This is a genomic window from Psychrobacter piscatorii, assembly GCF_043641605.1.
GTDB classification, from domain to species: Bacteria; Pseudomonadota; Gammaproteobacteria; order Pseudomonadales; family Moraxellaceae; genus Psychrobacter; species Psychrobacter piscatorii_C.
In genome coordinates, this window is record NZ_JBHZRK010000003.1 from 230687 (window position 1) to 286014 (window position 55328).

At 44.2% G+C, this 55328-nt stretch carries 44 protein-coding genes and 1 pseudogene (1 of these 45 cut by a window edge); 25 read left to right on the forward strand and 20 right to left on the reverse strand.

The genetic code is table 11. The annotated features are described in order from the left end of the window. From ACHUET_RS04650 to yfaE, 11 genes are all read left to right on the forward strand, one after another. Positions 1–1878, forward strand: the 3' portion of a protein-coding gene (locus ACHUET_RS04650) for a DNA primase (RefSeq protein WP_394211049.1). It extends 324 nt beyond the left edge of the window; only the last 1878 of its 2202 coding nucleotides appear in the window; its start codon lies beyond the left edge, outside the window; it ends in the stop codon at positions 1876–1878. A gap of 460 nt (positions 1879–2338) precedes the next feature. Then, a complete protein-coding gene (rpoD, locus tag ACHUET_RS04655) occupies positions 2339–4264 on the forward strand; it encodes an RNA polymerase sigma factor RpoD (RefSeq protein WP_371531333.1) in 1926 nt (641 codons plus the stop codon). A gap of 266 nt (positions 4265–4530) precedes the next feature. Further along, a complete protein-coding gene (locus tag ACHUET_RS04660; RefSeq protein ID WP_394211051.1) occupies positions 4531–5457 on the forward strand; it encodes a bestrophin family protein in 927 nt (308 codons plus the stop codon). A gap of 278 nt (positions 5458–5735) precedes the next feature. After that, positions 5736–6026: a YbeD family protein gene (locus ACHUET_RS04665; RefSeq protein ID WP_394211111.1), complete on the forward strand. Its 291-nt coding sequence runs from the start codon at positions 5736–5738 to the stop codon at positions 6024–6026. A gap of 489 nt (positions 6027–6515) precedes the next feature. Continuing rightward, the gene (gene nrdA, locus ACHUET_RS04670; protein WP_394211053.1) at positions 6516–8792 is read left to right on the forward strand and encodes a class 1a ribonucleoside-diphosphate reductase subunit alpha; all 2277 of its coding nucleotides are present in this window, start codon (positions 6516–6518) and stop codon (positions 8790–8792) included. 146 nt (positions 8793–8938) lie between these two features. After that, complete coding sequence (locus ACHUET_RS04675) at positions 8939–9934, forward strand: hypothetical protein (RefSeq protein ID WP_394211055.1); 996 nt, start codon at positions 8939–8941, stop codon at positions 9932–9934. Between the two features lie 435 nt (positions 9935–10369). Continuing rightward, positions 10370–10621, forward strand: a complete 252-nt coding sequence (locus tag ACHUET_RS04680; RefSeq protein WP_394211056.1) for a type II toxin-antitoxin system Phd/YefM family antitoxin — start codon at positions 10370–10372, stop codon at positions 10619–10621. Next, positions 10611–10898, forward strand: a complete 288-nt coding sequence (locus ACHUET_RS04685) for a type II toxin-antitoxin system RelE family toxin (RefSeq protein ID WP_394211057.1) — start codon at positions 10611–10613, stop codon at positions 10896–10898. Before ACHUET_RS04680 ends, ACHUET_RS04685 begins: the two co-directional genes overlap by 11 nt. 36 nt (positions 10899–10934) lie before the next feature. Continuing rightward, positions 10935–11303, forward strand: a complete 369-nt coding sequence (locus ACHUET_RS04690; RefSeq protein WP_394211059.1) for a hypothetical protein — start codon at positions 10935–10937, stop codon at positions 11301–11303. Between the two features lie 86 nt (positions 11304–11389). Then, the gene (nrdB, locus tag ACHUET_RS04695) at positions 11390–12523 is read left to right on the forward strand and encodes a class Ia ribonucleoside-diphosphate reductase subunit beta (RefSeq protein WP_057759544.1); all 1134 of its coding nucleotides are present in this window, start codon (positions 11390–11392) and stop codon (positions 12521–12523) included. Positions 12524–12693: 170 nt separating this feature from the next. Continuing rightward, complete coding sequence (gene yfaE / locus ACHUET_RS04700) at positions 12694–12963, forward strand: class I ribonucleotide reductase maintenance protein YfaE (RefSeq protein ID WP_201600991.1); 270 nt, start codon at positions 12694–12696, stop codon at positions 12961–12963. A 119-nt stretch (positions 12964–13082) separates the two neighbouring features. Here the strand turns inward: yfaE and ACHUET_RS04705 are convergent, their stop codons facing one another. Then, a complete protein-coding gene (locus tag ACHUET_RS04705) occupies positions 13083–14405 on the reverse strand; it encodes a S1C family serine protease (RefSeq protein ID WP_201547355.1) in 1323 nt (440 codons plus the stop codon). A 353-nt stretch (positions 14406–14758) separates the two neighbouring features. Between ACHUET_RS04705 and ACHUET_RS04710 the strand changes: the two genes are divergently transcribed. Both ACHUET_RS04710 and ACHUET_RS04715 read left to right on the forward strand, forming a co-directional pair. Then, a complete protein-coding gene (locus tag ACHUET_RS04710; protein WP_394211062.1) occupies positions 14759–15595 on the forward strand; it encodes a Nif3-like dinuclear metal center hexameric protein in 837 nt (278 codons plus the stop codon). A 1023-nt stretch (positions 15596–16618) separates the two neighbouring features. Further along, the gene (locus tag ACHUET_RS04715) at positions 16619–17824 is read left to right on the forward strand and encodes a transglycosylase SLT domain-containing protein (RefSeq protein ID WP_394211063.1); all 1206 of its coding nucleotides are present in this window, start codon (positions 16619–16621) and stop codon (positions 17822–17824) included. Positions 17825–17969: 145 nt separating this feature from the next. On the opposite strand, the gene ACHUET_RS04720 is transcribed toward ACHUET_RS04715, so the two are convergent. The 3 genes from ACHUET_RS04720 to ACHUET_RS04730 form a co-directional block, all read right to left on the reverse strand. Next, positions 17970–20996: a LysM peptidoglycan-binding domain-containing protein gene (locus ACHUET_RS04720; RefSeq protein WP_394211064.1), complete on the reverse strand. Its 3027-nt coding sequence runs from the start codon at positions 20994–20996 to the stop codon at positions 17970–17972. A gap of 145 nt (positions 20997–21141) precedes the next feature. Continuing rightward, on the reverse strand, positions 21142–21636 hold the full coding sequence (locus ACHUET_RS04725; protein WP_394211065.1) for a hypothetical protein: 495 nt from the start codon (positions 21634–21636) through the stop codon (positions 21142–21144). Positions 21637–21910: 274 nt separating this feature from the next. After that, a complete protein-coding gene (locus tag ACHUET_RS04730; RefSeq protein WP_394211066.1) occupies positions 21911–23140 on the reverse strand; it encodes a hemolysin family protein in 1230 nt (409 codons plus the stop codon). Between the two features lie 599 nt (positions 23141–23739). Between ACHUET_RS04730 and yajC the strand changes: the two genes are divergently transcribed. The 6 genes from yajC (at position 23740) to ACHUET_RS04760 (ending at position 30411) form a co-directional block, all read left to right on the forward strand. Further along, positions 23740–24018: a preprotein translocase subunit YajC gene (gene yajC, locus ACHUET_RS04735; protein ID WP_058024991.1), complete on the forward strand. Its 279-nt coding sequence runs from the start codon at positions 23740–23742 to the stop codon at positions 24016–24018. A 390-nt stretch (positions 24019–24408) separates the two neighbouring features. After that, positions 24409–26286 (forward strand): protein translocase subunit SecD, encoded by a 1878-nt coding sequence (gene secD, locus ACHUET_RS04740; protein ID WP_201601012.1) that lies wholly within the window; start codon positions 24409–24411, stop codon positions 26284–26286. Between the two features lie 9 nt (positions 26287–26295). Beyond that, positions 26296–27558: a protein translocase subunit SecF gene (secF, locus tag ACHUET_RS04745; RefSeq protein ID WP_394211067.1), complete on the forward strand. Its 1263-nt coding sequence runs from the start codon at positions 26296–26298 to the stop codon at positions 27556–27558. Positions 27559–27793: 235 nt separating this feature from the next. Next, entirely contained in the window at positions 27794–29203 is a 1410-nt protein-coding gene (locus tag ACHUET_RS04750) for an MATE family efflux transporter (protein WP_394211069.1), read from the forward strand. Between the two features lie 127 nt (positions 29204–29330). Then, the gene (locus ACHUET_RS04755) at positions 29331–30062 is read left to right on the forward strand and encodes an AzlC family ABC transporter permease (protein ID WP_394211071.1); all 732 of its coding nucleotides are present in this window, start codon (positions 29331–29333) and stop codon (positions 30060–30062) included. Next, on the forward strand, positions 30052–30411 hold the full coding sequence (locus tag ACHUET_RS04760) for an AzlD domain-containing protein (RefSeq protein ID WP_394211073.1): 360 nt from the start codon (positions 30052–30054) through the stop codon (positions 30409–30411). The genes ACHUET_RS04755 and ACHUET_RS04760 overlap by 11 nt, the downstream gene beginning before the upstream one ends. A gap of 125 nt (positions 30412–30536) precedes the next feature. Here ACHUET_RS04760 and purF read toward each other — a convergent pair whose 3' ends face one another. From purF to ACHUET_RS04815, 11 genes are all read right to left on the reverse strand, one after another. After that, complete coding sequence (gene purF, locus ACHUET_RS04765; RefSeq protein WP_394211074.1) at positions 30537–32072, reverse strand: amidophosphoribosyltransferase; 1536 nt, start codon at positions 32070–32072, stop codon at positions 30537–30539. A 207-nt stretch (positions 32073–32279) separates the two neighbouring features. Further along, positions 32280–32777 carry a CvpA family protein gene (locus ACHUET_RS04770; protein WP_394211075.1) on the reverse strand — a complete coding sequence of 166 codons (498 nt, stop codon included), beginning with the start codon at positions 32775–32777 and terminating at the stop codon, positions 32280–32282. A 30-nt stretch (positions 32778–32807) separates the two neighbouring features. Then, positions 32808–33842, reverse strand: coding sequence for a quinone-dependent dihydroorotate dehydrogenase (locus ACHUET_RS04775; protein ID WP_201600971.1), 1035 nt, complete (start codon positions 33840–33842; stop codon positions 32808–32810). A 224-nt stretch (positions 33843–34066) separates the two neighbouring features. Then, entirely contained in the window at positions 34067–34468 is a 402-nt protein-coding gene (locus ACHUET_RS04780) for a DUF4870 family protein (protein ID WP_071003577.1), read from the reverse strand. A 281-nt stretch (positions 34469–34749) separates the two neighbouring features. Then, positions 34750–35319, reverse strand: coding sequence for a type II secretion system protein GspM (gene gspM / locus ACHUET_RS04785; protein ID WP_394211077.1), 570 nt, complete (start codon positions 35317–35319; stop codon positions 34750–34752). Positions 35320–35352: 33 nt separating this feature from the next. Then, positions 35353–36648, reverse strand: coding sequence for a type II secretion system protein GspL (gspL, locus tag ACHUET_RS04790; protein ID WP_394211078.1), 1296 nt, complete (start codon positions 36646–36648; stop codon positions 35353–35355). Between the two features lie 160 nt (positions 36649–36808). Next, complete coding sequence (locus tag ACHUET_RS04795) at positions 36809–37267, reverse strand: SixA phosphatase family protein (protein WP_394211079.1); 459 nt, start codon at positions 37265–37267, stop codon at positions 36809–36811. Positions 37268–37327: 60 nt separating this feature from the next. Beyond that, positions 37328–38644: an NAD(P)H-dependent glycerol-3-phosphate dehydrogenase gene (locus ACHUET_RS04800; RefSeq protein ID WP_394211081.1), complete on the reverse strand. Its 1317-nt coding sequence runs from the start codon at positions 38642–38644 to the stop codon at positions 37328–37330. Between the two features lie 123 nt (positions 38645–38767). After that, entirely contained in the window at positions 38768–39427 is a 660-nt protein-coding gene (locus ACHUET_RS04805; protein WP_394211083.1) for a nitroreductase family protein, read from the reverse strand. A gap of 134 nt (positions 39428–39561) precedes the next feature. Then, positions 39562–40662, reverse strand: coding sequence for a cell division protein ZapE (gene zapE, locus ACHUET_RS04810; protein WP_201600950.1), 1101 nt, complete (start codon positions 40660–40662; stop codon positions 39562–39564). A 90-nt stretch (positions 40663–40752) separates the two neighbouring features. Beyond that, the gene (locus ACHUET_RS04815) at positions 40753–41403 is read right to left on the reverse strand and encodes an alpha/beta hydrolase (RefSeq protein ID WP_394211085.1); all 651 of its coding nucleotides are present in this window, start codon (positions 41401–41403) and stop codon (positions 40753–40755) included. Positions 41404–41693: 290 nt separating this feature from the next. On the opposite strand from ACHUET_RS04815, the gene ACHUET_RS04820 reads away from it, so the two are divergent. From ACHUET_RS04820 to xseB, 3 genes are all read left to right on the forward strand, one after another. Further along, a complete protein-coding gene (locus ACHUET_RS04820; RefSeq protein ID WP_394211087.1) occupies positions 41694–42062 on the forward strand; it encodes a hypothetical protein in 369 nt (122 codons plus the stop codon). Between the two features lie 241 nt (positions 42063–42303). Continuing rightward, complete coding sequence (xseA, locus tag ACHUET_RS04825; RefSeq protein WP_394211089.1) at positions 42304–43836, forward strand: exodeoxyribonuclease VII large subunit; 1533 nt, start codon at positions 42304–42306, stop codon at positions 43834–43836. A gap of 58 nt (positions 43837–43894) precedes the next feature. Continuing rightward, the gene (gene xseB / locus ACHUET_RS04830; protein ID WP_394211091.1) at positions 43895–44140 is read left to right on the forward strand and encodes an exodeoxyribonuclease VII small subunit; all 246 of its coding nucleotides are present in this window, start codon (positions 43895–43897) and stop codon (positions 44138–44140) included. A 1-nt stretch (position 44141) separates the two neighbouring features. Here the strand turns inward: xseB and pncB are convergent, their stop codons facing one another. From pncB to ACHUET_RS04855, 5 genes are all read right to left on the reverse strand, one after another. Further along, positions 44142–45368: a nicotinate phosphoribosyltransferase gene (gene pncB, locus ACHUET_RS04835; protein ID WP_394211092.1), complete on the reverse strand. Its 1227-nt coding sequence runs from the start codon at positions 45366–45368 to the stop codon at positions 44142–44144. Positions 45369–45671: 303 nt separating this feature from the next. Next, on the reverse strand, positions 45672–47459 hold the full coding sequence (gene msrAB, locus ACHUET_RS04840) for a bifunctional peptide-methionine (S)-S-oxide reductase MsrA/peptide-methionine (R)-S-oxide reductase MsrB (protein WP_394211094.1): 1788 nt from the start codon (positions 47457–47459) through the stop codon (positions 45672–45674). 274 nt (positions 47460–47733) lie between these two features. Then, positions 47734–48627, reverse strand: coding sequence for an ATP-binding cassette domain-containing protein (locus ACHUET_RS04845; protein ID WP_394211113.1), 894 nt, complete (start codon positions 48625–48627; stop codon positions 47734–47736). A 74-nt stretch (positions 48628–48701) separates the two neighbouring features. Continuing rightward, positions 48702–50633 carry a glycine betaine ABC transporter substrate-binding protein gene (locus ACHUET_RS04850; RefSeq protein WP_394211095.1) on the reverse strand — a complete coding sequence of 644 codons (1932 nt, stop codon included), beginning with the start codon at positions 50631–50633 and terminating at the stop codon, positions 48702–48704. A 346-nt stretch (positions 50634–50979) separates the two neighbouring features. Continuing rightward, the gene (locus ACHUET_RS04855; protein ID WP_394211097.1) at positions 50980–52464 is read right to left on the reverse strand and encodes a coniferyl aldehyde dehydrogenase; all 1485 of its coding nucleotides are present in this window, start codon (positions 52462–52464) and stop codon (positions 50980–50982) included. Positions 52465–52853: 389 nt separating this feature from the next. Between ACHUET_RS04855 and lipB the strand changes: the two are divergent. From lipB to ACHUET_RS04870, 3 genes and pseudogenes are all read left to right on the forward strand, one after another. Continuing rightward, positions 52854–53556, forward strand: a pseudogene (gene lipB / locus ACHUET_RS04860) (lipoyl(octanoyl) transferase LipB); the annotation flags it as partial. Between the two features lie 345 nt (positions 53557–53901). After that, the gene (locus ACHUET_RS04865; protein ID WP_057759479.1) at positions 53902–54432 is read left to right on the forward strand and encodes an inorganic diphosphatase; all 531 of its coding nucleotides are present in this window, start codon (positions 53902–53904) and stop codon (positions 54430–54432) included. Positions 54433–54590: 158 nt separating this feature from the next. After that, a complete protein-coding gene (locus ACHUET_RS04870; RefSeq protein WP_394211098.1) occupies positions 54591–55058 on the forward strand; it encodes a hypothetical protein in 468 nt (155 codons plus the stop codon). Positions 55059–55328 lie beyond the last annotated feature (270 nt).

Here is a 55328-nt window from a genome sequence, read left to right on the forward strand (position 1 = left end):
ACGCCAAAACCTATTGCACCGCCAGTTCACAATGTGCCTAGCCCAACGATAGAACACAGCAAAGTAGACCAAGACGGTGCAAACCAAGACAACTATCGAAATAACTATCAAAACAACCGTCAAGACAGTCATCAAAACAATGTCGCCCAAAATCATCAAAATTACATCGACCAGTCAAGTTATGATGACGCTCAGGGTTACGATAATTTCCCGCCGTTAGACGCTTACGAGTCAGCGCCTTATTCGATGGACTCGTATCCATCAGAGCCGTATTCGTCAAACCATGCGGATGATGATGGCTATCCGCCAGTGTGGCTGACAGATAACGATGCAAGTATGGCTAGCATTGATCAGAACGCTGATCAAGATGGCAACCTGTACGAGTTGCTAGAGCAGATCCAGCAGTTCTATCAGCATAATCTACACACTCACCCTCATGCTAAGCAATACTTTTTGTCGCGCGGACTCACTGAAGAAACTTTTGAGACTTTTGGTTTAGGTTACGCGCCATTTGGCTGGCAGCATCTTGAGCACCAGTTTCCGCAAGATATTGAGGGACTTAAGGCCCTAGGGCTCGTGCGCCAATCAGAGTCTGGCCGTGACTATGATCTGCTGCGTGATCGGGTTATTTTTCCTATTCGTGATAACCAAGGTCGCACCATTGGTTTTGGCGGTCGGGCACTCGATGATGAGGTCAAACCAAAATACATCAACTCTTCAGACTCGCCCGTCTTTCATAAGCAGCACGTACTCTATGGCTATTACGAATCACGCCAGCAGCGTGCTAACGACTGGCTAGTAGTCGAAGGCTATATGGATGTCATTGCCCTCTATCAAGCGGGCATCTATGGGGCAGTCGCCTCAATGGGTACGGCAATCAATGAAAGCCAAATATCGCGGCTATTGACACTCAATCCAACGCTGACTTTGAGTTTTGATGGCGACAGTGCCGGACAAAAAGCCGCTTGGCGTACGCTTGAAGTTGCCTTACCTGTGCTTGCTGATGATAAAGAGCTGCGGTTTTTAACCCTGCCTAATAATCATGATCCTGATACGTTTATTAAGAGTCAAGGCAGCGATGCCATGCGTGAGCAAATCGCTAATGCCATGCCGCTATCGCAGTATATTTTTGCGTACTTAAGTGAGCGTTACGATATGAGTCTGGCTGAAGGCAAAGCCAAGCTCATGTCGCAAGTACGCTCGTTGACGACCGCTTTGCCTAAAGGCAGTAGCTTTCGCTATTTGCTTAACAATGACGTTTATCAAAAGCTTGGCGGTAGGCGCAGTCAAAATGTCGAGGCCAAAGACGCGCTGCTAGACTTTGATGGTGACATGACCATCAGTCAGCAATTGCAGCTTTGTTTTTTGTTTCAGCCGCGCGCGTTAATCGACGACCCTATTGAGTCGATTTGGCAACAGTCAGGGATTAATGGCTTACACCTACCTGCGCATATCAAACAAAAAGCTTCACCCGATACGCTGCGTCCGCTTGCTTGGGAAGACCTGCAAGATGTTGCTCTGCTTGATATCGTGAGCACTATCAAGCGCTGCCTCAATTATTTGCCAAAAGATGCCAACGCAGCGGCGCATTTTATTTTATCAAACGTGAAGCCTGCGACCCAAGACATGCTGAGCCGTAATTGGGGCAGTTTTTATAAAGCGCTAACCGCACGCAATATTTTGGGGCTTGATGGCCTAATTGAAGAATTGGTTAGCCAGCTGCTTGAGCGCAACATGAAGAAAAAAATACAAGAGCTGATAAAAAACCCTGATCATATTAAGCTTGCGATCGTCCGCAAGCAAACCCAATTGTTGAACGATTGGCTACGGGCACAGCAGGCAGAGCAATCGGCACAGATGGTCACTGTGCAGTCTTAATTTTTAATTATCAAATCATGCCCCTTTAAAATTCTAGCCACTGCCCCCACTACTAATGATTATGCCCAGTAGCATGAGTCACTCCTAAATCATTTAGCGGATGGCAAATAATCGGCAAAAAATGGTCGGTAGCTATCACTAGCTCGTGCTTGACGACTGCGGTCTGTGTTAAACTGTGTCGCTGTATATTGACAGCACTGCTTGGTGAATGATTGTGAGCATGCATCGTTAAGCACAAATTTTAGGTACTGTATTGAAGTCTTTTTATTTTTTCTAATTTTTAGCTGTTTTTTAGCATTGTTATTGTAGTGTTTTGAGCCTTTATTCATATCAACTCATTTTTGATATTATTGACAACCTCTACGCCATATTTTGATCAATCGATTGATAAGATCAACGCAAAGAGCGAGCGATAGCGAGTCACAATATAAAAATGTCCGATGCAAGTAAGCGAGTATTTATGAACGATAAGTCAGTTTCTAAGTCCACATCTCAACTGGCCACCTTAATCCAAATGGGCAAAGAGCAAGGGTATCTTACCTACGCTGAGGTGAATGACCAGCTGCCCGACTCTATTACCGAAAGCGATCAGATCGAAGATATTGTGCAGATGCTAACCGATGTTGGTATCAAAATCTTTGAATCAGCTCCTGATGCCGATGACATCTTGATGAACGATGATTCAAGTGATGATGACATGGCAGCAGATGAAGCAGCGGCAGTACTCGCCTCTGTTGAGACTGAGCCTGGTCGTACCACTGACCCTGTCCGTATGTATATGCGTGAGATGGGTACGGTTGATCTTCTTACCCGTGAAGGTGAGATCTCCATTGCTAAGCGTATCGAAGAAGGTATTCGTGATGTGCAGCATGCTATGTCTTATTGGCCTGGCACCGTACAGTTCGTCCTTGATGAATACCAAAAAGTACAAGATGGCGAAAAGAAACTATCTGATGTTATCACTGGTTTCTTAGATCCTGAAACCGAAGAAGACAAAATCGCCGCTCAAGAAGCCAAAGACGCGGCAAAAGAAGAACGTGAGCGCATCAAAGAAGAAAAAGAAAACCCGCCTATCATCAAAGCTAAAGTGAATGCCAAAGCCGCAGCACTTGACGACGATGATGATGAAGACGAAGACGACGTGGAAGAAGAAGCTGAAGAAGAAACCAGCGGTCTCGATCCAGAAGAAGTACGTTTGCGTCTAGAAGAGATCGAGCATCTATTTATTAAAGCCAAGCAAGCGCTGCTTGATTATGGCCGTGGTAGCGTACAGGCTGATACCGCGTATGCCCTACTTGCTGAACGCTTTATGATGCTAAAGCTGAACAATCGCTTGTCAGACCAAGTCATGGCTATAATGCATGATGTCTATGACGACGTGCGTAAGCAAGAACGTCAAATCATGCGTTTGGTGATTCGCCGTGGTCGTATGCCGCGTGAAGAGTTCCGTAAGACCTTCCCTAGTAATGAGACCAATGTTGATTGGTTGATTGAACGTATTAAAGGTAAGCCTGCATTTGCCGGCACGCTAGAAAAAGTTACTGACGACGTTATTTTACTCCAGCGCCGTATCCGTGACTACGAGCAGCAGCTCGATATGAAAATCCACGACATGAAAGATGTGGCACGTCGTATGGCTGTTGGTGAAGCAAAAGCTCGCCGCGCGAAAAAAGAAATGGTTGAGGCCAACCTACGTTTGGTTATCTCTATCGCCAAAAAATATACCAACCGCGGTCTACAGTTCTTGGATCTTATCCAAGAAGGTAACATCGGCCTGATGAAAGCGGTTGATAAATTTGAATATCGCCGTGGTTATAAGTTCTCGACGTACGCCACATGGTGGATTCGTCAGGCGATTACCCGTTCTATCGCTGACCAAGCGCGTACCATTCGTATTCCTGTGCATATGATTGAGACCATCAACAAAATCAACCGTGTTTCACGTCAGTTGCTACAGGAAATGGGACGCGAGCCAACGCCTGAGGAATTAGGCGAACGCTTAGAGATGGACGAAGTCAAAGTCCGTAAAGTGCTGAAGATTGCCAAAGAGCCTATCTCTATGGAAACCCCTATCGGTGATGATGAAGACTCACACCTAGGTGATTTCATCGAAGATGGTACCATCTCAAGTCCTGTTGACGATGCGACGGCGGCTGGTCTACAAGAAGCGACTCGTGATGTACTCGGCAACCTGACTGAGCGTGAAGCACGTGTCCTAAAAATGCGTTTCGGTATCGATATGCCTACCGACCATACTTTAGAAGAAGTCGGTAAACAGTTTGATGTCACGCGTGAGCGTATTCGTCAGATCGAGGCAAAAGCACTACGTAAATTGCGTCATCCATCACGTTCTGAGCACCTACGTTCTTTCTTAGAGAATGACTAAGCTTTTCGTTAGTTAAGTATAAAAAAGCCGAGTTTATCTCGGCTTTTTTGTGCTTGTCAGATAATATTGAACCTAAGCTATCAGTATTGATTAACCTTGAGTCACTGTCATTACCGGCAATGATACCGATATTTATGCGCTTTTCACTAGTTGCCATTAAGCGAGCGTATGGCATTCTATTCTAGACTTTACAAACCTATATTCTTTATTAGAATCACACCTACATCTTGTCATGTATTGACATACTTTAGCGCTAGGAAACTGATATGATTGTCCGGCAAACACCCCACCCTTTTAAGATATTTTTCGCCCTTCGCGGTTCAATCATTCCAAAAATCTATCCGCAGCTGCTATTAGTTACCATCCTTAGTACGCTTATCACGATTATTCAGCACTGGCTTCCTGACTCTTTTCCTTATTATGGTATCGCGACTTTTACCTTACTAGGGATTGCTCTATCGTTGTTTCTCGGATTTCGCAATAATGCCAGCTATCAGCGTTGGTGGGAAGCGCGAGGGCTTTGGGGTCAGTTGGTTTATGATTCTCGTAGCTTAACCCGTCAAGTGCTGTCTTTTATAGACGAAAAAGACGAGGCTGGACAACAAACACAGCGAAACATAATTTACCTGACTATTGCGTTTGCTCATGCGGTGCGCCACAGACTACGTGGCACGGAGCCTTGGCAAGATATCGAACGCTTTGTAGACCCTATACACCATGACCGTATGCGCCAAGCGAAAAATGTACCTGATTATATAATGCGCCTCATGGGTAAGCAGCTCGGCGATATTCGGCGTCAAAGACTGGTCTCAGAGCAAGTCATACAAAACATGGATAAGCGCCTGACCTCCATGACGATTGTCTTGGCAGCGTGTGAACGCATTCATAACACACCGCTACCTTTTGCTTATATGCTGTTGGTACATCGTACGACCTATCTGTACTGCATTATGTTGCCCTTTGGCTTAGTAGCATCACTCGGCTGGGCGACTCCGTTGATTTGCGCGGTAATCGCTTATACTTTTTTTGGGTTAGATGCCTTGAGTGAAGAGCTAGAAGAACCTTTTGGGTTGGCGGCTAACCAGTTACCTCTGACTGCCTTGTCACGTACGATCGAGATCAACTTGCGAGAAGCGCTGGGAGAAACCAACATACCGCCTGATATCACGCCTATCGATGGCTATTTACCGTAAGCATTTTAGTCATCCCCAAGCGTAACAAGGCAAACTAGAGGCAAAGACAACTTGAATAATCCACCGCACGCCACTATAAATAGCAGACAAAGATGCCGTAGGTAAAACCTCTACTCTAACCAGCTGATCTATTCAAAAATATTATCTATAAAAGCGAGGCTCATACCATGAGTGATGATTCAAAAGACAACAACGACAACGTCGACAACAATGCAAATAACCCAACCAGCAATCAGCCATCAGTGAAAGTCACTGACTTGACGCCAAATAAAGGCGCGTTGGTCGGCAAAAAGACCGATATTCAAAACCCAGAGCTTTGGGAGTTCCCAATGAACTACCCTCTCAGCATCATTGGTCATGAAGGCGAGCACGAGAGTTTGCTCAATGAAATCAAGCTTATCTTGGGTAGCCAATTCCCTGATTTTGATTTGGCGTCTATCGAAGTGAAGCCTTCTAGAACGGGTCGTTTTCATTCAGCACGGGTCAATTTGTATTTAACAGCAGCTAATCAAGTCAATACACTTTATGCCGCGCTTGACAATGCCAAGACGGTTCGCATGGTTTTATAAATTGTTCAGACAGGTTTAGCGCCTTTTTGGTCCAAGTCGTCACTCATACGGGTGGCGATTTTTTGTGGTTTGATGTACAATCTGCGCCCGAATTATTGCTACCATGATTAGTGTTATTGGTCGACAATAACCGAGAGAATGAAAAACAAACCGTCGCTATATTTTTACAAAAAATTTATTATTGACCGCATTTGCGTCTAACCCTTATCCCATCGTCCTTTGCCAAAATTTGGACTGCCTACAACCTTGTAGCAACATAGTTTTATCCTAAAATCAATATAGTATTTTCAGAATTTTCCCGCTATATTGTGCCTACCAATTAACAAACACGCTATATGTAGTACTCAGTGATTTTAACCATCACTACGAGTAGTGGTAGCTTTTTGCCTAAAAAACAGCTAGCACAACCCAGCATAACAGCGTTATAAAGAATGTCTGCCGCTGCTTTGGCGCGCGACATCACAATAAGCAATCAAAATAGAGGCCAGCATGACACATATTGATAAAATCCAAGTAACCAAGCGTGATGGACGTTTAGAGCCTATTGATTTAGACAAAATTCACAAGGTGATCGCGTGGGCGGCTGATGGGTTAGAAAATGTGTCAGTATCGCAAGTTGAGCTAAAGTCGCACATCCAGTTCTATGAAGGTATCAAGACTCGTGACATTCACGAAACCATCATCAAGTCTGCCGCCGATCTGATCTCTGAAACCACGCCTGACTATCAATATCTAGCGGCGCGTTTGGCTATCTTCCATCTGCGTAAGATTGCATACAACAAATTCACCCCGCCGCATCTGTATGACCATGTCAAAAAACTCACTGACGCTGGTAAATACGATCAGCACATCCTAGCGGACTATAGCCGTGCTGAATTTGATGAGTTAGAAGAGTATCTGGATCACTGGCGCGATATGAACTTGGCTTATGCCGCTGTTGAGCAAATGGCGGGTAAATACCTCGTCCAAGATCGTGTTAGCAAAACGGTTTATGAAAGCCCGCAGTTCTTGTACATGCTGGTTGGTATGTGTCTGTTTAGCCAATACGACAAGTCAGATCGTCTTGATTTCGTCAAACGCTTCTATGATGCGACCTCAGAATTCAAAATCTCACTACCAACGCCTATCATGTCTGGTGTGCGTACCCCATCGCGTCAGTTCAGCTCGTGCGTACTGATCGAATGTGGTGATAGCCTAGACTCAATCAACGCAACCACTAGCGCCATCGTACGCTATGTATCGCAGCGTGCTGGTATCGGCATCAACGCAGGTCGTATCCGCGCCCTTGGTAGCCCTATTCGTGGCGGTGAAGCGCAGCATACTGGCTGTATCCCGTTCTATAAATTATTCCAAACTGCCGTTAAGTGCTGCTCACAAGGTGGCGTACGTGGCGGTGCTGCGACTCTTTTCTACCCACTATGGCATTTAGAAGTTGAGTCATTGCTGGTACTGAAAAACAACCGCGGCGTCGAAGACAACCGTGTCCGTCATATGGATTACGGCGTACAGTTAAACAAAACGATGTACACGCGCCTCATCAAAGGCCAAGACATCTCGCTATTCTCACCAGGTGACACGCCAGGCCTATATGATGCATTCTTTGAAGATCAAGACAAATTCGAAGAGCTATATACCAAATACGAAAATGATCCTAACGTCCGTAGCCGTCAGATCCCAGCAGCAGATTTGTTCAGCCTGATGATGCAAGAGCGCGCGAGCACAGGTCGTATCTACATCCAAAACGTCGATCATTGCAACACGCATAGCCCATTTGACGCGACGGTTGCGCCGATTCGCCAGTCAAACCTATGTATGGAAATCGCCCTACCGACCAAGCCACTGGATAACATCAATGACGAAGAAGGCGAAATCGCGCTTTGTACGCTATCAGCGGTCAACTTGGGTAAAGTTAACAACGTCAGCGACATCGAAGAGCCAGCTGAGCTAATCGTGCGTGCGCTTGATGCCCTGCTCGACTATCAAGACTATCCAGTAAAAGCGGCTCAAAATGGCAGCATGCGTCGCCGTACGCTAGGTGTGGGCGTAATCAATTATGCGTATTACTTAGCTAAGAATGGCGCACGCTATTCAGATGACAGCGCGCTTGGTCTAACCCATCAGACGTTTGAAGCATTGCAATTCTATCTCTTAAAAGCGTCAAACAAATTGGCAAAAGAGCAAGGCGCTTGCCCTGCGTTCAATGAGACCACGTACTCACAAGGCATCTTGCCGATTGATACGTACAAAGCCGACTTGGATAAAATCTGCCAAGAGCCGCTACATCTCGATTGGGAAACGCTACGCGGCGAGATCACTGAGCACGGTCTACGCAACTCTACCCTAACCGCTTTGATGCCGTCTGAGACCTCAAGCCAGATCGCCAACGCGACCAACGGTATCGAGCCACCACGTGGTCTGGTCTCTATCAAAGCGTCAAAAGATGGCATCCTAAAGCAAGTCGTGCCTGAAATTGATAAGCTAAAAGATCAGTACGAGCTACTATGGCAAATGCCAAACAATGACGGTTACCTAAAGCTGGTCGCTATCATGCAAAAATTCGTCGATCAAAGTATCTCTGCCAATACCAACTACGATCCTGTTCGTTATGCTGGTGGCCGTGTACCGATGAAGATATTGCTAAAAGACTTGCTAAACGCTTATAAAATGGGTGTGAAGACGTTGTACTACCACAACACACGTGATGGTGCGAACGATGCCCAAGCGGATATGGAAGATGATTGTGCTGGCGGTGCATGTAAAATCTAAAAAATAGAAATACTATCATGAGTAAAGTATCAATGTATTAAACACTTTATGTATTTTCTATACTCTTGTACTAGTTGATTATTAATTGGTACAAGAGTATGAATAAGTGTTCTCGAAAATGAGCTTAGATTCTGAGGAATACTAATTTGCGAAACAATGTTGAACGTATTGAAAACAATGAGATAAACAATGGAAAATTAAAAGTAGCTGATGGTGATGATTTTATTACACCTAAAATCTATCAGGCTATATATCATCAGATAACTGGTAGAACAGAAAAAATATCGAAGAATTACAAAAATAACTTACTAATAGATTTTGAAGAAGTAAAACAATTACATAAGAAGATATTACAACTTACTGATGTGCACCATACGATAGCTCAGAACCAAGCTATCGTTATATATTACGACAATGACAGAAAAGAAGAGTTTACATCTTTCGAAAGGTTTGAAAAATATAACTCAAGCAATAGTAAAACGACTTTAAATTTAGTTTTAAAGTATAGCTTTTCTATACAGTTACCAGAAGTAGAAAAACCACAGTCTTATACTTTAACTATTAAATTAAATTCTAGGCTTGCAATAATCGAAACTTTTGCACGTGAAGCTCCCTCATATATTCCTTACGGCCTATTAGCTTTAGTGCACTCAAACACCGCTGATATTAGTGTTGAATATGTCGATTATATTGTTGCTAAAAATTTCGTCAAAGCTTTTGATGATTGGATTGACAGTTGTAACTCTATTCCAAATAATAAATATTTGAAGTTTTTTCAGTCCAAGTCTAAACATATACCTATGGTTTTCCAAATTATCATAGGCGCAATCTCTGTATATAGTTTTTTATCTATTATTGAAACTTTACCAGATATATTTTCACAAGTTTGGGGGCGTTTCTTTGTTATATCTTTTGTGAGCTTCTTCTTTTTGCTTAAGGCTTCAAGTTTTATAGGAAGCTTAATTGAAAGATATATTGATAGCTTTTATCAAGATTCGTATTTAAATCTAACTCGTGGAGACGAGAAACTGGTTAAACGCTCTATTTCTAGAAAAAGAAATATAGTAATGAAAATTATTTTTAATGTGTTGCTTACTATAGTATTGGGAATAATTAGTTCTAAGTTAGCACCTTACATTTAACCAGCACGTAGGTTGGGTTGACGAAGGAAACCCAACGGTTTGAGTCTATGTTGGGTCTCGTACCTCGACACCAACCTACTCTAAAGCATAGAAAGCGGATATTTTGTAAGGTGCGCGAGGCGCGCCCTACAAATTAAGCTCAAACAGAAGAGTCGTTAAGTACAAAGAAAGATGCCCCAACAAGGCTTTTTAGCCCCGACTATAGCGATATCCTGCTGACGACGATGGCGATGCAGTCTGAGGCTGAACGTAGTATCGAGACAACAGGAATGCGGTCAGACACGATAGACTGCACGCCAGCGACTAGGCAGATACAAGCGGTAGGCGGGATTGGCTACCGCAAATATTTAAATTTAACACAGTGACAAATAAGACCTAATTTTCGTGCTAAAATTAGCCCTATATTTAGAGTATAATTTTAACGGAGAGTGCGTCATGCAACCAATATTTGCGACACAGACAGCCAGTATCTCAGAGCTAAAAAACAATCCTTCTGCCTTAATTAAACAGTCAGATGGTGAGTCGATTGCGATTTTAAATCACAACAAACCCGTGGCTTACTTGGTCTCAACAGACGTTTTTGAGCGCATGATGGAAGCGATGGACGATATAGCATTAAGCCAGACTGTTAGCGCACGGTTAAATGATGGGCAGATACCGATAAAGGTAACTTTAGATGACTTATAGTCTTGAGTTTCACCCGTTAGCATTAAAAGAGTGGAAAAAGATAGCGCCAAGTATCCAGCAGCAGTTTAAGAAAAAATTACAGCAGCGACTATCCAACCCTCATGTGCCTGCATCAAAACTCTCTGGACACACAGATACTTATAAAATTAAATTCCGCACCATAGGGTATCGTTTGGTATATACCGTCAAAGATGACGTGGTGGTGGTTTATGTATTGGCAGTCGGTAAAAGAGAAAACAACAAAGTATATGACAGTCTGGCGACGCGTCAACCATAATCAAAACCTAGACAAAACTAAAACGACGGAGGTCATGTGCAATATACCGCAATCATCAAAGACGGTGGTTTGTTTATCCCAAACGTATTTTCAGACCTAAACGATGGTGGCTCGCATATCGTACAAGTCGATGTTGATATTGCAGAGGTGCGTCAGCAGTTAGGTGTAAATGAAGCACTAAAGACAACTGTCACCAAAAAAAGCGTGGCAAAAGCAGCCAAAAAGCCAGTATCGAGAGCGGCTAAAAAAGAGGTAAAAACAGCAGAAGAGTCTGATGTCAGTACCCTACGCAAAAGCGCACTTGATGAATTAGAGGCATTAGATGATAGTGAGCTGAGCGAAATATTCAAAGCCTATATGAACGATGGGCAAGAGTCATCACAGATATCGCTAGAGAACCTTTAACCTAAAAAGCCATTGACCAAAATTTAGAATATAATCATATCCAATTTGTATAATTTCATAACCATATCAATGATAAAGGCAGTCCCATGACTTACTCGATTTTTTCTCAAACGCCAAACAATGCGCTAAAAGAGCCGATGTTCTTTGGTCAGCCCGTCAACGTGGCGCGCTATGACCAACAAAAACACCCAATCTTTGAGCAATTGATTGAAAAGCAGCTATCGTTCTTTTGGCGTCCAGAAGAAGTCGATGTATCACGCGATCGTATCGACTTTAGCAATCTGTCATCGCATGAGCAGCATATATTTTTGAGCAACCTCAAATATCAGACCCTACTCGATTCTATCCAAGGTCGTAGCCCAAACGTGGTGCTACTGCCGCTGGTGTCTATCCCTGAGCTTGAGACGTGGATTGAGACATGGTCGTTCTCTGAGACCATTCACTCGCGCAGCTATACGCATATCATCCGTAATATCGTCAATGACCCAAATATTATCTTTGATGACATTATGCAAAACGAGCACATCTTAGGCCGTGCTTCTGATATCGCCCAGTATTATGATGAGCTGTATCGCAACTCGCAGCTATATAGCTTGTACGGTCCAGGTACGCATAATATCAATGGCGAGCAAGTCACGGTTGATTTGAGATCACTGAAAAAGCAAATGTATCTATGCATCATGGCGGTCAACGTCCTAGAAGCCATTCGTTTCTATGTCTCGTTTGCCTGCTCGTTTGCCTTTGCTGAGCGCAAATTGATGGAAGGTAATGCCAAGATTATCAAACTCATCGCTCGTGACGAAGCGCTGCATTTGACAGGTACGCAGCACATGCTGAACCTCATGCGTAATGGTCGTGACGATCCTGAGATGGTCGAGATTGCCGCAGAGTGTTATGAAGAAAGTATCGAGATCTTCCGTAAAGCTGCTGAGCAAGAAAAAGAATGGGCAGGCTATTTGTTTAAAGATGGCTCAATGATCGGTCTCAACAAAGACATTCTTTGCCAATATATCGAATACATCACTAACTTGCGTATGGAAACGGTCGGCTTGCCAGCGGCGTTCCCGAATTCAAAATCAAACCCAATCCCGTGGATTAACACGTGGTTGTCATCTGACAATGTGCAAGTCGCACCGCAAGAGACTGAGATTAGCTCGTACTTGGTTGGTCAGATTGATTCTGATTTATCAGACAGTGATTTTGATGACTTTGAATTATAAGAGCTGAGTTGTAAGAACTTTGAGCTATAAAAATCTGAACTATAAGAGCTTAGAATTATAAAGGTTTGAGCGGTAGATATTTGAAGTTATATAATTTCTACCGCTGTAATCGTCTTATGGGTTAATAGTAGGGATGGCAATAACACAGACATATCCCAATAGGATTAACGATGACTTGGGTAATGACCAGTAAAAAGCAGTTTTATCTGCATGATGACGAAAGTCTGCTAGATGGATTGCTACGCACCGGACATGATGTGAACTATCAATGCCGCGAGGGCTACTGTGGTAGCTGCCGAGTCAAGCGTATTGCTAGCTCACATACGGTCGACTATCCGTTTGACCCGCTTGCCATGATTGAGGACGATGAAATCCTACCCTGCTGTTGCCGTGTACGAGGGGTTATCTACATCAATCATGAATTTATTGAAAAGCCTTAGCAGAATAGTAAGGGCTAGAGACTGGCCTAAACATTAGCTTTAATAAAATTTAACTCAATAAAAAAGCGCGCTCCTTTTAGAGAAGGAGCGCGCTTTTTTGTGCAATTTAGCAATACACTTTACTGTGTTACGGAGTCTTGCTCAAACAGTTTCATCAGTTCTTCGCGCATGCGATCACGCTCTGCTTCTGACATCATAGGTGCTTGCTCATCACCTTGGATACTGCCGCCCATCCCATCCATACTCTCACCTTGTAGAACGACAGGACGATCAATAGGTTCTTGTGCGGGACGCTCCTCTAGCATTATTTTTACTTGAGCGTTTTTGCCTTGGCGCAATATCTGGGCATTCAGCTCTGTCGTTGGTGGCTTACGAGCGACATACTGGATCAAGGTATTGGCATCAGTCATCTCGACACCATCGATGGTTAGGATGATATCGCCAACACGCAAACCACTCTTGGCAGCAGGACTGCCTTCGATGACGTTTAGCACTTCCACGCCAGTTGACGTCTCTAGCTGCGTTGGGTCACGTAGCTGTGACTGAATCTCAATACCGAGCCAACCACGACTGACGCGGCCGTCTTTGATCAGAGCATTCATTACTTGCTCGACCAATGATGTAGGAATCGCAAAGCCAATACCCATCGAGCCACCAGAGCGCGAGAATATCACCGTGTTGATACCGACTAGCTCACCACGAGCATCGACCAGCGCGCCACCTGAGTTACCTGGATTAATCGCCGCATCCGTCTGGATAAAGTCTTCGAACTTATTGACGCCCAGTCCAGTACGCCCAGTCGCTGAGATAATTCCTTGAGTTACCGTCTGACCAACCCCAAATGGATTACCGATAGCCAATGCCAAATCGCCTACACGTATTGGATTTTCGCGGAAACCAAGCGGTGTTAATCCCGTCATATCGACCTTAATCACTGCTAGGTCACTGTCAGGGTCAGTACCGATAATTTTGGCGCGGCTCTTACGACCATCGTTAAATGCGACTGTGATTTCATCCGCTTTTTCGATGACATGCGCATTGGTCACGATATAACCGTCTTCTGATACGATCACACCAGAGCCTAGATTGGTATTGCCCTGCTCTTGTGATGGGCCACCATGATATTCAAAAAACCGGCGCAGTACAGGATCATCCATATAAGGATGCTCGGTCATCGTTTGTGTGGTGTAGATATTGACAACCGACTGCGACGCACGCGCAACTGCATTATGATAAGAAGAGATGGGCGCTGGTGTATCCGCAACAGGTTCTGACGCTTGCTGCTCCGCAGGCGGGGTTCTCGGCGGCTCCCACGTGGCCTCCGACGTCGACTTCATACTCGTGAACAACCAGATAAACGCCACTAACACTAGCAGCAATAATACCCAAGGTAACCATTTTAATAAAGACGCCTTGTTATTGGTGTTCTGGGATGACGACATATAGAACCTCTATAAATTTAATGCAGACGGACAGTGAGAAATAAGGTGAGAAAACTGCGACTACTCGGCCATCATGGCTTGATTAGGCAACTGACAGCCAGAGCTGGGCAGACTCACATGTATAAATTATAACCGCAATGCCGTGAAATAGTAACGTATCGTGTACCATTTCAGTTATCCATCTTGTCTACTCTTTTACAGTGCCATGTTAAAATCACTGCTGTCAGACATTTGCGATAGATAATGGTCAATTATTTATCTCTTATAAGTCTCCGTCTTTAAATAACTTTTTTTGAAGCACTATATTTGAATGACAATGCATTACTGCAAGGCAATAATAATAAGGAAACCTAATGACCCAAAACACGGCTATTGAACCCTCAACCAAAAGTATCAGCGCACAAGCATTGACGCAATTCTGTGATGAGTATCTATCTGCTAATGCATTCAAAGACTACGCGCCAAATGGCCTACAAGTAGATGGCGGTCGTCCAATACAGCGTATCGTCACAGGTGTGACAGCGTGCGAGGCGCTGATTGATGCGGCTATCGTTGACAATGCCGATGCGATTATGGTCCATCATGGGTATTTTTGGAAAGGCGAACCTGCGCCTATTACAGGCATGAAAGGTCGACGTATCCGCAAATTGATGCAACATGGCATCTCTATGATTGGCTATCATTTGCCGCTTGATGCACACCCCGTGATTGGTAACAATGCAAAACTGGCAGACGTACTAGATATGACCATTACTGGCGCGCTCTACCCCAACGAATCACACCCTGTTGGTAATATCGCCACTTGCACACCGCAGAGTGCTGATAGCCTGATCGCAAAGATTACTCAAGCGCTCGGTCGTACCCCACTACATATTTCGTCTAATTATAAGCATCACTCTGATAATAATGCGAAAACGACTGCCAATAGTGAGAGAGTGATCAAACGTGTCGGTATCTGTACAGGTGGTGCCCAAGATATGATCGAACAGGCTTCCATTATGGGCTGTGATGCATTTATCTCTGGCGAGATCTCTGAGCGTACCACGCATATTGCTCGTGAGCTGGGTATTGATTATTTTGCCTGCGGTCATCATGCGACAGAGCGCGGTGGTATTCAAGCGTTAGGAGAGATAGTCGCCCAAGAATATGGACTGCCAGTCACCTTTATTGATATTGAAAATCCAGCTTAGCATTTCCAATGTATCGCCAATAACATAGCAATGATTAGGACAAAAGTAATGGGCTGAATAAATAGCAATTATAGGCGCAATTTTGGCAGTTATTGCAAGAGTCATTGATAAGTTTGTGACCGGCACGCGTATAACATGGCTAAATTTAACCGTTTATATCGCAATTGTTAAGTTTTATCGCTTTTTTCTTAACTCCACTTGAATAATGCAAGCAGTAACCGCATATTACTACCTGTAAGAAAGAACGTTTTGTCATGAAACTTCCCATTATTACAGCTTCCGGTTATGGCGCTAAAATAATACTGGCGGTTATCTGAAATTTTATTATGCTCTATGAGCAATGAAATTTTGGAACGTCGCCAGTCAAGACACGATGTATACACTCGATATTTGGTTTATACCGTGTTTTTATTTTTAGTGTCGCGATGACAGTTTTGCACCACCTTTTTGATAGCATACTTTTATAAGCTATCAAATATGGCTGAGTTGCCCGCCCTCATTGCTGGACAATTAACTTCAACAGCTAGCCACCTTACTACTAATCACTCAAGGTGTCGTTAGTTATTAAAGTTAGCATCATCAAAGTAGATGAATATATTGGTCTCAATGGCCAATCATTACCTCACCGCTTTGCTTGATGTTGTTGTCTCAATAACTTACTCATGACCTTACCTATGTTTGATATATAGTTGTTTGGCCATTAGCCATATTGCGTTATCGATGAAGGAATCATCTGATTTACATCCTTCGTGTAGTCGTGCGTCCAGATTTTGAAACGACTGTTTTATGCTTTTATTTTAAGCATATAAGCGACACATCGATAGCGGGCTGACCCATAAATCCACATCGCTAACTCTTAGAGAGAGCATGCTAGTGGCGCTATAATCAAGCAGGATGACTGGTACTTATTTTATTCAAAAGTATGATGTCGTCTGAAATGTTGTATTGGTACATGCCAAATGATGTGCATGTATTTTTACGCGTTTTTGCGGTAAGAAGGATGGCTAAAATCAGGAGACATCCATGCAACGTATTACTTATCGTGTCAAAGGATCTGCGCAAGGTGCCAAACGCCGTATTTCTCATTTACTGCGTCCATCTAAACGCCTACTTAACACCAAAAGTAACATCGTTTCATCTACCCCTACTGCGTCGGGTCGTTTTGCCAGAACCAAGAAGCTGGCACAAGTATCCAGTATCGCTCTGCTCTCTTTGCCTGCACAGAGCCTAACGACAATGAATACAAAGGTACCAGCCTATGCCAATGTCATGCTGGAAAACACCTTGACCATTGCCGCTGTCCCAGGTGATAGTACTTATTTTGCCACTGATGGCTTCCAACATGGCTTTGGCTTTGATCTCGTGCGCACCTATGCAGACGAGCTTGGTGTGGATATCAATCTAAAAGCCTATGCCAATGAAGAGGCTGCACTTAAGGCCTTGAGATCAGGTGACGCTGATATGGCGTTGACCACGGCTAGTACCAAACTAAAAAGCCAGCTCAATCTATCATCTATTAATGTCAGCTGTGGCTACGACTCAAGCTTGACTAAAAACGGTCTGCATCCAAAAGTCAGCTGGACGTTCAGCTCACCTAATGATCCACTGTCCAAAAAAGCCAGCTATTTCTTGTGCGATAGCATCAAGCTAAAAAACACACAGAAATTAGCGGCATTCTACAATCAGAATTTGCTAAAAGATGCTTATAGTCAGGATCATTTCCAAAAAACACTGACAGAAAAACTGCCTGATTATCAGTCTTCGTTTGAAGAGCAAGCGCGCAATTACAATCATGACTGGGAATTGTTGGTTGCTATGGGTTATCAAGAGTCACATCTTGACGCCAATGCGGTATCTCCGACTGGCGTACGCGGCCTTATGATGCTAACCAATAATACTGCAAAAGCGATGGGCGTGTCAGACCGTGTTGATCCTTATCAAAGTATCGGCGGCGGTGCTCGTTATCTGGAGCAAATGAAAGCAGATTTCGCGGATGTTCCCAAGACTGATCGTGTCTGGTTTGCACTTGCTGGTTATAATATGGGTCCAAATGCGGTGAAAAGCATTCAGCGCAAATTGCGCGACCAAGGCATTGATGATAAGAGCTGGGCGAACGTTTATGCGTACTTGGCGGACAACAAAGCATCAAACAGCCGTTATGGTCAAGCAATGCACTATGTTAGCAACATCAGAAGTTATCTTGAATCTATCAAAACTCAAACTGTCTAGTTAATAGACTCCATTAGATATCAGATATATTAAGACACCCAATTTTTACGTAAAAAAAGCTGCTCTTATATAGAGCAGCTTTTTTATGCGTTACGATTTATATTGGCGAAATTTATGTATATATCATTCGATAATACGCTACTGATTAACGATTAGGAACAGTCAAACGCTGACCACGTTGTAACATAGTATCAGCAGCGATATTATTCATCTCAGCCAATTCTTGGGTTGATACGCCATATTTACGAGCTAAACCAATCAAGCTATCACCTGAGCCAACCGTGTAGCTTACTGTCGCTTTTGGCACTTTCAGAGTTTGTCCACGCTGTAGTTGAGCGTTTGTTGCCAAGTCATTGGTCGCTGCCAAATCCTCTACAGAGATACCAAACTGACGAGCTAAGGCAATCAAGCCATCGCCAGATTTGACCTTGTAGTTTTCAGTATTGCCCAATTTAGTACCAGTACTTGCTGTGCTGCTATTTTTACTACTGCTAGCAGAGCTGCTACTACTCTGACTGCTGTTGCTTTGATTACTGTTGCTTTGACTACTAGTAGAAGCCGAAGAATTTGCCACACTACCGCCCGCAGGAATAGTGATGGTACGACCTAATATCAAGTTAGACGTCGTACTCAGGTTATTTGCTGAGGCTAAATCGCTCAAGCCGATATTATAGCGTTTGGCGACACCCGTTAGCGTATCACCTGATTTGACTTTATAACTGACGGCTTTATCATTCAGTTGGCGATCAACTAACTCTTTTGAAACCGGTACTTTAATCGTCTGCCCGCGTTGTAGGCGCGCTCTTGCATCAAAGTTACTGTTTACAGCAGCGATTTCTGCTGCACTAACACCCACGCTATTGGCAATACCGATCAAGGTATCACCTGATTTTACTTTATAGCTAGTGGTCGCTACTGAGCTTGTATTACTAGCACTGCTAGAGCTTGTAGTGCTTGCCGCATCAAAATTAACGCTGGCAGGTACTTTTAGTGTTTGACCCACATACAGTGAGCTTGTGCTATTAATACCATTTAGGCTAGCTAGCGTGTCTGTCGATACATTAAATTGACGCGCTAAGGCAATCAGACCGTCACCCGGTTTTACTTTATAGTTCTTAGTCGCAGTGCTTGATTTACTCGGTCTGGTGGATGGTGCCGCAGGTGTTGTGGCGGGCGCTTTTACCTTACCAGGTACTAGCCAGAGTTTTTGTCCTCTGAGCAGATCAGCACGGCTACTAAGGTTATTGTAGCTGGCAAGCTGTGTGACCGATAAACCAAAGCGGTTAGCCGTACCAATAAGCGTGTCGCCACCTTGTACAACATAGCTTTCAGGCTGATTGGCGGCTGGGTTACTGGCAGCGCTTAGCGGCTCGATAGTTTTGGCGTTGTATAGATATAACGTGCTGCCAGATAGTAGGTTGGCACTGGCATCTATTTGGTTCCATTCTGCGATATCACGCCAATTTACCCCTGCACGGCTTGCGATATTCGATAGAGTATCGCCACGTTTGACCGTATAAGTGGTACGCGTGCCTTGTGGTTTTGGTTTACTAACTGACGTTTTAGCAAAGCTCAGCTTTTTCTCCTCACCGCTTGCTTCTAAGATAGACTGCTGCGTCTGTACGGCTGATAGGTTGATGTTACCATCTGCGTTAATAACGTTGGTCTCAGAGGTATTGCTACGGATTTGGTTGGCAATGAAATCACGCTCTTCTTTGCTAAGCGGTGGCTCTTGGACAATCGTATTATTCTGAGTAATCTGCGCTGAGGTAGTCGGTAGACTGTTGCTGCTCTTGAGCTCAGCATTGATTTTTTTGGTTTCTGCATTGGTTATTGGCGGCTCAGTACGTACTGAGGCATTACCACTATAGACAGAGCTGCTAGTCGTTTGAGCGGACGGTGAGATATAGCTCGTCGTTTGCTGAGGCACGCTTGCGCTAGCAGCATAATCAGCCAATGCGCTACTGCTGGATGGCAATGATGACGAAGTGTATGGCTTGCTATTGTAGCTTGGTGTCGTTGTGGTTGGGGTACTTGTATTGCTAGAAGCCAATACATTGCCTGTGCCATTACCACGCAATAGACTCAGTTTGGCATCAGCATTTAAGCTAACATCATTAGGAATGATAACGCGCTGTGGCCCAGAAGAATCCACACGACCTGAAGTCAATGCAGTGTTGAGTCGCTCTAACTCATCATAACTCACGCCTGTGAGCTGTGATACTTCAGACAAGCTCACACCGTAGTTGACCGGCACACTACGGAAATGCTGGCGGTTAGCGATAGCTGGCAGATATACGCCATACTGTTCAGGCTTGGCCACAATTTCGGCTACTGCCAAAAAGCGCGGCACATAATTCATGGTTTCAGTTGGTAGTTGTAGTGACCAGTAGTCCGTTGGTAGTCCACGTGCGGCATTGGCATCAATCGCTTTTTGGATACGACCAGGTCCTGCATTATAGGCGGCTAATGCCAGCTCCCAGCTACCAAACTGATTGTGTAGCGCGGTCAAAAAGTCGTAAGCGGCGCGCGTTGATTCGATAACGTCACGGCGACCATCATAGGTGCTGCTTTGATTCAGACCATAGATACGACCCGTACTTGGGATAAACTGCCATAGACCTGCCGCTGCTGCACTACTGGTACCACTTGGATCGTACGAGCTTTCGATAACTGGTAACAACGCCAGCTCTGTTGGAATGTTGCGGCGCTCAGCCTCTCGTACCGTATGGTAAATGTAGCGACTGGCACGCGCCGTCAAACGGTTTAGATAGTCTTGTCTGCTGGTAAACCAACTCTTTTGCCCTTCGATACGCTGATTATAAATCGGCTTACCGCCGTTCATACGGTAGCCGGCACGTAAACGATTCCATAGGTCACCATACTGCTGAATAGCAAGTTGGTTGCCCTCCACCATCGTCATGTCAGTGGCTTCTAATAGATCTGCCAATTCATCCAAGCTCTCTGCATCCAAAAACGCAGTTGAATAATCCGCACTACCCGTAGTTGCCTCTTGATTAGCAGGACGCTTGGTAATAACAGCTGAGCTATTGGTTGCACCTTTATTTTTTACTGTTGAGGTGTTGCTACACGCACTGATAAGTAAAGTTGATACCGCAAGCGTCAATGGTAACGCAACAAACGAGCGAGATTTTGATAGCACAGTAGACATGATATTGGAAGTTTCCTAACGACAGAAAGTGATAAGACAAAGTTGAGAGATAGTATAGTATGCAATGTAAAGTAAAGACCAGCCTAATATAAAAGATACTAATAATCATTTTTATTAGTATCTAACAGATTGTATTGACCAGTACTTAGTTAATAGCTACTTGTGATACTGCACGTAGTAATACAGCGTTACCAGTAGATACCGTCAGCGTTACACGAGATGTCGTAACAAATGATGTTTGCTGACCGTCTTTCGTCCAGCTCTCATTTGTCGTTACATTGGCTTTGGCCTGATCTCCTGTAATAACGATGTTATCTACAGAAATATCGTAGCGATAATTAGACGTATCATTCCAGCTGTTTTGCAATAGCTTCAAATATGCATCTTTGTCTAAGCTGGTAGATTTACCTTTTCTGGATAACGAAATCAACGCATCGTCAGATACCAGACGCGCGACTTGATTGATACTCTGGCTATTTGCAGATGATTTCATTGCTGCGGCGTAGTTTTGCACCAAAGCTTCGGTCATGGTGGCAGCTTGCGCACTGATACTCACTGTGCTGGCCACTGCTACTATCGCAGTTATGCTAGCGCCCTTCAGTAATAGAGCCATTAAGCTCTTTCCCCATAGTCGTTTCATGATAGTCCTTAGCGATGCTATTTTCGTTATTGTCATATATTGGCAAGGAGTGTCTTTATAGCATCTAGTTTAGCAGTATATTGGTATAAGCGTACTCATATAATAGGCCGAGCCTATCATTGAATTCTCACAGTTGTGTGACACCCTGTGTAATTATTGCGAATATAAAAGCACAGGATGCTCACAAAAGCCGTTCTTTGAATCGAAGGTTATTATATCCTCTGATTTCAACAACTTTGGTCGTGATAATAGCAATAGTATTCAATCGATAACGCTAGAATTTGTTTTCACTATTGCTATCTTCATACTGCTCATCATCACTGAGCTTCATACCCAAACGCTCTACGCGTCTGTCCATCATCTGTCGAGCTAAAGCCTGCATGTCTTCCACGCGATCTATTTCATCGACAATCTCAAGACCTAATAATGTCTCAAACACATCTTCTAACGTGACAAGCCCTTTGACTTCACCGTATTCGCCAACCGTAATTGCGATATGAATACGGTTTTTTAGCATAAGCTCCAATAAATCAAACAGTTTCATTTTAGAAAATACAAACGTAATGTCTCTTTTGAACTGCGTTAAAGGCTTGTGCATGGCATGGTTGACTTTTGCCAATAGCATGTCAGTTTTTAAAACAAAACCAGTAATGTTATCTAGATCACCATCATAAATGGGCAATCGAGAAAACGTGAGCTTTGGACGATCAACCAATAACTCAGCCACTGTTTTGTTTTCTTCAAATGCGAGCATCACCGAACGCGGGGTCATAATGTCTTCGACTTTAATCGCGCCGAACGCTAGTAGATTGCGAATGATGCGCGACTCTAGTGGATCGATTTGACCTGACTCTTCACCGATACTAGCAAGCGCAGCAAACTCACGACGGCTAAATGCTTGTGGTTCTTTGCCACGTACCAGCAGTTTCGTTAGCCGCTCCGAAATCCAAATAAGCGGATAAAGCAGCAAGATGATACCGCGCACGAAATAAGCAACCATACCACTTAACTGACGCCAATATACCGTTCCAAGTGTCTTTGGGATAATCTCAGACAAAAACAAGATAGCCAACGTCATAATGGCAGAAAACAGTCCAAACCAAGCACTACCAAACACAATCGTAGCCTGAGCACCCGCTCCGATAGAGCCAAGTGTATGGGCAACGGTATTCAACGTTAAAATAGCGGCCAACGATTGGTCAATATTATCGACCTTTAAGCGTCTTAGCATATTTGCTTTTTTTGGATTCGTTTCTTGCACATCCGCAATATAGGATGGTGTCATGCTCAGTAATGCGGCCTCTGATAAAGAGCACACAAATGAGATACCGATAGCAACAGCCACAAAAAATATCAATAATGCTACGCTAAGTGCGGTTGGTGCTGCTACAGCAGTTGGTGTTTCTACAGCACCAGCTGCCCACACTGCCTGCGGTAGCATAAGAATTGCCAATGCAGATAGTGCTGACAAAGAAGTATAACCAAATCGAGAACTAGTAGTCATTCTCGGGGGAGGCTCTGCAGATGCGTCTTTACGATGAGCACGCGGACGACATAAACGAGGTACAAACATAAAAGTGGTGAACAAGTTAGGTAACCTAAAAAGAGAAAAGGGAATATGTTGTAACGAGCAAACCATGTCGATTGACAATGTGATATAGAGTATCGATTAATCAATATTCATAGTCGCTCAAAGCTGACTTAGTCACTGTTTTAAAGCGATATTATGCTTCTATAGACAGCATACTAAATGCAGGCAATCATTGCCATTTGATAGTAGCATTGATGATACCAATGCACAATAAGTCGCTATTTTTAAGTTTTTATTTTTTGACACTTTTTATTGTTGCGTTTTGCCTCCATACTCATTATTAGTCAACGCCTCTCTTCGGCTTATCATTTGGCATTTTATCTTTGCTGATATGAATCTATTGAAGCGTGAATCCTTGGCTGAGTGGTATCTGACTGTATTTGACGTCAAGTTAGCATGACATAGCACTAAGAAAAACGTGCCCCGTCTATGATTAACAGTTACCAAGTCTAGGATTTTTTGTTACTATGCGTCTAATTTTATTTTTACCTATCCTTTATTGAGAGAGAAATATGGAACAGTTCGGTCAACTTATATTGCCTGTTGCCTTTTTTGCCATTTTTTACTTTTTGGTTATCCGTCCACAGTCTAAACGTACCAAAGAGCACCGTGCAATGGTCAATGCATTGACTGCTGGCAACGAAATCATCTTTGCTGGTGGCTTGATGGGTCGTATTAAAGCGATAGAAGGCGATTATGCCGTCGTAAGCTTAAACAACAACACTGATGTAAAAGTACAACGTGCTTCTGTTATTTCAGTATTGCCTGCTGGTACGATCGAAAGCGTTTAATCGAAAACGTTTAATTATTACTGAGCTTTATCGGTAGTAATTTAATGGTCGTATCACCACTGGGTGCAATGACCAAATAATGACCGTATATCATTTACGGTCATTTTTCGCTATTAAGGTAGTCGCTATTAAGGTAGTAAGGTACGGCTGCTATATAAGCTAGCCTAGCCTGTAGATATATTGACTTTGCCTGTTTCGCCAATGATATTTTTGGTGACTCGATAAAGATACGTCTGTATTATTTGCATTACTGTTTTATATTTTACTATCACCGCGGATGATCGTAATGGAGCCTGCTGAATATGGCAGTCGACCATTGCTGTCGCTAACTTCCCATCTGCTAACTTGTGGCTCACGTCGCCAGTCGTTTATCAACTTAAAGAAGTGATTATGCAATATCCCGCTTGGAAATACTTACTTATTGCCGTCGTGCTCATCATTGCCGGTCTATATGCTGCTCCTAACTTATACCCTGACGAACCTGCCGTGCAGATTACGAGCGCAGCAGCTGGCACGCAATTGTCTGAAGGTATCTTGACCCAGTCTCAAAGCTTACTCGAAGAGGCAGGTCTAGAAAATCATAATGGTACGTTTGAGGGCAACAGTGCACTGGTACGTCTTAACAACCCAGTCGATCAGCTAAAAGCGCAAGAAGTACTACGTCAAAACTTGGGTGAGGACTATGTAGTCGCTCTCAACTTAGCACAAACGACCCCGCAGTGGCTGCGTGATATCGGTGCCAGACCGATGAAACTTGGCCTTGATTTACGCGGTGGTGTACGTTTTGTACTAGAAGTCGATATGGACAAGGCACTTGAACAGCGCTTGAACAGTGCCAGTCGCGATATGCGACGTGATTTGCGTGCTGAGCGAGTGGCGATTAAAGGTATAAAAACTGAAGATCGCGGCGTCGTATTACATTTTGCTGATACAGATACCCGTAATCGCGCGCAAAACATCTTGCAAGGCTCGATGAGTAACACTTTCAACTTGCAGTCTTCTATTGATAACCAAGGTCCTGCATTGGTGTTGTCATATAACGATGCCACGCTTGACGAGATCAATAGCTATGCGGTCAATCAGAACTTAACAACGCTACGTAATCGTATTGCTGAGCTGGGTGTGACTGAAGCACTAGTACAATCTCAAGGCTCAAGCCGTATCGTGGTTGAGCTGCCTGGTGTACAAGATACTGCTGAGGCAAAACGTGTCCTTGGCCGTACTGCCAACCTTGAGTTCCGTATGGTAGCAGAAGACGCTGATACCTATACAGGCGGTATTCCTCCAGCAGGTACTGAAGCATTCCCATTTGAGACACTCGATGGTCCACCAGTATTGCTAGATCGCCAAGCGATTGTCACAGGTGATAAAGTGACCAATGCACAGACTGGCCTAGATGAAAGTGGTCTACCGGAAGTAAGCATTACCTTGGACAGCGCTGGCGGCAAGCTGATGCAAAATGCCACTCGCACCGCTGTTGGTAAACAGATGGCTGTATTGTTCATTGAAAACAAGCAAAGAATCACTTACGAAGAAGATCCAGCAACTGGTGAGACGACTGAAGTACGCACGCCTTACGCTGAAACCAAAGTCATCAACCGCGCCAACATTCAAGCGGTACTGGGTTCATCATTCCGTATTACTGGTCTTGATAGCACTGCTGAAGCCGCTGAGCTTGCGCTACTACTACGCTCAGGCGCACTTGCCGCACCGATGTACTTTGTAGAAGAACGTACCATCGGCCCATCATTGGGTCAAGAAAATATCGATAAAGGCTTATTCTCTACGCAGGTCGGCTATCTATTAGTCTTTGCATTTATGATCATCTTCTATCGCTTGTTTGGTGTGATTGCCAACGTAGCATTGGCAGTGAACGTTATTATTATTATTGCGATTATGTCAATTTTGGGTTCGTCACTGACGCTACCTGGTATTGCTGGTATCGTCTTGACCATTGGTATGGCGGTTGATGCCAACGTACTGATCTTTGAGAGGATACGAGAAGAGATTGCCAATGGTGTACGGCCAAAATCCGCCATCGTGGCAGGTTTTGATCGAGCATTTAGTAGTATTTTTGATGCCAACATTACAACCTTATTGGTCGCGTTTATCCTATTTGCGATTGGTACGGGTCCGATTAAAGGCTTTGCGGTTACGCTAGCTATTGGTATTGTCAGCTCACTGTTCACCGCCATTTTGGTGACGCGTGCACTGGTACAAATTGCTTATGGTAAGCGTAAATCCATCAAAAGTCTGAGCATCGGTTAGGAGAACATTATGGCGATCGAAAATAATAACCCTTTAGAACAGCAGAATAACCCTGATCGAAATGGCTCAAACGGTGATGCGACTACTGCAAGTACCCGCCGCCGCAACAAACCACGCCGTGATGGGAAAGGTAGCAATACCAAAACCAACAACCCGACTACAGCGAAATCCGGTAAAAGTAGCAGCCGTCGTGGCGGTAAAGGTCAAGCTGGTAAAGACAATCAAGCACTCGCGACCACTGTTGAACCTAATCTAGTGTCAAGCGACGCCGCTGATGATGCGGCCGCAGTCGCTGAAGGTGGCATTAAAGCCATTGGTAATCAACGTATCATTCCATTTATGAAGATAGAAAAGCCAATGGCGCTACTATCTTTGTTTATGGTGATCGGTAGTATCATTGCTATTGCCGTCAACGGCTTGAACTTAGGTCTTGATTTTACTGGTGGTGTCTCAGCAGACATTCGTTATGAGCAGCCTGTCGAACAGGTTGCCGTTGTTCAAGCATTGGCAGACAATGGTTTTGATGATGCGGTTGTACAGTATTTAGGTACGCGTGAAGAGCTACTCGTACGTTTGCCGCCCCAGTCTGATAATGTGGACGGGCTGAATACTGACCTAACTCAAGCATTAGCGTTACCTAATAATACCGCTACTATCAGTAACGTCAATATTATTGGTAGCCAAGTGGGTAACGAGATTTATCTAAACTCCGTTATGGCATTGGTGTTGGCATTGGTTTGTATGCTTGGTTATGTTGCCTTACGATTCCAGTTCAAACTATCGTTAGGTGCCGTATTATCGCTGTTTCACGATGCAGTGGTCACCATTGGTGTATTTGCGCTATTTGGCTTCCCGTTTGATTTAACGGTATTGGCTGCTGTATTGGCGTTGATTGGTTATTCATTGAACGATACGATTGTTGTTTATGACCGTATCCGCGAAAACTTCCGCCGCGTCCGTGGTATTACACCAGAGCAGACGATTGACTTGTCTTTGACTGAAACCCTACGCCGTACTATTATGACCATCTCAACAGTTTTATTGGTCGTTTTAGCCATGTTGTTCTTGGGTGGTGAAGGGCTATACTGGTTCTCAGTCGCATTATTTATTGGTTTGCTAGCAGGTACGTATTCATCGACCTACATCGCAAGCTCGATTCCATTACGTATGGGTCTATCGCGTGATGACTTTATTGTGAAAGTGAAACCAGAGTTCGAAGAAGAGATTGTCACTTTTAATGATCCAAAGATGTTTGAACAAGACAATGTCTAATAGACAGTTACTAAAAAAATAATGCACTAACCTAGTGTGTTATGAAGCTTAAAATCATCACTTGTTAAATGCGAATGATGATTGAACAAAGGCACCTGACTCGTGAATAGTGAGTCTAGGTGCTTTTGTCTTTATAGCTATTTTGCCTCACATATCAACTGTATCGCACTGCTGTTTTGCCACAGATTAAATAATATCTTGCCCTCTTTATCGCCTCAGTATAAACGAGCCAACAATGTCAGCGAATTCCTCAATACCTAATGCCATGCCGCCTATCGATACAAGCTATAAGCGTATCATTGCGATTGCCCTGCCTGTACTACTCGCCAATCTCGCCATGCCATTGCAAAGTGTTATCGATACGGCCATTGTGGGCAATATGAATGATACTGCCAAACTCGCTGGTATGGGCTTGGCGATACAGCTGCTATCCTTGTTACTTGTCAGCTTTAACTTTCTGCAATATGCCTCGTCTGGCCTGTCCGCACAAGCATTAGGACAGCTAGCCAATCATGCTGACAACAACAACCATAATGCGACAACAGCCTCACCGTTACTGTCTATTTTACAGCGCGCGTTGTTATTAGCCTTCTTAATCGGCGCAGTTTTGCTACTGGCCAAACCGTGGCTGATCAATGTTGGTTTACAGGCATTATCTGCCAATTCTGAGAGTGGTCTTGCTGCCAAAACTTACTTAGATGTCCGCTTTTGGGGCGTCATAGCCGAACTGATGAATTTTGCATTTATTGGATGGTTTGCAGGACAAGGTAAAACGCGATACATGCTCTACCAACAAGGATTTATCGCTATCCTCAACATTGTGCTGACCTTATTTTTTGTGTTTATCATGCAAATGGGATTGGTCGGTGTGGCGCTGGGTACGACTATTGCATTTTGGTTAGGTGTATTATTGGCATTGTGGCTCAGTCGTCATCATCTAAAAATATCTTGGGCTGCGTTATTCAAAGCTGATAGACAGCATTTTACAAAAGAAAAAATACTTAGGCTATTTTCTTTAAATAAAGATATTTTTGTGCGCACCCTTATTTTGACGCTCAGTTTTGCTTGGATTACTCGACTGTCTGCCCAAAGTGGCGATGTCATACTGGCAGCTAATGCTATTTTATTACAAGTACTAAGCATCTCCGCCTTTGCGCTTGATGGCGTCGCAGTCTCTGCTGAGACCTTGAGCGGACAAGCCGCTGGTCGACGTGATTGGCCGCGTTTTCGTACTATCATCAAGCGTACAGGCGTCGTCAGCTACGGGCTTGCCATTATGTTAAGTGCTATCTGGTGGCTTGCAATGCCAACTTATCTAGATTTTATGACCAACATTGAATCGGTATTTGCCCTCGCCTATGAGTACCACCTATATGCAGTGTTGCTACCCCTCGTGGGTGTTGGAGCCTATTGGTTGGATGGTATATTTTTTGGTTTGACAGCAGGCAATGTGATTCGTAATGCTGCCCTGATATTAGCTGCTATTTTCTTTCCATTGAGCTGGCTGCTTTATCAGCAATGGGATATGACTGGAATTTGGCTGAGTGTATGGTGCCTACTGCTATTGAGGCTAATTATATTGGGCGGATTTTTGTACCGTGCTCATCAATCAGGTAGTTATGAGAGACTACAGCCAGAGGCTTAAGCACTTTTTATTGTACAGCCACTGATCACACAGTCGTTTATCATACAGTTTTGACGCAATACAGTTTTTATTTTTAAGTGTAAAAAAATCCATTTATAAAATAGTATAAGAAAATTTAGGATGCCATGTGACCACTCATTCAAACGAACTCAGTCATCAACAAGAACGCACTCACGACTGGGCTGACGGCTTCAAAAAAAGCTTGCCCGTTGCGATGGGATATCTGCCTGCTGGCATTGCCTTTGGTGTACTGGCACAAGTTGCTGGTATTCCTGTATGGGCAACGATTATGCTCAGCATTGTGCTCTATGCTGGAGCGGCTCAATATGCTTGTTTGCCAATGCTCAGCGCTGGCCTACCGATCGGTAACATCGCGACCAATATCGCCGCCATTAATTTACGCCACGTATTTTATGGTATGCCATTATTGCAATATCTACCAAAACATAGACTGGCAAAAACGTATTGCTTATTTGCCCTGACTGATGAGACTTTTTCAGTCATGACCAGTTTGCCAAACGAGGCACGACAAGCACTCATACTCCCTATTAGCTTATTTAACCAAAGCTGGTGGGTGCTCGCGAGTGGTATTGGTGTGCTGATTGGTAGCACGCTTAGTGATTTGGTGCCGCATTTGGATTTTGCCTTGGTTTGTCTGTTTGCGATTTTGGCATATGAACAATTCCAAAGTATCAAGCGTTATTTTCCTATTGGCATCGCTGTAATTGGCTTGATTGTCGCGTTTTTATTTACTAGCGATTGGTTATTATTGGTGGCTATCACTATCTGTATGCTGATGATTTTGATACGTGGATTTTGGATGCAGCGTCATGAAATAGGAGAGCGTCATGACCAGTAGTTATCTTATTTTTGCGACGCTTGCCATGGCAGCGGTGACGTTCATCACTCGTGCATTGCCAGCATTAATCCCTAGAAAAGTTTTAGATACGCCTTGGCTACATCGACTGAATGAAAGCTTACCGCTGTCAGTGATGGTGCTACTTATCTTAACCAGTCTGTCTTATCAAAACCTGCCAGCAGACATTGCCTTAAGTGATCCTGAGTTACATCTATTGATGGCACAGGTTTGCGCACTTATACTGGTACTTTTTATTTATCATATTAGCAGGCAGCTATTGGTAAGCATGGTCGTTGGTATTGCCGCGATCAATGGTTTTGTCTGGATATTTACCAACTTTTTGGCCTGACAGCAGCCTACCTTATACCAACATTCAGTATTGATTTTACTTGTATTTTGGACACAAAAAAGCTGGACTCTTAATAGAATCCAGCTTTTTGTTATATGAGAATAACGATTTGAATAGCGTATGGCTTAAAGCTCTTCAACACCCATCATATCGACTGGAGTATCAGCCACTATCTGCACGCCTTTTTTACCAGTCTTGGCTGTATCATTACGCTGCTCTTGCAAATGATCAAGATACGCTTCATTGATTTGGCCTGTGATGTAGCAGCCATTAAATACAGCACAATCAAACCCTTCGACTCTGCTGTGCTTGGTATCTTTGACGGCATCAATCAAATCATCTAGGTCTTGGAAGATCAAACGGTCAGCGCCAATGATCTCACGTACTTCCTCAACACTATTACCTGAAGCAATCAGCTCGGTACGCACTGGCATGTCAATGCCGTATACGTTTGGAAACTTCACTGGTGGCGCGGCACTCGCAAAAAACACCTTATTAGCACCTGCATCACGCGCCATTTGAATGATCTCATGACACGTCGTACCACGAACGATTGAATCATCAACCAATAGTACGTTTTTACCTTTAAACTCTAATGGCACGGCACTTAGCTTTTGACGAACGGATTTTTTGCGCTGCTGCTGACCTGGCATGATAAACGTACGACCGATATAGCGGTTTTTCATAAACCCTTCACGGTACTTGACATTCATTTTTAGCGCCAGCTCCATCGCTGAGGTACGTGACGTATCTGGAATCGGGATGACCACGTCAATATCATGATCCTCGCCCCACTCTGCAAGGATTTTGTCAGCCAATTTTTCACCCATACGTAGGCGTGATTTATAAACTGAGATATTGTCCATAATAGAATCTGGACGGGCAAAGTAAACATACTCAAAGATACAAGGCGTATATTCTTTTGGCGCTACGCATTGATGCGTATGCAGCTTATGGTTCAAATCAATAAAAATAGCTTCGCCTGGTTTTACATCACGAACGATAGTGAAGCCAGAACCTGTTAATGCGACTGATTCAGAGGCGACCATATACTCGGTGCCGCCGTTTTCTGCCATACGTTTACCAAAGATAAGCGGACGGATACCATTTGGATCGCGGAACGCTAGTAGTCCATGACCGGTAATCAAGGCCACAACGCCATAAGCACCTTCACAGCGTTTATAGACGGCTTTTACCGCTTCAAAGATGTCATCGGATGTTGGATGCGTCTTACCTAGATTTTGCATCTCATGTGCGAGCACGTTCAGCAGCACTTCAGAATCTGAATCGGTATTGAGGTGGCGACGATCTTCAATATACAAAGATTTGGCAAGACTCTCAGCATTGGTCAAGTTACCATTGTGCGCAAGCGTAATACCATAAGGTGAGTTAACATAAAATGGCTGAGCTTCAGCGCTACTAGAAGTACCAGCGGTTGGGTAACGAACATGACCGATACCAAATTTACCGACCAGCTTCATCATATGACGATTCATAAAGACGTCACGTACCATACCGTTTTCTTTACGTAGGTAAAGTCGACCATCTTGCAAAGTGACAATACCTGCTGCATCTTGCCCGCGATGCTGTAGCATCGTTAAGCCGTCATAAAGTATCTGATTGACTGGCTCATGAGCTGCAACTCCAATGACTCCACACATATAGCTATATCCTATTTTAACTCATACATTAGTACGACAATAACGGCAAAACTGCTGACAGTATGTGGCTAAAATCACGCACTGTCGTCCACCGCTAACCTGATGATTTTGTAAGAAACTTCATGATAATTTTTAATCATCTGTTTTCGATGATCAGTGACACATGCAAACGTTTAGAAGTATAAAAAGAATTAGAACAATAGAAAATTACGACTGATTGACTTGATCCCAAGCCATGCCCAACACATCTGACACCAATGCTTTACCCATAGGCGCATAAGGCATCAGCTCAGGGGCCAACACTGAGGTTTGCCATTGCGGCATTTGTACTAGTAGTGGCGCACTCACACTTAACACAACCAATACCATGAGTACATTTTTGGCAGCACCAAGCACCCCGCCTGCCATTTTATCGACCACGCTCAACCGTAGGGTTTTGAGCACACCTGAGAATACAAAAGCCACCAAGTGCATAACTGCCAATATCACAATCACCACTAGCAAAAAGGCCATGGCCATTTGTAGCACTGGGCTTTGCACGATACCAGATAATTGAGGCGACACCGATCCTGCGAGCCGGGTCGCAGCGATAAGAGCGATAAACCAGCCTACTAAGCCCACGGCTGTTTTGATCAGGCCAACTTGAAAGCCGCGCCACAAACCAATCAAGACAACAATAGCAATCACAATATCTAGACCGCTCATATTTTGCGCCTCACCATCTCATTCATTTGACTAGCTTTCCATGGCATCATAATAGCCACCGATTGCTTGAATACAAGACTGTACTAGCCCAGGTCCTCTATATATAAGACCTGTATAGAGCTGTACCATGTCCGCACCTGCTTCGATTTTTTTGACGGCTTTGGCACCACTATCGATGCCACCCACCCCTATCAAAGCAACTTTACCATCTAGCTGATCAGAGAACTGTTGTAAAATCTGGGTACTAATGTGGCTCACCGGACGACCTGACAAGCCGCCCATTTGATCGCCATCACGCAAGTCTTCGACACCCACGCGGCTCAGTGTCGTATTGGTTGCAATCAAACCGTCAATTTCAAAGTCTAATAACTGCTGTGAGATATAGTCAACTTGCAGTGGCTCTAGGTCAGGTGCAACCTTGAGCACCAATGGCACATAAAAACCATATTCGGTGGCTAGTTGACTGTGACGGTTTTTAATTGTATCCATCAGCTGGGTCAAAGCCTCACCACTTTGCAAATCACGTAAGTTTTTGGTGTTTGGCGATGAGATATTTACCGTAATATATGAGGCGTGCGGATACACACGCTCTAAGCAATACACATAATCATCAGCGGCTTGCTCTACTGGCGTGTCGGCATTTTTACCAATGTTGATACCGATATTGCCTTTGTATTTGCAGCGTTTGACATTATCAATCAGATAATCAACGCCTTCATTGTTAAAGCCCATACGGTTGATGATGGCGTCTGCTTGCTTGATTCTAAACAGTCTTGGCTTATCGTTGCCTGCTTGCGGCCTTGGCGTGACCGTACCTACTTCTATAAAACCAAAACCCAGCTCAGCCAACGCGTCAATGTAGTCACCGTTTTTATCCAGTCCTGCTGCCAGACCAACGGGATTAGAGAACTGCAATCCCATACAGTCAGTAGGCTGCATCGACTGACCATACGCCAAACCTAAAACACGCGCTTTATGTGCTTTATCCAATAAAGATAGCGTCATCTCATGGGCGTGTTCGGGATCCATATTAAACAAAAAAGGACGAAGTAAGGCATAAGACATAGTGATGGCGGACCCTGCTCGAAAGAAATAGTGGATAAAGAATATGAATAAAATCAGGCGGAGCGATTATATCAGCTTAACAGAAACAAGAGCAAAGTTTCACCCGGTAAATTTCCACATTTAACCCGCCGTCAGCGCATACAAGCATTTATTAAGTAGCAATAATAATTCACTGTCTTTTAAGCTCAGCTGAATCAACAGCGATAGACAACTACGGCATCGTATTAAGGTACTGGACGGCCGTCAGTGAGTGCAATCCAACCACGTATAATTCGATATAAATGCCAGATAAAGGTGAATGTCACAATCAACAAACCAAAGCCAGCCAGTAACGTCGAACCAATAGCGATATTGCCACTATCAGCTAGCATACTCACGCCAAAACCACCTAAAGCAAAAGCAGTGATGACAATACCAATAATAAACCAAACGATACTGTACCAAAACGTTTTGATTTGCCAATCAAAATGCGTGGATAACCATGTGCCATCAGCATCGTGGCGCTTGGCATAATTCATCACAATCGGCACGATCCACAGCAGACCAGCGGTAAAATAGCTAATCACATATAAGAAATAAGTGATGTGATTATAAATGGTTAAAGAACGGCGCTTATCGTTGCTCATACTGTCACTCATTGGTTTGCGTTGTCCTTGCTGGTCAGTAATCTTGTCTGCTGAAAACTATGCTCATCAGTATCGTTATGAAGAAAGTGCTGTATGCTAAATATCTATCGTTAGCAGTGGCTAATAAACATTTAATGGTGACAGATAAAAGGCTTTTCAATGACATCTAACTCAAAACGCCACTTTAAAAGCGAGTTACCGATAAATTGAATTGGAACATATCATGTTCTGTTACTTATATTCTACTATTAAGCCCATACCTGCTACTAAACAGTATCGAGTTATAAAGTGACAGTGGCTTGCACTTGGATAGATTTATTCGTTAGGTCTTGCTGCATGGATAACTGCGTGAATTGCCAACCTTGCTGCTCTAACTTGCCAAGAGCGGTACTCACGACAGCTTGACTGGGGTGGATAAAGCTTAACTGCACCGAATCACCAGCCGCAACGACCTGAGCATCTGTAATTCCTGTGGTATTTAGCAGCGCACTAATGCGATTGGCAGGCGGCATGTCAGCCTCTCCATTAGCGTTATTGCCAGTACTTAATGCATTACTATCGATATTACCTGCTTGCGCCCGCAACCAAAAATAATCAGCCACTTGCTCCTGATAATCATTTTTGCTCTCTTTTGCCGCTTGATGAATGCTATAACCACCATAACCGCCGATAAACAACAGCAAAAATACGGACAAGATGGCTAACGCTAATTGATCACGTGGAGGTAGCGCTTGCCAGCGCGTTGATAGCGCATTTTGGTAACTACTCATACGCTCTGAGAATGCGTGCGTTTTAGTATTGGTTGCAGAGACAGCTGCACTGCGTTTGGTACGGCGCTGTAATCGTTTCATGTTTTGACCTTTTCTTACCAATACTCTGATAAATTATGATGCTGCTGGAGTGTTCGCCGTATCGCTGTTTTCCACCACATCCACAGTGACCTGAGCACTAAATTGACCTTGATCATTACTACTCACTTGCGCAAGCTTGGCATTCAAACCTTGCGCTATTAGCGTACTCGTGAATTGATCCAAACTGCCACGATCAGGAGCAATGAGCGTAAAACTGAGTGCGGATGGTTGCATCACTAGCGTCTGCGCACGCAATGCAGACTGCTTGATTAAAGGGGATATCTTTGACAACGCTGCCATATGTGATGCAGGTGCTTGGCTGTCGCTAAGCAGTTTTGGTTGTAATTGTACTTGGAGCTTAGTTCGAGTACTCAGAGGCTCATCAGTGAACCAAGATTGATATTGCGCTGCTATTTCAGTCTTGGTTGCAGCTGTTGCCTCATTATACTTGTACCACTGCACCCCATCGGTTGCCATCTGTAGTACTAAAGCCGATAACGCAACCATCATTGCTACCCGTAAATACGGTGATAACTGTGAGTCGGTTGATTTGATAAAGAAGTTCAGCGCATGACGTTCTGGGTTGTCAATGGGCGCTGGTGTCGTGGGCAAGCTCGTTAATAACAGCTGGTGATCGGCGATCAGCGCTTTCGTTTGCGCCATAGAACTGGTTGTCGCTGATGTTACTGGGATATCATTGATACCCATACTATCTATTTCGTTAGCGGCTAAATCACTGATAGCAAGGCTATTGGTTTCAATAGAAGTCAGCAGCATCACTTCGCTTAAGTGAGGAAAGCGCTCAAAGATCAACGGTAAATAGCTGACAGCCATACCTTGGCGCAATGACTGGCGCAATAGCAGAGTATGCTCGTCTTGATACAATGTCACTTGCTGACCTGCACCTTCTTCGGGTGGTGGCAGTAATAGGAAATCTGGCAGTAGTGCTACTATATTCATATCCACGAGCTGAGCACTTTGCTGCCATGCCTCAATATCGTTTTGTGCCAATGCGTACAGCTCCGTCGTATCAGCATGGCTCAACTGGCGAATAACCAATTGCTCAACTGGCGTTAGAGAGGTTTCTTCAAACAAATACTGCTTACCACTATTACCCAGCTGCTTGAGCTGAGCAGTATTGAGCGCTGTGTCTACTTGCAATACATGACTTGAGGGGAAATATAAACAAATTGCCTTTTGGCCATTGGGTTTATGATGACCATAGAGAGTTTGTAGCTGTTGCCAACCATCAACCGTCTGCCATTGCTGTACATCTTCATGCCAGACAGCTAGCGGGCTATGCTGCGCTCGTAACCAAACATGTAACACTAAACGTGTCCTCGATTATTGCTGCGGTTATAAAAGTACTGTGATGAAGCAGTGATACTATTTAGAAAGGATTGAGTCATTTTATCTGCTGAGCCAGTCGCTTAATCGGTATGATTGCCTCACTCTGAATTCATCCTATCTAAAAAATGGCTAGGTCAGCCTAGTATGGTTGGTCAGGTACAAAACGGTCCACTTCAGTGGCCATCCCAGTCATAACGAACTCCATTTCAAACACTCTGGCTTCTGCCAAAGAAAATGACTCAGGATAATCACCGGTCAACAAGCCTGCGATGTAAGCGACGATAGACATGTGACAAACAACGACCAGACATTCTGCATCAATATTCGCAATATCCATTAAAGCCTGACGGGCATCATCAGAGGGGGTGATATTGTCCTGCACTGTTGAAGGTACGTTTGGTATTCGTGACTGGAATGCAGCCAGCGTCTGCTGCGCCCTGTCATAAGGACTGACGATAAAACGATCTGGATGATAGTGTGTGGTCACATACTCTGCCGTCTGTGCCGCTTGCTGTTGACCAAAGTCAGTCAGCTGACGCGCACTATCTGGACGCGTCTCATCTTCGGCTTGACCATGGCGTACTAATATAATTTTCATAACCTTCCTTGGTGTGCTGAGTTAGCACAGTCTCTCAATAGTGCCTTTTAATAGAACATCTTACTTATCAGCATCGCTATTTTTATTTTTTGCATCGGCTTTGGTATTGTCTTTAGCGCTGTTACTTGAGTTTTTCATATGAGCGGTAAGCGCAGCATTGCTATGATCATGCGCCATCACAAACTCAACATCACTACGGAATCCCGCTTCCATCAAATGTAGTGCCACGCCTAGCGCTGCTTTATCTTCATAAATAACCGCATAGAGCGCGTGGGTGATAGGCATATAGATGCCCGCTTTAGTGGCTTTTTCGTGGACCTGCTGAATGGTATTGACTCCTTCAGCAGTTTGACCCAGCTTTTTGACTGCGGCATCAATACTCATGCCGCGACCGAGCATATTACCAATACGATAGTTGCGGCTTAGCTCTGAGCTACAAGTGGCATATAAATCCCCCACTCCTGACAAGCCTAAGAAGGTTAGCGGATTGGCTCCCTCTTCGACACCGAAACGACTCATCTCTGCTAAGGCACGAGTAAGGATCATTGCTTTGGTATTTTCACCCACTTCATAAGCAGCTGCCATACCCATGGCGATGGCATAGATGTTTTTGAGCGCGCCGCCAAGCTCGACACCGCGTACGTCATCACTCGCGAACACTCTAAAGAAGGCACTGTGTAATGCCGCTTGTACCGCATGACGCAATGGCTCAGACTCACTTGCAATCACCGTGGCAGACGGCATGTTTTTCATGATTTCTATGGCAAGGTTTGGCCCTGACATGACACCGAAATTCACTTCAGGCAACACTTCTTTAATAATGTCGCTCATCATGGCAAAGGTATCTTTCTCCATTCCTTTGGTCAGCGATACGATAGACTGGCCACTGATCAAAGGCGCAATGTTTTTTACCGTTTCGCGAAAAGCCAATCCCGGCACGGCGATAAAAATAATATCTTTGTCTTTAACGGTAGCCGCCAAATCATGACTATATTTCAAACGGTCATCAAGCTTGTAGCCAGGCAGATATTTTTTATTGGTCTGAGTTTTTGCCATCGCTTTTACGGTACGTTTATTACGTACCCACAGCGTAGCATCGCAGCCATTACGCGCAGCCAAGTTTGCCATTGCCGTACCAAAGCTACCGCCACCTAAAAACGCCAAACGCAGCTTGGTAGGATTGCTGTGAATCTCTGCCATGTCTTTTGCGACTGCTGATTCAACTGGACTGGGCGTTGATTTTTTACGACCGATGCCTGACTTACTTGCACGCTCTAAGATACCTGCCAACATACCGTTTTGTTTTTCAGACGTATTGTTGCCCGCCTCATTGTTAGCGCTGTTGTTATCTTTATTGCTATCGTTAGGACTTGTCATGTTCTTTTATCCATGTTGACTGACTTATTCTCAATAGGAGCTACTGTTCCCAGATATTTCCGATACTCGGGCTCGCGGTCTTTTTGAGGTAATAATTTTACCAAGAGACAGCACCGAGTCAAATTATGACTCGAAGCGTACTAACGGCTCGATATCAATAGGTTTGCGTTTGGATTCATCTTTTGGACTAGTGCCAGTATAAACAAAAGCGGTCACATAATCATCTGGACCCACATCAAAATAAGCTTTTACCGCAGGCTCATTACATAACAGCCCAGTACGCCACACCGTACTAAACCCCTGAGCTTTGAGTGCCAGTATCAAATTTTGCACAGCAGCACCCGCACTTAGCATTTGCTCAAAGGGTGGCACTTTTTTATGTTCTTGCATTTGCGTCACGACCGTTATGATAACAGGCGCTCGGAGCGGCATGGTATGGGTTTTTTTGATGGTTTTCTCAGACAGCTCTTCGCCATCTTTGAGCGCTTTTTCTTTTACTGCGGCTACCAAAGCATTACCTAGCTCGTGACGTGCCTCCCCTTGCGTCACAATAAAGCGCCATGGACGCAGTTTTTTGTGATCGGGCGCTGTCGCTGCACACTCAATAGCAGACTCGATTTGATCCCGCGTTGGGGCTGGTGTATCCAAATTACCCATGCTGCGTCTTGAGTTAATCCAACCAATCAGCTCTTCACTGCTAGCTGAGACATCATTTGCGACTACATTTTTAACAGGCAGTTTATTGTCCTGTGACGCTTGGTTATTTTCATCTGTTGTAGTCATTGTCTGTCCTTATTTATTATTATTGATTTCTTTTTACGAACTACTTTTAAATCTGATACTTGTCACTGAAAACACTAAGCATCGAATACTAAAAAACATTTGAGCTCTAGCAATACCGTTTTAAAAAACATCAATTACGCAGCATCTTCGACACGGTGATCCATGCGTAGATAATCTTCTGACTGCATCTCAAGCAAGCGCGAGCGGGTACGTTCAATCTCGAACGCTAGCTTTTCCCCTTGATACAAGTCCAAAATCGACTGCTCTGCGCGTACCAACAGTTTTACACGGCGATCATAAAACTCATCAACCAGATAAATAAAACGGCGCGTTGGATCACGCAAATCATCATCTAAAGCGGGTACTGAATCAACTAATACCGTGCTGAATTGTTTTGCAAGTTCAATAAAATCAGATGCCGAGCGCGGTGCCATGCATAAATGGCGAAAATCACAAAACAAGATATCTTCGGTACGCGCGTTGACTTTGACTTCGCGGCCATTGATAGTAATCGGTTCATTACTAATTTTTTGATTATTAGACAAGCTGGCAAAACGGTTGGCTAGCCAGTGATGGTTGGCTTTGGTCATTGGTGATTCATACAATTCTGCTTGCTGAAGCACGCGCAGACGATAATCAATACCGGAGTCGATATTCATCACTGTCGTATGGCTCTCAACCTCTGCAATGGCTGGTAAAAAACGGTCACGGTGCAAACCATCTTTGTATAAACCAGACGGCTCAATATTTGACGTGGCGACCAGGGTAATACCGCGATTAAACAGCATGGTAAATAAATCACCCAAAATCATGGCATCAGAGACGTTAGAGACAAAAAACTCATCAAAGCAAATAATGACCGCTTCTTTATAAATAATATCGGCGACTTTTTCGAGTGGATCACTTTCGCCTTGCAGTTTATTCAACTCTTGATGAACACGCTGCATAAAATGATGAAAATGCAGACGCATTTTGCGCTCAATGGTCAATGAATCATAAAACATATCCATCATCCACGTCTTGCCGCGACCGACACCGCCCCACATATATAATCCAGTTGGCGCGACAGGCTTGGATTTTAAAAATCCAAAGAACCCTTTCTTTTGCGGGGCGCTATTGATGAGCTGATGGTAGATCTCATCAAGATAACTCATGGCCTGAAACTGCTGCTCATCCCGAGTAAACTCATCTGTACTGACGGCTTTCTCGTAACGTTGCAATGGAGATAAACTCATAATACGACTCATCGTTGGATTAAATAAATATCAAAATATTGGAGTGGCTAAGTGCTACCCTAAAACATGCATTAGCGTTTAGGGTCAAAACTATGCATTGCTATGCGTTTCTAATAACTTTTTAAGCTCTGATAAGCGACCGTGAAAAAAGTGACCAGCACCATCGACGACGCTTACTGCAATTCCTAAGCGATCTGCAAATGCCTGCATATTTTCAGGCGCGATTACTTCATCCGCATTGCCATAGATCTCAAAGGTTTTATCCGCAGGCAAATCGATATCACTGCTGTCATTTTTTTCAACTGAGGGTGCGATAAGCGCGATTTTTGACACGTCAAAATCATCCAACCCCCATATATGCGCGGCTTCAAGTACTTGCTCAGCCACGCGGGCCGTGACATAACCACCAAAAGAAAAGCCACCCAACCATAGCTTTCGGGTATTGGTTTGTTCAGCAATCCATTGTAGCACGGTCATTGCATCGACCACTTCACCTTCCGCATAATCATGCTCGCCTGTCGATTGACCAACGCCGCGAAAGTTAAAACGCACCACATGCATGCCATTGTCACGGGCAAAACGATACATAGTCGTGACCACTTTATTGTTCATTGTCCCATCGAACAACGGATTGGGATGGCACAGTAGCGCGACAGTATCTGTATTTGGGTCGTTAGGATTGTCATTTTGCCATAGTGCGTCGACCTCGAGCACACCAGCAGGAGCAGGAATCAATTGCATAGCATTACTTATTAATAAAAATGAATGGCTCAATTATCCTAGATATGATTTTTATTTCAAGTGATTTGCTGTGTACGGGTGCGACTTGTTTTATTTTAGGCCAAAATTGACTCGTAGCAGTTGAGTATATTATTGATTTAAGCAAGCTTTGTTTGTCATAGATTGGGTAGGCAATACTGCTGTAATACCGCACACAATAAGCGTCTAGACAGGTAATATCTAGATACGTTACATTCATGAAGCTTTGCCTATCGCTAAGACGTTCTGTTTATATACATTAGGAATTATTTATGAATACCCTTAATAAAACTGCCAGTTTAAGTGCAATATTGGCCGGTGCGCTCGTTTTAAGCGCTTGTCAAAGCACGCCATCATCACCAGTGATCCAGCGCGCTAACTCTATTTATGAAACCACTGGCATTGCTGATACCAAAGTCAAAGCACAGCAAAATGCGATCGATAGTGCGCAAAAAACCTGTCGAAGCAAACAAGTCATTATCGTTGATGACAATGTCAAATATAATGGTATCTTAAATGAACGTACTGGCCGTATGGTTGGACAAGTGGGTTCCGTGGTCGGCTCAATCTTTGGCACGGGCACGCCAGATTTGTCACGCAATGATGATTATGAGTACAAGATCAATTTTCGTTGTCAGTAACTTTCTATCAGTAATTCTCTATCAGTAACTCTCTAAATGAGCGACGCCATTTGCGTTTCTCTAGCATCACCTGACATACTATGATTTCTGAAGTAGCCAACAAGCCGCGATATGGATAATATATCAATCAAAGCTTGTTGGCTTCACTTTTTGTGCGCGCCCTTTTGGGTTAAACTATCCGCTATCGTATTCAGCACATCCTCATCAGTCTTCATGTTCTCATTATCTTTGGTCTTATATCATGCGCAAACCTAACCTTTCAAATATCAAACAGGCCAAAGTACTCGCACCTGCCAAAGATTTGGCCACTTTAGAGGCTGAACTCGCTGAGCAAGAAGACCATTTAGAGGATACCGTGCTACGCCTGAGTGATTACTTGTCCGCGGTTGAGATGGTTATCAAACAGACCTTTGACCACCGTGTCTGGGTAAAAGCTGAAATCCGTAATCTGTCGAGCAAGGGTGGTCACTATTATTTTGAATTGGCAGAAAAAGACGATGATGGCAAAGTAGTCGCCAGTTGCCGCGGCAACCTTTGGCGTTTTAAAGCGGCTCGTGTATTAGCCAAGTTTGAACGGGCGACTGGTATGCCGCTTGAGCGTGACTTGACCGTACTCCTCAAAGTATCGGCAGGATTCCATGCCCAGTACGGCTTTTCAATCACGATTGAAGATATCGACCCCAGCTATACGCTAGGCGATTTGGCACGGCAGTATGCAGAAATGGTTGACCGCTTAACAGGCGAAGGGCTATTACATCTCAATCAGCAGCTGCCTACCCCTTTTGATATTGAGCATGTGCTGGTCATCGCGCCTGAAAAGGCAGCTGGATTGGGAGATTTTCAAGCAGATGCGGATCGCTTAGCCAGTACAGGTGCTTGTCATTTCCACTACCATAATGCGACTTTTCAGGGCAATCATGCGCCTGCGGAGATACGCCAAGCCATCGTTAATGCTCAGCAGCAGTTTTATGACACTTATCAGCGTTTGCCTGATTTATTGGTCATTATTCGCGGCGGCGGTGCGGTTGGTGATTTGGCTTATCTCAATGATTATGAGCTGGCAGCGTTGGTTGCTGAGCAGCCTGTGCCTGTCTGGGTTGGTATCGGTCATGAGCGTGACAAAGTCATCTTAGATGAAGTGGCGCATACCAGCTTTGATACGCCCTCAAAAGTGATTGCTGCTATCTATAGCCATTTAGCCCAGCTCGTCACTCAAACGCTACAATATCGAGCGCAAATCAAGCAAGCCGCTCAGCGCCAATTGAATACTGCTGAGCAACAAACCACGCGCCAGTTGAGCCAAATACAGTCGCAAACGATTGGCCAGATCACCGCTCTACGAAAAGACAGTGACTATGCATGGCGCAGCATTCAACAAAGTGCACAGCGCCAAGTAAAGCAAGCAGCTAGACTGACGGCTGAGCGATATACACAAACGCAAACCTTAGCACATCAACAACTCGCAAAAGCCGCTACTAGTAGCAAAAGTCATCAAGAATCAATTATGCAAAACGCGCAGCAGCAAATCATACAAGCACAGCGCGATAGCGAGCACCTACGTGATATTGTGCTATTACATCGACCATCTCGCGTGCTCAAACAAGGCTATGCCATGCTAACGGATGCCAAAAACAACCAAACGCTCACGAGCAGCACCCAACTGTCTCCTGAGCAAACTGTCAATATCATTTTGAAAGATGGTAATGCAAAAGCACAGATTATCGATATCAATATGGATAAAAAAGCGATTGAAACCTCAGACACACCAATTTAACCACATAATAATATCTAACAACTACTCATCTACTTACCTTTAAAAATTAGGAAATTTTATGACCACCCCTACTCGTAGACGCAAAAAAGCCGCCCCAAAAACCTTTAAGGCGGCTTACGATATCTTAAAAACCAATGCGACTGAACTGCAGCAGCAAGACGAGCCTGATATTGATAACCTAATGACCACGGTTGAAGAATCTATTGCGGCTTATCGCGTTTGCGAGACTCGTATCAATGCTGTGCAACAAGCATTGGATGCAGCCTTCGCCGAAGAAAAATCTACTAGCAGCACGGATAGTTAGTTTATTCAGGCTCATCAACTTCAAAGACTTGGCGTAGATAGGCAAGATACGTGTCATTATTGATCATGGTCTTGCCTGGGCTATCAGACAGCTTGGCCACTGGCTGACCGTTGCATTCTACTAATTTGAGCACGATATTAATCGGTGTGATACCCGTGTCATTAGTCAAATTGGTGCCAATGCCAAAGCTGGTTCTAATACGATCTTTGAAGTATTGATGCAGCTCCCAAGCCTTTTCTAAATCCAGCCCATCACTGAAAGTCAAAATCTTTGTCTTTGGATCTATTTTTAACTTTTCATAATGTGCCACTGCCTTATCACCCCAGATGTAAGGGTCGCCACTATCGTGACGCAGCCCATCGAAGAGCTTGGCAAAATACAAATCAAAGTCGCGCAAGAACGCATCCATACCGACCACGTCTGTCAATGCAATGCCCAAATCGCCCCGGTATTCATGCACCCATGCTTCAAGCGCGGCCTTTTGTGAATCACGCAAACGCACATCTAATGCCTGAAATGCTTGCATAAACTCATGTGCCATTGTGCCTATCGGTGTCATTCCTAGCTGTTTTGCCAGATATACATTGGATGTACCGCCCACGATTTTTGGCTCAGCCTTGTGTAGTGTCTCCACCACGTGTGCCTGCCAGCGTTTACTAAAGCGTCGACGCGTCCCAAAATCAGCAACGATAAACGGCGGTATATCACGCCCATACTTTGCCTGCTCTAGGGCATATTGATGCAGCAGTGTCACTTTTTCATCAAGGCGACGTTGCCCTTCTTCAATCACACTATCGTTCGATAACGCATTAAAATAAAGCTCATTGACGATAGCCAGCACAAATACTTCAAAGAACATTGCCTGAATCATCGGCCCTTCGATGTCGATAGATAAACGACCTTTCTCATCGGTACTGACGGTAATAAACCGGCGTTTTAACTTAAATAACTCAAGGTAATCGACAAAGTCTGAACGCATAAAGCGCAAACCACGTAGGTAGTCCAGCTCATCCGGCAAAAAACGCAGCTCACACAGGCTGTCTAGTTGCTGCTCTAGATCTTTTTGAATATCGGCCAATGGATAGGCCGACTCTTTATTATTGCGGCAGCGAAAACGATACACGCCATGTGTCTGTGGAAACTGATGCAGCATGGCTTGTAACATCGTAAATTTGTACAAATCATTATCAAGCAGTGATGTAATAATGGGTGAATAGGTAGCAGTCATGCTATGGCCTTAAAAGTGCAGAAATGAGAAATAAGTGTCACCGAAACAACCAAGCGACCTTATGTCTGAATAATAAGTGATATCTGGTTAATAAATAATAGACACTCATAGAGTGTGCATCACCAATAAACCATCAAGTATAACGAAGTTTGGGGTTTATTTCAGAATTCGCGTTAGATTGCAGCAAAATTCGTACAACTAGCGAAAATGACAATCAAATATCTAATAGCTACATGAAACAAAAAAGACGCTAAGATTGAACTTAGCGCCTTTTTTATCTATTCAAAGGTGGCAATAAAACGACTATGATTTAACCAGTTTTACCAAGGGTGCATAGCCCGATTGCGGCATCACACTCACTGGGATGAACTGTAGTGCCCCGCCATTGATACAATAACGTAGCCCGCCACGGTCTTTTGGACCATCAGGAAATACATGGCCCAGATGTGAGTCAGCCACGCGAGAACGAACTTCAGTACGTACCATATTAAAGGCATTATCCTGATGCTGGGTAATCACTTGCATATCAATAGGCTTGGTAAAGCTTGGCCAGCCGCATCCTGATTGGTATTTGTCCGTCGACAAAAACAACGGCTCACCACTGACCACATCAACATAAATACCAGGCGCAAATAAATCATCATATTCATGACTAAAGGCACGCTCCGTCCCAGCCTCTTGCGTGATATTGTACTGCGCTTTGGTCAATGTGTTCTTTAGCGCATCTTTGTCAAACTTAGCATAGCGCTTGGGATCTAACGTCTCAGCGACCGTATTAGCTGGTGCAAGTTTGGTACGAGCTGCCCCTTCAGGCTTATCATCAGCAAGACTCAAATCAATATGACAATAGCCGTTGGGATTTTTTGCTAGATAATCTTGATGATACATTTCAGCCAAATAGAAATTATCTAAGGGCTCGTTCTCGACCACGACTTTTTGCTCGTATTTGCTTTGTACACGCTTGAGCGCAGCATCAATCACGGCTTTATCTTCTTTGTCGGTGTAGTACACACCTGAGCGATACTGCACACCGCGATCATTGCCTTGCTTATTTAAGCTCGTTGGATCAACCACTCGAAAATAGTATTTTAAGATGGTATCGAGGTCTGTTTTGTCCGCATCATAGGTGACTTTTACGGTTTCTGCATGCCCTGAGCCACGAATGACTTGCTCATAGCTTGGGTTGGCTGTATCGCCATTGGCGTAACCTGATACGGCATCAACAACCCCTTCGACGCGCTCCATATAAGCTTCAACACCCCAAAAACAGCCCCCTGCAAGGTAGATTGAGCGGGTGTTGATTGGTTTGCCGGTTTCATTGTAATACACACCATCTTTTTGCTTGATGGTTTCGACTTTATTGTTATCTGATGCTTGTGCATTGGCAGGTTTGGCGTTACCTGCTTTGAGCTCAGCGAAGCCATTATCTGCATTTTCGGCAAGTGCGTAAGCCTGCTCTGCTGATATATTACCTTTTACCAAGTGTACCAAGTTGCCATTTTTATCGAGGATAGCCCAGCTTGGATAAACTTGTACGCCAAGCTTATTGATGAGTTCACCTGAAGGGTCAGTCAAGACAGGCAAGTTTGGGTAGTCAGCTTGTACGCCCGCATACCAATTACTAAATTCACCATCAGCTTTTTCATTAAGATGACCGGGGCTAGCGACTGTCACCACGTTTAAGCCCGAAAATTTAGGATCAGTGCGCCACGTCTCAGTCTCCTCTAATGTACCCAAACATAACGGGCACCAGCTCGCCCAAAATTTTACCAAGGTCGGCTTATTAGGATCAATCACTGCCGCACCTGTGTCGCCTAAGCCCTTTGTTAGCTGCGGCAATGCTTGCATTTGTTTGAGCATATCAGAGGGCAACATGTCACGCGAGCTGATGATGCCAGTATTTTGACTACCTGATTTGGTACTGCTGCTTGCGCTGCTTTCTGCATTGCTCATCTGGCCACAGGCGACTAATATGCCTGCACTCAGCACTGTCGTCATGCTAAAGGCGCTAACGTTTTTTAGCCAGCTTGATGAGCGAGGTTTCTTAGTTTCTTCATGATTACTATTTTTTTGATTGTTTTTATATGACATGACGTGTCCTTGTTACGGATGGTACGAGTTTTGGCAACCATGAGCGATAAATAGCTCAAAATTCTATTATGAGGGCATTCAAGTTAAAGAGATAAGAATTTGAAAAATAGTGGAGAGACAGTGATTCGGATTGTTGAGACGCATTAGTTTGTCTTAATAGTATACAACGCTATTGGAGTCTACTTTAATAGTAAGCTGTCGATAGCTACACTTATTTAACAGGATAGTAAGAGTCCTGATATAGAGGGCGCTTCAATACAATAATCAGGGCATATCACGCTTTTGCACTCATAAATTGCTCGACATAGTCATCGGCAGGATTGTGCCTTAAGTCGCTTGGCGTACCTGTCTGTATTAAGCGTCCACCATTTAATATACTGATGCGCTGGCCGACTTTGACTGCCTCATCAATATCATGAGTAATAAAAACAATGGTTTTATTGAGTCGATCTTGTAATGCAAGCAATTGATCTTGCAACTGGGCGCGAATAAGCGGATCAAGCGCAGAGAATGCCTCATCCATTAATAAGATGGGATTGTCCGTTGCCAATGCACGAGCCAGCCCAACTCGCTGCTGCATACCGCCAGATAACTCATCAGGGTAGCTGTGCTCGAGATTGGTCAGTCCTACTTCGTTCAGCCAGTGCCGTGCAATCTCATGACGCTCGCTCACACTCATTTTGCGGACACGTAGACCATAAGCGACATTTTGCATCACGGTCATGTGTGGCACTAAACCAAAATGCTGAAACACCATGCTGACCGTTTGCTGGCGGTAGTGCTGCAACTGTTTATCATTAAGCGCTAAAATATTGATAGCAGTCGATGAGCTTTCGTCTACTGGCGCAATGTTTGCCTGAGTATTGTTAGTGGTAGACGTTTTGGTATTGACCGTAGTATTGACCCATATCTCACCACTGGTTGGGTCAATCAAGCGATTAAGATGACGTATCAATGTCGACTTGCCAGAGCCTGATAGCCCCATGATGCAATGTAGCTCGCCTGCCTTGATGTCCAAATTGATATCATAAAGCCCAACCGAGTAGCCCGTTTGTTCTTTGACAGCAACGCTATCCATACCCTCAGCCAGTAACGTCAATGCAGACTGAGCTTGCGTACTGTTGGCGTTATAGATTTTACTGATATTTTTTAGCTGAATATGATTCATCATTGCTCTCGCTATTTGTATGACCTTTTATGATGGCTTATGACGGCTTTAGTTGTTTCATACAAATCGGCGCCCTACCCAATCGGGCGCCTACCTGCTTTGATGGTTTTTTGACGAGCACGCTTTCCCTGACCAAAGGCTTGAGTGATGCGGTCAATGATAATGGCGACGATAACGATAGCCGTACCTGCTTGTAAACCTTGCCCGATATTTAGCGTTTGGATAGATTGCAATACATCTTCACCAAGGCCTGGGGCACCAATCATCGACGCCAGTACTACCATGGCAAGCGACATCATCACCGCTTGGTTAATACCAGCCATAATACTGGGCAACGCCTGTGGCAGTTTGATCCAAATGAGTAGCTGTAGATGCGTACTACCAAAAGAGCGTCCTGCTTCGACCATTTCGTGATTAACTTGGGTAATACCCAACGTTGTCAGGCGAATGAGTGGCGGCAGCGCATAAATAACCGTTGCAAAGAGTGCAGGCACTTTACCAATACCAAACAGCATCAGCACGGGTATGAGATACACAAAGCTTGGCATCGTCTGCATCACATCGAGTACTGGCGTCACAATTTTGCGCAGCAACTTGCTGCCTGACATGGCAATACCGATAGGAATACCGATCACCACCGTGACCAGCACGGATACGATGAGTAACGCCAAGGTATCAATCAGCGCACCCCATAACCCAAAAGCACCAATCAAAAACAGCCCTGCACCGCATGCCAGCGCGAACCAAATCTTGCGTACACCCAACCAAGCAAGTACCGTCACAAACGCGATAATGAGCCAAGGTGGAATAACCGTTAATAATCGCTCAATGGGTAAGAGCAAGTACGTGAGTGTCACCGTGCTAATAGTGCGAAATACGTCTCCATAGTTTTGGACGACGCTTGATAACGCATTGTTGAGCGGAGTCTCAAGCGACCATGAAGGGAAGCTAGATGAAAGTGCTAACTGATCACTACGAGAGGCAGCCGTATCAGCATTGATAACAGAACCGTTTAAGCTAATGCCGAGCTTAGTCGCAAGATTGGTAGCAGCTTCTTCAGATAACCATTCTTTCCAAACATTTGGGTTATCACGCAAAAACGCCAACGCCTGCTCATCGCCACTACGCTTCGTTTCACTCATCTCTAAGATAGCGCCGTTAAGCTCATCAGGCGTAAACTGCACCTTTTTGAAGACCTCTGCTAGCTCAGGGTTGGATTCAATAAATGGGGTAGATACGGCAATACCTAGCGGCGATACTGGAAAACCAGACACGCAATCAGACGTGCCGTCAGCGAGTAATAGGTCTTGCCAGCAGGCATCTTTGTGATTTGGGAACTCCAAAGCAGCAAAATCATACTTTGCCATTAGGCCCGTCGGCTGCCAGTAATAAAACAATAGAGGCTTGTGCTGCTCAAAAGCAGAGGCGATTTCGGCATCGAGCGCAGCGCCAGTACCGGGATGAGCATTGTTAAAAATACTGTCGAGACCCGTATTTTTTAACAGACGCGTATTAAATATCTCACACGTCCAGCCAGAGGGACAGTTCATAAAGCGAGATTTACTCGGATCCTCAGGGTCTTTAAATAGCTCGGCATATTTAGGTAGGTCTTGATAGCTACGTAATCCTGGGTTTTCTTCTAAGACGTATCTTGGGACATACCACCCTTGGGTCGCACCGCCTTTTAGCGTATCGCCAATGACAGCCACTTTATTCTGCTCGATGGCTTTTTCCATAATTGGCGAGCGTCCAATCCACTGCTCACCGATGATCTGAATGTCGTTTTGTGACAATGCTGTCTCAAGCGCAGGTCCTGCTCCTGGCACTTCTTCTACCGTGCAACCATAACCATCTTCAGCAATATACTTAAGCACCCCAGAGGTAAACTGTCCGCTCTCCCACGTAAGTGCGCCAAACTTGATCGGTGACTCACAAGCTGCGGATGCTGATACAGGCAGCAACAACGCGCTCATACACAGTAAACTTAATGCAATCCATTGGCGCATGTTCTGTCCTATTTATTGTTTTTTACTGGCATGAAAGAAGCATCAAAACCACAGAATTTCACGATACCATGTTGATTCATAACATCTATGAATCATCCACTGTTGTTTAGGCTTACTACAAAGTGTAGCGACTTATAGGAGTAATAACAAATGCTTATTTATCGATTACTGAGATAGTTGAACCTCAGGCCTTGCAAATATAAACGCTATCATTAATAGATCTTTTCCCAATTTTAACCTTTGGTTTTTAGACAAAAAAATAGCACCTATTTTGATAGGTGCTATGGATTACGGTACCGAATGAAGAGAGTTCAAAGTCAATTTTTGAATAACTCCCATAGGGCAACTATTTCAAGAACAATGCCATCGCCTTTTTAAACAGTCCACCATAAGGCGGCAATAAGAAATTGAGACCATTGAGCTTGGTCTGTACAAAGATAGGTTTCATATGGCTCAAGCGCTCAAAGCCTGCTTTGCCATGGTATGCGCCTGTACCAGAGTCACCTACCCCACCAAACGGTAAGTCATGCTGGGCGACATGCATGATCACTTCATTGATACATAAGCCACCAGAGACCGTGTTGTTACGCACGTTTTCGATGCTGCTATAGTTGTCACTAAAGACATATAGCGCTAGTGGCCTTGGACGCGAGTTCACAAAATAGATCGCATCGTCGAGTGTCTCATAATGCATCAGCGGCAGTATCGGGGCAAAAATCTCATTTTGCATCAGATCGCTATCAGGCGCAGGCTCGCTCACAATCACAGGTGGCATCAGACGCGTTTCGATATTGGGCTCAACCGCAGTAAGTGCGTGTATCTCATCACCTGTTAGCGCATCTAGGTAACCCTTAACCCGTTTAAACTGCTCACCATTGATAATGCGTGAATAGTCTGGATTGTTTTCGATATTGGGATAGTGCTTGGCCATCCACTCTTTTGCCAAGTGGATAAACTGGTCATGATATTGACGTTGAATCAATACATAATCTGGGGCAATACAAGTCTGACCTGCATTTAGTGTTTTGCCCATCATGACACGGTTGACCACCGACTCTAGATTGGCATCATCCAATACAATCACCGGTGACTTACCACCAAGTTCAAGCGTCACTGGTGTCAAGTTAGGCGCGGCGGCAGCCATCACTTTTTTGCCTACAACAGTCGAACCCGTGTATAGCAAGTGGTCAAATGGCAACTCACTAAAGGCAGCAGCAATATCAACCTCGCCCAGTACCACACAGATCATATCTGGCGAAAAATAACGAGAAATGGCATCAGCGAATGTCTGAGCAAACTGCGGCGCGGCTTCGCTCATTTTGACCATGATTCGGTTGCCCGCGGTGATTGCATCAATCATCGGACCAATCGCCAAAAACAGCGGATAGTTCCATGGCACCATAATACCGACCACGCCCAATGGCTGCGGCTGAATCTCATTGTGAGCTGGCATATACAGTGCTGAAATAGGCGCGCGGTGTGCTTTCATCCACTTTTTGCCGTGTTTTTTGGCGTGACTGATACCCGTGAAGCTCGGAAACAGCTCAGCAAACTGAGTCTCTGATTGGCTACGATACCCAAAGTCTGCGCTGATTGCTTTTGCAAAGCTCTCTTGATTGTCGCTCAGCATCACTTCTAAATTATCTAGCTGAGTCTCACGAGTGCCCCAGTCATTGATCGGCCGCGTACGGCTCAATGTTTGCAGGCGTGAAAATTGAGATTTCATCTCATCGATGGTTTTTGCGGTACTCAGTGCTTCAGGCATACGCTGCAGCGCAAAACTTGCATCGGTTGGTGCCTGCTCATGGGCGTGTTGGTTGCTATCTGTCATTTGTCTTCCTTGTCGTAGTCACATGTACTCATATGTCGTGTAGTCACTACATTATATTGGGTTATAGGCGCTATCTTTCTAGTCAGGTGCGCGCTTTAATAACCTGCCCTGACTGTCAATTTCATCAGATTCCATTCATTATACTTTAATGTAGCGCATCAACTGTGCAATGAACAGCACCTTTCATTGACTGCTGCGTTTGTAATCGCCTACTAAAGCCATGATATTAAAATGGTTTTACTTTTTCCTAGCGCATTTTCTATAGGTACTCACATACCAAATCCGATACTAGACTGCAGATAAACTTTGGGCGATAGATGCCAAAACTGCTACACTACCTATCGACATTATCTATCTTTAAACCAGACAATAATAAGACAGACACGCTCATGCAAAACGACACACAACCGCTCAATGACACGCTGATCAGTAAATCTCTGTCAGCAGCCGATTATGTTCCCACTCTCGATGCCATGCTGTCACGCACTCTCGAACGTATCGATCTAAAAAAACAGCAAGGACTACGCACGCCTGATGAGTTATGGATCGTTGACCATAACGATGTCTATACGCTTGGACAAGCAGGTAAAGAAGAACACATATTGCAGCGCACCGACACGCCTATCATCAAGACCGACCGAGGTGGTCAGGTAACTTGGCATGGTCACGGACAGTTGGTCCTTTATTGGTTGTTTGACTTAAACAGTTTGGGCTGGAGTGTGCGCCATCTGGTCTCCCACGCTGAGCAAGCGATCGAAGACGTCGTTAATGACTGTCTGCATCGCTCGCCATCTAGTCGCGATAATATCAGCGCCCATGCCCGCCGTGATGCACCTGGCGTTTACATGTATTCTGACCCCACTGTAGCGGACGACGAGAGCAATGCTAATAGCAACTCGCTAAATGACAAATCTCTTGATAATAAGATTATGCTTGGAAAAATAGCGTCGTTGGGCTTCAAGATTAAGCATGGCTTTAGCTATCATGGTATCGCAATTAACTTAGACTGTGATTTGTCAGCATTCAATGCTATCAATCCTTGCGGTTATGCGGGGATGCAGATGTTGCGCTTGTCTGATTTTGTAGCCATGCAGACAGATTTAGAGCAAAAAGAGTCAGAAACACAAATGCCTCACCAAGTCAGCGATGCATTCAGCTATGAGATAGTTACCCAAAAACTTATCGATAATATCGCCAAGCGTCATGCTGGACTGATTGAATTGCGAGCCATCGCGCCAAAGTGAGTTTTGAGTCTATTTTTGCATAATCTTTTTTTGCATAATATCTTGCACGCTTAGACTTAAGCATTAAGAGAAAATTTAGATCAAACTTGTTATAATCGCACCCAGTACAAATCGGGTGCGGCAAAAATTTTGCAGTATCCCTAGCTACATCAATCATTCAAACCTCTAAAACAAAAGCAAATTGGAGTATTTCATGGCAGATTTTAATAAAATTTTGGACGCAGGCGACGTAGATGGCGGCATCATCAACGTAGTAGTAGAGATCCCAGCTGGTAGCAGCCATAAAATTGAGTGGAATCGCGAATTGGCCGTATTTGAGCTTGATCGTATTGATCCACAGATTTTTGCTAAGCCATGTAACTATGGTTTTATCCCGCAAACGCTTGACGAAGATGGCGATGAGCTTGATGTGTTGCTACTGACTGAACAGCCACTACCGACTGGTATCTTCTTAAAAGCAAAAGTCATCGGTGTGATGAAGTTTGTTGATGATGGCGAAGTAGATGACAAGATCGTTGTTGTACCTGCTGACGACCGTGACACCGGTAATGCTTACAACAGCCTAGAAGACCTACCAAAGCAGCTCATCAACCAACTAGAGTTCCATTTCAGCCACTATAAAGACCTGAAAAAAGCAGGTACTACTGTAGTTGAATCTTGGGGTGATGTTGCAGAAGCGAAAGAAGTCATCAAAGAATCTATCCAACGCTGGAAAGACCTATAATTTATCAAAATTGGCATAAATGCTAATCATAGATAAATACCAAAATACCGCGATCGCAATGTGATCGCGGTATTTTTTTGCTTGAATATCGTTTGTGTAAAATGGTTATAATAAACCCTATTACTCATTCACACGCATACGCCGTAATAAGGACAGCCATGTTTAACCCCGACCCTAGCAAAAAGCCGGTCAATACCAAGTTGCCAAAAAACGTCATCATGATGGTCGAAAAAAATAACTTGGTAATGGCCATCAAAACGTTGGCGGCAGACGAAAACATCAGTATGGATGAAGCCAAAACTAGGATTGATGCCTATGAGACAGCACTAAAGGTAAAACAACAGCAAAAGCTCAATACCATCGCTAGTAAACAAGGTATCCCCAATCAGGCCATTAGCTTTGATAGAGAGCAAGAGACCGATGACGGGCCTGGACCATTGGTAAAAAATCGCGTCAAAACCACCAAGCAAAGTCAAGGATTTAAGAGCTTGCAAGATGGTGTCAATGGTCAGCTGAATGACTTGGGCTATAAGAAACCTTTGCTCCCTTATTGGCTAAAACGATTACTCGTTATCGCTGTCTTGATGATAGGTATATTTTGGATATTGTGGCGAGTGTTTGTTTAAATCAAGTACTGAATCGCGATACTTTTTATAGAACCGTTTATCGCTGATACTGTAGCCTGCGAGTATTGTTACTCACAGGCTGGACAATAGAAAAGCCTAATAAGCTCTGCTGGTTTCGCCAGTCTGTTATAAGTGGTTCCATGATAGCAGTCTGCTTTAAGTAGTCTGTTAATAGGTTTGAAGGGTGAGATAACTGGTTCCGTTGAGGTATACCTTAATAAAAATAAACCTAGGCTTTTCTAAAATGATAATCTCTCAAGTTGATATTTA

What these genes read in the sequence shown, in the direction of transcription:
- rpoD (WP_371531333.1), top strand. Translation starts at nt 2,339, where the DNA reads ATGAACGATAAGTCAGTTTCTAAGTCCACATCTCAACTGGCCACCTTA.
- ACHUET_RS04660 (WP_394211051.1), top strand. Translation starts at nt 4,531, where the DNA reads ATGATTGTCCGGCAAACACCCCACCCTTTTAAGATATTTTTCGCCCTT.
- nrdA (WP_394211053.1), top strand. Translation starts at nt 6,516, where the DNA reads ATGACACATATTGATAAAATCCAAGTAACCAAGCGTGATGGACGTTTA.
- ACHUET_RS04680 (WP_394211056.1), top strand. Translation starts at nt 10,370, where the DNA reads ATGCAACCAATATTTGCGACACAGACAGCCAGTATCTCAGAGCTAAAA.
- ACHUET_RS04685 (WP_394211057.1), top strand. Translation starts at nt 10,611, where the DNA reads ATGACTTATAGTCTTGAGTTTCACCCGTTAGCATTAAAAGAGTGGAAA.
- nrdB (WP_057759544.1), top strand. Translation starts at nt 11,390, where the DNA reads ATGACTTACTCGATTTTTTCTCAAACGCCAAACAATGCGCTAAAAGAG.
- yfaE (WP_201600991.1), top strand. Translation starts at nt 12,694, where the DNA reads ATGACTTGGGTAATGACCAGTAAAAAGCAGTTTTATCTGCATGATGAC.
- ACHUET_RS04705 (WP_201547355.1), bottom strand. Translation starts at nt 14,405, where the DNA reads ATGTCGTCATCCCAGAACACCAATAACAAGGCGTCTTTATTAAAATGG.
- ACHUET_RS04710 (WP_394211062.1), top strand. Translation starts at nt 14,759, where the DNA reads ATGACCCAAAACACGGCTATTGAACCCTCAACCAAAAGTATCAGCGCA.
- ACHUET_RS04715 (WP_394211063.1), top strand. Translation starts at nt 16,619, where the DNA reads ATGCAACGTATTACTTATCGTGTCAAAGGATCTGCGCAAGGTGCCAAA.
- ACHUET_RS04720 (WP_394211064.1), bottom strand. Translation starts at nt 20,996, where the DNA reads ATGTCTACTGTGCTATCAAAATCTCGCTCGTTTGTTGCGTTACCATTG.
- ACHUET_RS04725 (WP_394211065.1), bottom strand. Translation starts at nt 21,636, where the DNA reads ATGAAACGACTATGGGGAAAGAGCTTAATGGCTCTATTACTGAAGGGC.
- ACHUET_RS04730 (WP_394211066.1), bottom strand. Translation starts at nt 23,140, where the DNA reads ATGACTACTAGTTCTCGATTTGGTTATACTTCTTTGTCAGCACTATCT.
- yajC (WP_058024991.1), top strand. Translation starts at nt 23,740, where the DNA reads ATGGAACAGTTCGGTCAACTTATATTGCCTGTTGCCTTTTTTGCCATT.
- secD (WP_201601012.1), top strand. Translation starts at nt 24,409, where the DNA reads ATGCAATATCCCGCTTGGAAATACTTACTTATTGCCGTCGTGCTCATC.
- secF (WP_394211067.1), top strand. Translation starts at nt 26,296, where the DNA reads ATGGCGATCGAAAATAATAACCCTTTAGAACAGCAGAATAACCCTGAT.
- ACHUET_RS04750 (WP_394211069.1), top strand. Translation starts at nt 27,794, where the DNA reads ATGTCAGCGAATTCCTCAATACCTAATGCCATGCCGCCTATCGATACA.
- ACHUET_RS04760 (WP_394211073.1), top strand. Translation starts at nt 30,052, where the DNA reads ATGACCAGTAGTTATCTTATTTTTGCGACGCTTGCCATGGCAGCGGTG.
- purF (WP_394211074.1), bottom strand. Translation starts at nt 32,072, where the DNA reads ATGTGTGGAGTCATTGGAGTTGCAGCTCATGAGCCAGTCAATCAGATA.
- ACHUET_RS04770 (WP_394211075.1), bottom strand. Translation starts at nt 32,777, where the DNA reads ATGAGCGGTCTAGATATTGTGATTGCTATTGTTGTCTTGATTGGTTTG.
- ACHUET_RS04775 (WP_201600971.1), bottom strand. Translation starts at nt 33,842, where the DNA reads ATGTCTTATGCCTTACTTCGTCCTTTTTTGTTTAATATGGATCCCGAA.
- ACHUET_RS04780 (WP_071003577.1), bottom strand. Translation starts at nt 34,468, where the DNA reads ATGAGCAACGATAAGCGCCGTTCTTTAACCATTTATAATCACATCACT.
- gspM (WP_394211077.1), bottom strand. Translation starts at nt 35,319, where the DNA reads ATGAAACGATTACAGCGCCGTACCAAACGCAGTGCAGCTGTCTCTGCA.
- ACHUET_RS04795 (WP_394211079.1), bottom strand. Translation starts at nt 37,267, where the DNA reads ATGAAAATTATATTAGTACGCCATGGTCAAGCCGAAGATGAGACGCGT.
- ACHUET_RS04800 (WP_394211081.1), bottom strand. Translation starts at nt 38,644, where the DNA reads ATGACAAGTCCTAACGATAGCAATAAAGATAACAACAGCGCTAACAAT.
- ACHUET_RS04805 (WP_394211083.1), bottom strand. Translation starts at nt 39,427, where the DNA reads ATGACTACAACAGATGAAAATAACCAAGCGTCACAGGACAATAAACTG.
- zapE (WP_201600950.1), bottom strand. Translation starts at nt 40,662, where the DNA reads ATGAGTTTATCTCCATTGCAACGTTACGAGAAAGCCGTCAGTACAGAT.
- ACHUET_RS04815 (WP_394211085.1), bottom strand. Translation starts at nt 41,403, where the DNA reads ATGCAATTGATTCCTGCTCCTGCTGGTGTGCTCGAGGTCGACGCACTA.
- ACHUET_RS04820 (WP_394211087.1), top strand. Translation starts at nt 41,694, where the DNA reads ATGAATACCCTTAATAAAACTGCCAGTTTAAGTGCAATATTGGCCGGT.
- xseA (WP_394211089.1), top strand. Translation starts at nt 42,304, where the DNA reads ATGCGCAAACCTAACCTTTCAAATATCAAACAGGCCAAAGTACTCGCA.
- xseB (WP_394211091.1), top strand. Translation starts at nt 43,895, where the DNA reads ATGACCACCCCTACTCGTAGACGCAAAAAAGCCGCCCCAAAAACCTTT.
- pncB (WP_394211092.1), bottom strand. Translation starts at nt 45,368, where the DNA reads ATGACTGCTACCTATTCACCCATTATTACATCACTGCTTGATAATGAT.
- msrAB (WP_394211094.1), bottom strand. Translation starts at nt 47,459, where the DNA reads ATGTCATATAAAAACAATCAAAAAAATAGTAATCATGAAGAAACTAAG.
- ACHUET_RS04845 (WP_394211113.1), bottom strand. Translation starts at nt 48,627, where the DNA reads ATGAATCATATTCAGCTAAAAAATATCAGTAAAATCTATAACGCCAAC.
- ACHUET_RS04850 (WP_394211095.1), bottom strand. Translation starts at nt 50,633, where the DNA reads ATGCGCCAATGGATTGCATTAAGTTTACTGTGTATGAGCGCGTTGTTG.
- ACHUET_RS04855 (WP_394211097.1), bottom strand. Translation starts at nt 52,464, where the DNA reads ATGACAGATAGCAACCAACACGCCCATGAGCAGGCACCAACCGATGCA.
- ACHUET_RS04865 (WP_057759479.1), top strand. Translation starts at nt 53,902, where the DNA reads ATGGCAGATTTTAATAAAATTTTGGACGCAGGCGACGTAGATGGCGGC.
- ACHUET_RS04870 (WP_394211098.1), top strand. Translation starts at nt 54,591, where the DNA reads ATGTTTAACCCCGACCCTAGCAAAAAGCCGGTCAATACCAAGTTGCCA.